A 56,294-nucleotide genomic window follows, 5' to 3' on the forward strand; every position below is an offset into this window, starting at 1 on the left:
CACAGCAAATGAGACAGAGGGTAGAGTCACAATTTTTGTCTGTCCGTTAGTCCCAGTCCAGACGAATCTGCCGGAGCCTAGGTAGCGATGGAAGGAGATTCCCTGGTTCCAGAAGTACCCAGCGAAGAAGCCGCCGTCAGTTATAGCATAGACTATCAGGGAGGTGTTGGCGCATTTCCAGCTGAAGTCTACGTAGAGACCCCTTGCTAAGGTCGGCGTTGAGATATAGTAGACGCGCCAGTCGCCAGACTCGTATCTCCAACGCCAGTCATTTGCGCCTCTGACCTCGCTGGCGTTATACCAACTGTCCGACCTCCCAGCAGTGAGGGTATAGACCTCATTTATGCGTACGCTTGTTCTAACTATGTAGCTCAGCGGCACCACATAGCTAGTCCCATTTATGTTAAACACGATCAGTCTCTCGTATGCTGTGGGGGCCGCAGTTGCTGGCGCCACCACGCGTACTGTAAACATATAGCTCTGGCGCGGTCTCAGTGTGATAGTTGCCGGCGTTATCTGTACATCGGTTGCCGGCGTCCTCTTGTAGACTATAACCTCTACTGTGACAGGGACGGATGGTGGATATGGCGTTCTGACGGGCCTAATATCAATCCTTATGACAAGCCTCTGGTTTGGCGCAAGTCTAACGCCGGGTTTTGTAACTGACACCTCCACGGCTGTGCCACGTTGATATCCGTAGTTGAGCCAAGTCAGCTCGTTTATGGAAATAGCGCCGTTGTTATCTAAGTCTGTCCAGCCAAATGCCCAGAGGACAGGTCTTACATTTTCGGCGTAGTTAAACTCTGGGTCAAAAACTGAGAAGCTGTAGGAGAGTCTAAACACAACTAGGTCTGCCTGTCTAATTATATTTTCATCAAAGCCCAGTTGTTGCATTGTAAAGTAATCACCCACAGTTCTTACAGGAATAGTCAAGGTAACCAACTTCTTATAAATTGGGGTAAGTGTTGCCGCATATGTAGATACAGTGACTGTGGAGTTGAGCGATGTGACATAGACAAAGCCCACGGCTTGTCCACCGGGGATAGTTGCTAGATACAAACTCGTCATGCCGATAGTTGGTTGCGTAACTCTGGTCTGTAGGTAAGTGGCCCATTGTGTGGGTAATAGATTGTTCATTAGATAACCGAAATAAAGCGGTATGTTGACTCTCCATTGGAAATCCCACGAGGTGCCGAGATTTACGGACGAGTCCGTCCTGAACAGAGCTACAGGCGCCTTGGGGACCGGCAGTCCGTAGTAGCTTCTAGCGGCAATCACTGCGGCTGTAGCATTTACAAATCCATGACCTGCGGTAAACGGTGTGTACCCAATATCAATTGCCGTACTTGTGATAAATTGTCTAACTAAATACGGATCCACCACAGCCGGATCGGTTTTGTCCATAACCGAACTCAACACTAGAGCAACAACGCCAGCTGTAAGCGGCGTCGCTTGGGAAGTCCCGCCAAAGATATCCCAATCTTCCGCGATGCCATAGTAATATTTGCCCCAGCCGACGGGATACGCCGCTATTCCGAAAGCTCCAATGTTTACAACATCGGGCTTCACATAGCCGGCAGGCGTAGGCCCTCTAAGAGACCAACTGATGATATCGCCCCATCTAAAGCCATAAAACGGTGTGCCTAAGGCGAGCCAGAAGTGTCCGCTGGTCGTCGCTCCCACGGTTATTGCGCCAACGGCGGCGCCTGGGCTAGTTATCGTGCCAAAGCCGTAACCTCCGTTGCCGCCTGCCTGGATAATCACTATACCTGGGTAGTTCCGGTCTAAAAACCTCGGAGCCGCTAGCCCGTTAATTACTGCCGACTCGAAGTCGTAGCCAAATGCGGCGTAATCATAGATAAAGGTAGAGATCCCCCAGCTGTTGCTAATTACGTGCGCCCTCTTTTGGCCCGTCCAGTACCACTGTCCCGCCTGGTTTACGTCAAAGCCGGCTGCCCACATCATGCCTGCCTCCACCATGCCCCACCACAGGCCTTTCACCCCTAGCACCTTGGCGCCCGGTGCTATGCCAATCAGTCTCTGTGGGCCTAGGTAGCCGAGGTTATACACCGCCTTCCCCCTGCCGGCGGCTACAGAGCTACAGGCCGTGCCGTGGCTGTGGAAATCGTAGAATATGCTGAGGTAATTACCAGCTAAATCCCAGCCTGGGTAGAACTTTGCGTAGGAGTCGAACCACCGGCCCCAGTCGTAGAAGTAGCCTCCTGCAACGCCCAAGCTAACCGTCGGCGCCGTCGGGTTGTCCACGATGAGCCTATTTCCGAAGTACCTAAGCTCTGGATCATCTGCAAAGTTGCAATTGCCGTTTATATCAACACGTGCGGCTGTGTATACGCCCGGCTGGTCTGGGTCGTACATAACAATGCCTGCTTTTACATATCCGCCATACCATGGGATGTAGAGATTGGTCATGCCGAATTTAAAGACGCCGCTACGGCTGACCAGCCCCGCCACCGCGTAGTTGCACCTCGCTGTTACGTTGTGGACAAACACGCCGTCGATTACGTAGAAGGTCTTGCCGCCCACGGGGAGATACCCCCCAGAGGCCGCCACAGGAATGAGCAACACGACTTGGGACTCGTCTGCGTCTAAGACGAGAGGCTCAAGCGACTGGACTTGGCTAAGTAGAAGCGCCGCCGTCTGGCCTCTCAACGTCTTGTACTGAAGCGTAGTTCCGACCAGCGCTATGGTAGACGCAATTATCTCTCTACCGTCGGTAGTTTTTATAAGCCAAGCGAGGGCGTCTTGTAGATCTGGATGTCCGTAGTCAACGCCGGTGTCTACAACAGCAATTACGACGCCTGTCCCATTGACGCCAAATAATTGCTCCACCTTTGTAGCCCCTATGATCTCTCTCATGACTGGGAGGTTAGGCTGTGGCATACCCATGTCGGTTTCAGCCAGCGAGCGAATTTCTGCAAAGAACTCACGTGGAGGAACTTCGGGGAGGGCTTTTATATAGACAAACTTGACGTATGGAGATTCAATTACAGCCTTAAGAGATCTGGCAGGGCCTTTATAGTATAGTTCTGTAGCCGTATTGCCAAATCTGCCTTGTAGAGAAACCCCGTTGACCGCCATTGTGACTATCTTAGTCTCTTTTCCAACTACTTTTAATTGTTGAAATTCCGGCTTTACACCCCACTGAGACGCAAACGAGTATAAGTCTGAAACCACGACCTTTGCTAACACCGGCGTATCTGTGTCAAGCACCGTCGGATTTACGCCAGAGACAACTTGTGCATATACAACTATTGTAAGTATGGGTATTACAGCTAGGAGAGATTTTATACCCATATAGAGAAATTAAATTGGTTTTTTAAGTATTACATTAGTTTTAGTTTTTTATCTTAGTTTTATACGCCGCTTATGAAGATGTCTATTGTTATAAGGAGAGATCTCAAGATCTCGTGTGGAAAAGCGGCGGCTCAGGCGGGACATGCGGCTGTTGAGTGTGTAATGAAGGCGCTTGAAAACGCCAGGTGGCGTAAATGGCTTGAGCAGTGGATAGACGAGGGCCAGAAGAAAATTGTCTTAGCCGCAGAGAATTTGGAACATTTATATGAGCTTTATAGAAAGGCCGGGTCTTTAGATTTACCGACAGCAGTTGTTGTAGACGCTGGACTGACGGAGGTGCCGCCGGGAACTCCCACGGCCATTTGCGTAGGGCCGGCTCCTGATGAGTTAGTAGACGCAGTGACTGGGTCTCTAAAGCTATATAAATAGGTACAGTATTTCGAGCCATGAAACTGATATATGCATATGCCGGCTTTTCACTAGGTGTGGCAGTATATCTATTTTACTTAGTTACAAGAGGGTTAAGAACGCCCGAGATACCGATAGGCGCTGTGTACATAAATCTATTTGACTTTGTGGTTGTGGCGTTTATAATCTTCACTTTCTACGTCATCTATAGACTTACAGAGAGACGTAGTTAAGAAACTCGCCTTCTCCCACAGCGGCTTTGACTTCTTCGAGAGATTTAAATGGTCGTTTCTTAAGTACTATATCTAGTTTTTCTCTGCTGAGTCCTGGCAAATGTTTAAGTACTCGTTTCTCGGCTGTGTTTATACTGACGGGGTATGGTAGAGCGAGGACGCTCCTAGACCCGTGGTCTATTACAACTACGTTGATAAATCTGCCTAGCTGTAGCCGCGTCGGTATATAGACAAGTAATGGATATGAGCCGATTTGTCTAGCGTATGTGCCCCCATGGTAATGAACCTCAGTATATACCTCCCTCAGTATAGTCCCTCTTGGTACTATACGTCTCAACATCTCGCGGTCAAAAACCTCTCTAGTCCACTTCTTAAACTGGAGGAAATATTTCCTATGTTGTCTAAGTTTATACATAACTTTTCTCGCCATTGGCCATAGCCGTGACGTTGGAAACACCAACACTTGTCTGATGTTAACCCTTCTTACTAACAGCCCCCTTTCAAGAATCTGTTTTAAAAATTCGATATTTAGGCGGTAGGTCTCCGCCGTCTCTCCAGGGAGGCCGGCGACAAAGTTTACGCCAGCTAAAAGATAGGGCATGCCATTATAGCCTCTCTCTGAGCCATATTTTGTAAATATTTCTATGGCGTCTAATGCCTCTTCTGGATATACCTTGAGGTTGTTTATCTTGACGACTCTCGGGTCAGCTGTTTCAATGCCCATAGCAGCGACATTGCCAGGTGTGCCGTATTTAACTAATAGCTTTGTAATTTCTATGGATTCAGCTTTCCACCGTGCCACTGTGCCGGGGTTTACGTTGTCTATATGAAGCGTCTTTAAGTCCGGCGCTGCGTTTCTAATACCAACTAGGAGCTTCTCAATTGCAGAGGGGTTCGGGCGTGGAAATTCCTCGCGTCCTGTATCTCGCGCCATATATGTATAGAAGTCGGCTTGTCTACCAAGTCTAAAATGTACAACGCCGGCTTTATATAGAGCCTCAACTTCTCTTACTATACCTTCTATACTCCTCGTAACAACAGGCCCATATGCTACTGTTGTACAAAATGAACAGCCGCCAGATAGATACCTAGGACAAGAGCGGTATGTTTCAAGTTCCACTATTAAGTTACGGCCATAGTTGGGGTGTTGAATAACTATCTTCGCCCCCCGCCATGCGAATTCGTCTACAAGTTTGAAGTCTCTATGTGTTTCAGAAGGCGAGACTTTACCTAGGCCCTCCTTCAGAAGTCTATATATAACTAAGTCGACGTCGCCACTTACTACAATGTCGTAATACTTGCGGAATTTAGAGGGGGGCACTGCTATAGAGCCGCCAACTATACCATAGCCAAATTTAGCCACAGGGCCGCCTAACACCTTTATAGGCCCCTCGATACGACCTAAGTCTAGAATCTCATCCAGCTCTACAGGGGCTCCGCCGAGGTATTTACCTGGTGTAGTTACGCCGGCGATTACGACCAATATGTTATAGCTTGATAGTCTCTTAAGCGAGTTTATCCAATCGGCTCTCAGCTGGTCTATTGTAAAATAGTGTATTTCGTCTGCGCCGCCGAGTTCAGCCGCGCCTGCTACATATCTGGCATATATATCTAGATACGGCGGCACTCCAAGACCTGCTGGCTCGTCTGTATAGCCGTCTATGATAGCTATACGCACATAGAGCTTTAAGGAGGTTAAAAATAATTTTTAAAGGTGGTTTTTATATTTGGCGATGGTTAAAATTCCGTTCTGTGAATTTTGTGTCAAGACGCGTGTGCTATGTCAGAAGTGTCAATCGCTTATAGACAGTGGGAGGTACCAATGGCTTGATGTGGAAGTGTCTGACGCCTTATTGAAGGTTGAGAAGAAGATAAATCTCACAGATGTAGAATATGTAAAATCCTATGAGGTAGACGACATGGTTATTATACTTATGAGGAATACCAAAAGGATACCTCGTAGCGCGTTTATACAGTTGGAAAAAGAGCTCACGTCATTGTTGAGGAGGAGTGTAAAAGTAGTGGAGTACGGCGGCATTAACGAGGTGATTGCACAACTTGTCTCGCCGGCTAAGCTCTTGACTATATCTACGTCTTGGCTTCCCGACGGAACTACAGAGACTGTGGTTAAAATTCCGTCTAGAGAGGTGAGGAGGTTGCCGATTAAGCCAGAGAGACTACAGGCTATAATTAGCCGGATATCTGGAACTAATGTGAAAGTGGAATTAGTGAGAGAGAGAGGGAGCTAAGGGCGTAATTTTTTTACTAGATCTTTCTCCTACTGTGTGTATCCTAAGAAGACCCACTGGACTAGCGATATTACGACAGATCTCCACGGTAGAGAGGTGACGCTTGCCGGTTGGGTGTGGGAGTTGAGAGATCTTGGGAAGGTGAAGTTTATAGTGCTTAGAGATAGAGAGGGGTTTGTACAACTGACGCTTAAAGTTGGAAAAACACCAGAGCACGTGTTTAGAGTCTTTTCAGAACTCAATAGAGAAGACGTTATAGTTGTGAAAGGTGTTGTAGAGACGAGCAAGATAGCTAAGAGAGGTGTAGAGGTGTTTCCGACTGACATAACTATCTTAAATAAAGCGAAGCCTCTCCCGCTAGATATTTGGTCTGAGACCCCAGATTTGGCGACTAGATTAAAATGGCGTTCTATAGATCTAAAGAGACCCCGCAATTTGGCTGTATTTTCTTTAGCTTCTAAAATCTTGCGTGAAATTCGTGAGACTCTCTATGGGGAGAGATTTGTGGAGGTTTTTACGCCTAAAATCATCGTCACAAGTACAGAGGGAGGCGCCGAGCTCTTCCCAGTGTTGTATTTCGAAAGAGTCGCATATCTCTCACAAAGTCCGCAGCTATATAAGGAACAGCTGACTGCATCGTTAGAGAGAGTGTTTGAAATAGGCCCTGCGTTCAGAGCTGAGAAGCATAATACAGACTACCACTTAAACGAGTTTATTTCTGTAGACGCCGAAGCCGCTTTTATGAATTACCATGATGTGATGGATATCTTAGAGAAAATTATGAAACGCGTGGTCTTAGTGCTTTCAGAGAATGTTGCGAGACTCAGAGAGGTCGGCCTTATGCCTGTAGTAACAGAGCTTGATAAAATACCTAGGGTGGAGTATGACGAAGCAATTGAAAAACTGGGCCAGCTTGGCTACTCTGTCAAATGGGGAGACGACTTTACAGTGGAAATGCAAAAGGCATTGATGAGATTTTACGGTTCTGTCTACTTTATAATAGATTTTCCAGCTTCGCTTAGACCATTTTATACCAAGCGGAAGGAGAATGATAGAAGCGAGTCTTATGACTTAATAATCAATGGGATTGAAGTGGCTTCGGGCGCCACGAGGATACACAAGAGAGACGAGCTAGAGGAGGAGATGAGAAAGAGGGGTTTAGATCCCAAGCTTTTCGAGAGTCATTTAGCGGTGTTTGACTACGGCATGCCGCCACATGCAGGATTTGGTCTAGGCTTTAATAGGTTATTGACAGCTCTACTAGGTCTAGATAATGTGAGACATGCGACTCTATATCCACGCGATCGCTATAGAGTAGAGCCCTAGCTGTCACGTAATGGGACAAATAAGACGTATGTAATTGCGCGTTTCTCGATTTTCTCTCCCCTCTTAGTTATTTTATACAGAACTTGGCCAACCCCTTCCTCAATAGGGATTACCAAGACCCCTCCATCTTTAAGCTGTTTTATTAATTCACTAGGAATGGTTCTAGCTGCTGCAGTTACTATAATGGCGTCGAAAGGCGCATGACGCTCAAGGCCTTTTTTCCCATCGCCGTGATATACTTCGACAATGCCCCAATAGCCTAGCCGCTCTATATTTTGGGCTGCATATATTGCGAGCTCTTTTACAATTTCTATAGTATAGACTTTTCCCTTCCGTTCTATAGCTTCTGCACATACTGCCGCTTGATATCCAGAGCCTGTGCCGACTTCTAAAATCTTCATGCCTGGCCTTGGCTCAACTAATTCACACATCATGGCGACCATGTGCGGCGCTGATATCGTTGCATCAAAAAACAGGGGGAGAGGCCTATCTTCGTAGGCCATCATTCTATACTCAGGCATTACAAACTCTTCGCGTGGTACAGCTAACATAGCCTTTTTTACACGTTCGGTCTTTATAATGCCCTCGTTCGTCAACTCCTCTACCAGCCTTAATGCCATGTTAGAAAAAGCTATCTAACGACGATATTTTATACTTTGTTTGCGCCCTCTTTAATCTCTCAACGGCCTTCAAGACTCTATCTTCGCTAAAGTCGTGCTCTCTTACCAAGAAGTCAATAAGCTTTTGCTCGTCTGGCTTTTTAATATCGGTTGAATATTCGTCGGTTACTGGCGGGTTGAGAAAGAATTTCTTTATCTCTAGAGGATCTACGGGGAAATAAACGCCCCTAAGGACCGTCTCTAGCATTTTTTCCAACCCCCCAAATTCCCACACTAATTTAAGCGCCTTTTGCGGCCCCACTCCTGGCACGCCATCTGGGTTATAATCTGTGCCAAGGAGTATTGCCAAGTCAATAAGTTGTTCTCTATTTTTTAATCTCAGAGATTTTAACACTGCATCGAGCTCTATAATCTCTGGTGACAGTTCTATCACCTCTTCTCCAATTTTCCTCCTGGGCGATACAGCTAGGTTACGTACTAGCCTAGGCGAGCCGAATAGTAGAGAGTCGTAATCCTGGCTCCCGACTGCCCAACAATGACCTCTCTTGGCCATATGTGCGGCTTGTGCCTCTCCCTCGCTGGGCGCTTGAACCCACGGCACACCCATATATGTAAGTAGTTTTTTCGCGTCTTCAACCATATCGCTTGTGAGAAAAACGGCTCTTTTCATATATTTAGCTACATCCTCTTTTCTTCCCTCTTTTATCGCTTTCAAAACCTCTTCCATTGCCTTTTCTTTGACTTTCCTTCTCTCCTCTATCTCAGCAAGTTTAAATTCCGGGGGTTTCCCATCGAATACATAAACGGGCTTTATTCCAGCTTCCATTAAATTAATAGTGCGATAGAAGAGACCTGATAGATGGCTTGTAATTCTGCCTACGCGATCCATAAGGGGGGTGCCGTCTGGTTGCCTAATTGACGCTAAAAACTGATATAATGAATTATACGCGTCCAGGGCTATACATTTACCTGCTAAGTTTTCTAGCTTTACCTCACGCCGTATATCTTTGCCTATAAGTTTCCCCAATTCTGTAACACCCACATTTAATGTGGAAACTGTCTATATATTATTTACGCCTTGAAATTTGAAAGATTTCTCTACCTTCTTTCTTGATTTTTTTCACATAGATCTTCTTATGTATTTCAAGCGTCATAAGTACTTTAACGAGTTCAGAGTCCGATATTTGGATATTTGCACGTCTTAACAACGCTTTTATATCTTCGCTTGTTGTAGTCTCCTGTCTTTTCAATAACATGTCAATAATATTACCTATAACAGTTAGTATCATAGATATAGTGGAGGCGTCGCTTTAGTCTTAACGGCTACCGTCAACTGTCTCGCTTTTTCTAACCAACTTTCGTAGAATTTTAACATCTCTGGAGTAATCGAGGGTCTGACCTTTTTAAGTGCCTCTTCAAAGTGTCTCATTGAAACCTCTCTGACGTTTATATCCTCGCGTAATGCCAAGAACGTTGCCTCTCTTACCAATAGCTCTAAGTCTGCGCCAGAGTAGCCCTCGGTTCTACGTGCTAACTCTTCGAGGTCGACGTCTTTAGCTAGAGGAGTTGCCTTGGTGTGAATTAGCAATATTTCAAGCCTGGCTTTAAAATCAGGCGGTGGGACGTAGATTATTCTATCGAAACGGCCTGGTCTTAACAACGCCGGATCTATAAGGTCCGGCCTATTGGTAGCTGCTATAACTACTACATTTTCAAGCGCTTTTATACCATCCATTTCAGCTAGTAGTTGCGCAACAACGCGTTCGCTAACTAAGGAATCTCCGCCTAGACCTCTTGCTGTTGCAAGTGCATCTACCTCATCTATAAAGATGACCGCTGGTGCAGCCATGCGGGCTTTTCTAAAAATCTCTCTAACCATCTTCTCCGACTCGCCAACCCACTTGGAAAATATCTCTGGACCTCTGACGGCGATGAAGTTCGCCCCCGACTCTGTGGCCACCGCCTTTGCCAGTAGTGTCTTTCCTGTGCCAGGTGGTCCAAATAGGAGAATGCCCTTAGGAGCACGGAGACCGAATTTCTTAAACTTATCAGGGTATTTGAGAGGCCACTCCACGGCCTCTCTGAGTTCCTGTTTAACGTTTTCTAAGCCGCCTATGTCCTCCCAACGGACACGGGGAACTTCTATGTGTATCTCTCTTAGAGCAGATGGTATTATCTCTTTCATGGCGTTTATGAAGTCTGACATAGTAACTTTGATTTTTTCAAGAGCCTCAGGCGGGATAGAGGGTTGGTTAAGGTCGATAAGACCGCTTTGAATAGCTCTTCTTAGAGCAGACATAGCAGCCTCTCTAGCAAGTGCGGCGAGATCGGCCCCAGAAAAACCGTGTGTCATCTCGGCTAGCTTTCTCAGATCTACGTCAGGTGCAAGAGGCATATTCCTAGTATGTATGAGAAGGATTTCATACCTACCTTTAAAGTCCGGCGGGTTTATCCAAATCTCTCTGTCGAATCTTCCTGGTCTTCTTAGTGCTGGGTCTATTGCGTCTGGGCGGTTGGTTGCTCCTATTACTATTACTTGTCCTCTCTCTTGTAGTCCGTCCATTAGGGTTAGTAGTTGTGCCACCACTCGCTTTTCTACCTCTCCCGTGACTTCCTCGCGTTTGGGGGCTATGGCGTCTATCTCGTCTATGAAGATTATGGCGGGGGCGTTTTTCTTCGCCTCTTCGAAAATCTCCCTAAGCCGCGCCTCAGACTCGCCGTAGTACTTCGACATGATCTCGGGGCCGTTTATAGCGACGAAGTAGGCGTTGGCCTCGTTAGCCACAGCCTTGGCGAGGAGAGTCTTGCCCGTGCCAGGGGGGCCAATCAAGAGGATACCCTTCGGAGGCTCAATACCCAAATGTTTAAACAACTCAGGATGCCTAAGAGGAAGCTCCACAAGCTCACGAATCTTCTGTTTAGCATCCTCCAAATCACCAATATCCTCCCAAGTAACGTGGGGTATCCTAACGCCCGAAACCGGCTTTTCAAAAATCTGGATCTGGGTGTCCTCCGTGATGACTAACACGGCGTTTGCCGGCTTTGTCTGAACCACTTGAAACGTAAGCGGCTGGCTCAGCACATATATCTGTAGCATATCGCCCTCTACTACGATGTATTCTCTAAGTCTCTGTTTGATGTATTGGAGGAAGTTGGTATCTACTGCAATAGTCATAGACACAGGGGCGAGCTTTACAAAGGCGGCAGGCTTAGGCTCTATCTTCCTCACTCTCACTGTTTCGTTTAGGGTTACATCAGCGTTCTTTCTTAAAATGCTGTTCATTCTGATTACGCCTTTGCCGCGGTCTTCTGGGAGACCGTTCCAAACCTTTGCCGCTGTCCTCCTCCGTCCAACGATCTCTACAACATCGCCGACAATAATGCCGGCTCTTTCCATAACTTCAGGATCTATTCTAACGATGGGACGGTTAGCATCGCGAGCTTTACTCTCAAGTACCCTAAGTTCAATCCATTCAGACACGATTAAAAACAATAATCTAGAGTATAAAAACCTTGACTAAAAACTAAGTCTTGAGAAATATTCAAGTTCGTAACTTCCTACGCCTTCTACGGATCGTAGAAGCTCTTCTACTTCGTCGGAGCTATATTCGTCAGACTCAGGCATTCTAATGAAAAATCTAAGAGCTTTTATACCAAATCCCACATCTTCTACCTCTACTTTATCAACTTTATATTTAGGCGCCAATTTGTTTACAACAGCGTTTTTCAACTTCTCTATATCTACTTCAACGCTTTCTGGGAGTACTCTATATACTAACGCCACTTCTGCAGACATGACATCGAGTCTGTGACCTCTATTTAAAACTTAATGTGCTAGGGGCCTACAAATCCGCACTCCGGACAGCGGTATGGCACGCCCAACTTACGCGACCTTGCGCTACGTATTATGGTTGTTTTTCCACAGTTAGGACATGCAAAAATAACTCCTCTCTCTAACGGCGCAAGTACCCAATTTGTTACTGTATCAGAAGGCGGCGAGGGTCCGTGAAACTTTGCGCCTCTAATTGACATAAGCGCTAGAAACGGCCTAGATATATAAAGTTTGTCTCCTTATGTGTTTTATCATAAAAACTTTTAAACTAAGGCGTTGATACTACAGGCCGGGGTGGCCGAGCGGCCTAAGGCGCGGGACTCGAGAGTAGAAATCCGGGCCATCCCGTCCCCGTCTAGGGGGCGTGGGTTCAAATCCCACCCCCGGCGCCATTGCCTTTTTATCCTAAGTACATTCTTCGGAGCTAACAGGTGCCTCACCCCACTGATCAAAGACATGCGGCTTCTTCTGTTTTAACTTTTGCGACATGTTATGGGCCAATCTAAGAGGATATACATCTTTGTTTATACACAACTTTTCTACAAGTTTTACCGCATCCTCAAGCGTAATATAGGAGCCTACCGAGACGTATTTCTTACCCCCGCATCGAACGACCTTTGCGATAACTTCGCCTGTTAATGGATCCGTCACAACATCTCTCTGCTCCTCTCCGTAGAGCCTAGATTTTGCGACTCCGACAGTTGGCTTTTTCAATACTACTCCTATATGTGACGCAATGCCAAATTTTCTTGGATGAGCTATGCCGTGTCCGTCTACGAGTATTACATCCGGCTTTACTCTGAGCTTGATATAAGCTCTTAACATGGGCGTGAGCTCTCTAAATGCGAGAAACGTTGGGATATATGGGACTACGCTTTTTACTATTGCGCATGCAATGTCTATAACTTGAAGAGTTGAAAGTTGGACCACTACTGCAACTCCATATGCAAGATCTCCACTGTAGGCCACATCTAGTCCAGCGACGGTCTCTGGCGGTGGAAGTGGAGAAAACACTATATTATTAGCCAAAACCTCCTGTATTCTCTTGGCGGCCTCTGTATTTAACGGCATTGAGAAAACGAGGCTATTATCTTCTCGATAATTTTTGTTGTACTACATAATTCGCACTTATACAACTCTGGCAGACGAATAATCTCCACGTCTACGCCTCTCTTTTTCGCCTCTTGCTTAACAACATCTTCAGATATGTTCTGGTTAGGCCCTAGGAGAACTATGTCTGGCTTTACTTCATAAAAAATGTCAAAGATGTTACCAGGTTTACCCTCAACTGTCTTATGGACGTAGTATATCGATGAGAGAATCTCCGCCCTTTGCTGCTGTGGAATTATAATCTTACGTTTCTTTGTCCTTTCTGCGTTTTCATCTGAAGATACAACTGCGGTGACGTAGCCTAATTTCCAAGCCTCTCTTAAATACAGAAGATGTCCAGGATGTAAGATCTCAAATGTACCTGCAACCATTACAACTTTATTGTTCTTAATCTCGCTGGGCTTTTTCCATACAAAGTCAGCAATTCCAATTAGTTTTAACGCGTCTAGGAGCCCCTCTGCATAAGATACAGTTGCCAGGGCAGTTTCTCTATCGCCTATAGAGTAGTAATATTTTGAGTCTTTGAGATAAGCCTGTGCTAAATCCACAATATACTTATACGCTTGGTCTCTTAATATGAGACTGTTTAGTGCCTCTTCGAGATTTCTAATATATATAGCAACTCTATCCACAGGACGGTGGTGTTATTAGCTTAAAACATTTAAAGAAAGGATTTTAGCAGGGCTATGGCGGAGGAGCTACAAGCGATAGCTGCAAGACTCATAACACGTCTAAGAGAGGCGGAAAAGCTAGCGTCTGAAGGCAAAATCTCAGAGGCAAAGGTTATTTTAAAGGACGTCGTAAAAGAGGCGCGCGAGAATGGTCTTGATAAGTCCCTACGGCACCTAATTCTGAGGGTAAAGGCGCTTCTAAGATATAAAACTCAACAGTAGCGAAATCTCTATCTTTACATCTCGTCCTTCCTAACACTCTAATTATCTTTATCTTTTCGCCAGGTTTAACTATGTTATCTGGACAATCCTTACACCCTTTACATTCTCCTTCAAAAGTCACTATGGCTCCCTCCAGTGCTTTGTTAAGGGGTACCAACCCAACGATAGGCAACTCCGCGGCGACAACTGGTACGACCTCCTCGCCAGTGATTTTACACCTTTGTCCAAGAGAGGGTCTTATTTCGATAACTTCGTAACTCCTACCTGGCGTTAATTTTCCTAGACACACAGCATATAGTTTACACGACTTGCACTCGTCGGGAATACTTACTACGCGAAATCTGTGGCCTATTACAGCTTGTTCTCTTGAAACTAAGGTAATAATTTTCCTCACATTTTTAACCCACGGTATATCTTTTTAAATTGTGCTTAAAAGCTTGGTCGAGATTTACGATAAATTATCAAAAAGAGAGCTAAGGGTACTTAGGATCATAGAGGCTGGACATAAGAAGTATGAATTTGTCCCACAAGAGTTGATAGAAAGATGGTCTAGGCTTAGAAAAGAGCAAGTTTCTGAAATTATACGTCGTCTTCACTATTTTGGATTATTGCGGCGAAACCTCTCGCCATATTTAGGGTGGAAAATTACAGTGGCAGGCTATGATATACTCGCTATACATACACTAAGAGTTAAACGAAAACTTGTAAAGATATCTCCTACGCCTATAGGAGTAGGCAAAGAATCTGTGGTATATGTAGGCGAAACTCCCTCTGGATTTAAAGTAGCGATTAAATTCCACCGTGGTGGAGTATCTGTGTTTAGATACGAAGAGGCTTTTATATCGCGGTTGCGTAAATATAAACACCTTCGACAGATATATGAGACTAGGCTTTCGGCATTTGCCGAATTTTTTGCCCTAGATAAAATCTTTGGAGTGGGTGGATTAGTACCGGAGCCTATTGCATATAATAGACATGTAGTAGTTATGGCATATATAGATGGCATTGAGCTTTACCGACTTACATATTACGACTTTAAAAAAGTCGCAGACGATATAGTTGAAACACTTCGTAAGGCCTTGGGCTTGGGTATTATCCACGGCGACCTCTCGCCATATAACATACTTGTAGGCAAAAGGAGTTATATAATCGATTGGCCACAATGGATTCCTGCAAGTTATCCCAACTCTAGCACATATCTCAAGCGCGATCTCGAGAATATTTCGTCGTTTTTCAAGAAAAACGGCGTTGAAATACCCGTTGATGAGCTATTTAAAATAGCTGAAGAAGGCAGAGAGAGAAGTAAAAACTTCATGATAGAGATTAATAAGTATGTCTTCTCATAGCTTGTGGCTATACTTGGCATTGATATAACGCCTGACGGAAACTTTGCATACATAGTTGTAGAGGGTAAAACTACTTTAGAAAAGGGTATTGTAAATCCACGTAATTTGCCATCCTTATTTAAAAAGTATGCCATAAGAACCTTGGCTGTAGACAACGTGAGTGAATTATTTCAATATGGTAGAGCTCTCATAAAGTTATTAAGCAAGCTACCCTACACCGTTGAGGTAATTGAAGTTACCAGAGACAAACTGGGCTTCAAAAAAATGGAGGAGTTGGTGCAGGAATATTTCGGAGTTGCCAAGAGCCACTTGACACCTCTAGAAACTGCGGAATATTTGGCTCTGCTAGCAAGTCTAGGCATTGGCACTCCGGTAAAGCTTTTTGAAGAAGAGACCATCATATTGATATATAGGAAAATATCCACGACGCCGGGCGGCATGAGCAGAAATCGTTTTATGAGAAATATCACCCATAGAATAAAGTCTATTGCGTCTAAGATAGAGTTAAAATTGAAAGAAGCTAAATTAGATTACGACTTATTTATAAAGGAGGAGTCCGGCGAGGTGACATCTGCAAAGTTTGTAGTCTATGCTAACAAAGAGGTAGTAAGGAGATATATAAAACCAATGCGCAGCATAGATGTCGCAGTTACTATTTACTCAGCTCCTGCAAAAAGAGGAGGAACTCCCTCACATGAGCGTTATTTAATACTTGGCGTAGATCCAGGTGTCGTCACAGGTCTTGCAATACTTACCTTAGATGGAGAAGTTTTAGATACAGCGGCACGGAGGGGGCTTTCCAGAGGTGATATATTAAGGTATGTACGCCAATGGGGTATACCGGTGCTTATTGCCACAGATGTAGCAGAAGCGCCAGAGTTTGTAAAGCGTCTTGCCGCCATGAGCGGGGCAGTTCTCTATACGCCAGGTAAAGACTTGTCTTCTGAGGAGAAGACAGAGATACTTGACAAAATAAATTGGCGTGTAAAATCTAGCCATGAGCGCGATGCTTTGGTAGCAGCCTACAGAGCCTACCAAGAGTATAAGCTTAAATTTGACAAAATAGAAAAAGAATTTGGAAAAATTTTGAACCTAGAACAGTTGGAATACGCAAAAGCTCTCGTAGTACGTGGATACTCCATAGCTCAAGCTGTATCTGAGGCATTAAAGAAACGCGAAGAGAAAGAGGTACGTGTAGTATACATTACGGCAGAGAAACCATGTGGAAGAAGGGAGAGCGCATTAGAAACACAGATAAGGGCTCTTGAATACGAGAACCAACAGTTACGTAAAGAGTTGGAAACCCTGAGACAAGAATATACACAATTACGTAAACGACTTGAAGACGAAAAATGGCGCGATTTAAGATATAGAGAGTTGCAAACAAGAGTAGAGACGTTAACAAGCGAGTTAATAAAAAAGGAAGCAGAATTGGAGCAGCTTAAGAAAGTGTTTATAGAAATCCTATCTAACTACGGTTCGAAGTACAAACTAATACACACATCCGAAACTGTAGAGTGCAAAGGAGACGAACCTGTGGGCACAATCTGTAGAAATATCGAGTCAGTAGAAGAGGCTGTGGCGCGGAAAACTCTTGGGGTGCCTTTAAAACAAGTGGCTAAGCTACAGTTAGGCGAGTTCTACGTGATTGACCAAGATCTTGTAAAGAAACTAGTCGAAGACATAAGACGTAAGATAGAGGAGAGGAAAGAAATCGACCTTAGAAAGATTGTAGAACAATACAGACGAGGTTTAATACAGAGACACTTCCCCTCTTAGGATATAGTCGGTAATCTGTGTAATCTTTTCAATTTCCTCTCTAGCAATGGCTTCTACCTCGTTTCTAACCTCGCCTGTGAGCTCACCGCTTTTTATAATTTCAACATTTAGAATTTTAGGCTCGTTTATGGGCTTTCCTATTTGTGAAACAATTTCCACATATACCTCGATAATATCTTTGACCTGATTATACACCTTATCTGCGATTCTCTGTGCGACAACATTGTAAATTTTTCCGACATGACTCACAGGGTTTTTACCGGCTGCCGCTTCCAGTGACATAGATCTCATGGGAGTTATAAGGCCATTTGCCCTATTGCCTCTGCCTGTCATACCATCGTCGCCATGCTCTGCAGAAGTCCCCGTCACGGTTAGATAGAAAATGCCGTGTTCGGGCTTGTCTGCGGCATTGACTACAACTTCTATGTTATACTCAGGGGCTACTTTGGAGGCGAGATCTTCGACAGCTTTTTTTACATCCTCTTTTACAGATAAGTAGTGGCTCTTGTCTTTCACTAATTTACTAATCATAGCGGCGGCCACCGTTAGTTTAACCTCTTTCCCAACTCTAACGCCCATGACTTTAACATCTTCTCCGACTTCTGGATATTTCGCCTTAAAGTCTCTGGAGTTCAAGAGTCTTTCAGTCTTATATACAAGCTGTTCTAGAGGCGTAAGTGGTGCATACCCAACGCCCACAGAGGTGTCGTTAGCTAAAGGCACGCTCTTTACGCCCAAGTCATATATTCCTACCAGGTCTGCAGAACCTTGGCCTATCTTATAGTCAATTACTACGTGTGTATCGGGGTCAAGGAAACGGAAATGTTGTTTTATCCAATCTCTCGCTGCTTGCATAACCAATGTGCCTAACGGCACCTTTATCACGCCATCCTTAGTTCTTACCTCATATGTTGCTCTGCCGGAGACTAGTATGTATATTGGTTGTAAGACCTCGCCGCCGCCAAAACGCGGTGCCGCCTGACCGCCAACTACAAGAGTTTTATCGACATTGTGATGGAGAATTATACCAAAATGTTCTAGGTAATATCTTGATAAGTATCTACTTACCCACTCAGAAATACCGTCTGCAATATAATCGGGATGTCCTTGGCCTTTTCTCTCTACAATTTCTACAAGTCGCTTTACTACAGGCGTTTTGTCTACCTTCTCTATGACTATCATGGTGTTACCTCTAATGCCGAGACATAAATTACTTGGGACCCTCTAACCACAATTCTACCATATCGTGTGACAGGCTCGCCAGAGTTATTTAACTCTGCAGCATTGTCAAGAACCAGATTCATACAGCCATCATAAGCTGTCAAAGTACCTTTTACTGCAACTCCCCCCTTTAGTCGGGCAACAATCTCTTTGTTTAGCATTTTTGTCAATACCTTAATTGGAGAAGGTAATTTTAATTGCTGTGGCGCCTTAGACATAAAAAGGCCATATTTCCGCAGTATATAAAATTATTCTCCGAATTTCATCAGCTACGTTTTTCGTAAACTAATAAGTCATCTATCCATTCTACATGTGCTATGAGAGTTCTTCTGCAACAATACCTATGAACCCCTAACTCGTCTAACACACGTCCAGGGTGCTCTCCAGCGAGGACTCTGTGCTTGAAAGTTATATAAAGGTGTCCAAGCGGTTTACCACATGTAAAACATCTGATTGGTACGATCATCGATAAGCCTTCTGCCTCTTGCTTCTGGCGTGTTTAATGCCAGGTTTCTTGGGCTCTGTCCTCCTAGGATCGCCCTTGAGCATATACGGATCGTATTTTTCATAAAGCTCTTTTAGTTCTTGGCTTTGGAAATATGCAACAAGTCCTCTCGCAATGGCTATTCTCACTGCTGTTGCTTGTCCCATGAAGCCCCCACCAGATACATTTACCTCTATGTCAACTTTTTTTGCTAATTCGCCGGCAAGAATCAAAGGTTCACTCATTTTTAACCTGGCCATCTCAATAGGCCATAGTTCCAGCGGATATCCGTTGATTCTAACACGGCCTATTCCCGGCTTTATAATTGCTCTGGCTACAGCTGTTTTCTTTTTTCCAACGGATATTACGACCCTAGGCGTCTCTTGTAGAACTTCGGCTCCCTGGATTTTAACTTCCATAGCTACCCGCCAGTGACTTGTTTAATTCTTTTCTGCCATATCTCTTGCGCGCGTTTCCATTGTTCCCAAGCGGCAAAGTCTATATTACGCCAAACCTCTTCAAGAGTTACAAATTTTGCTAACGGCTTCACCTTGAGCTTTGCCAAAGGTACCTCATATAAAACTAGTTTTTTCCTGTTTAACATCTCCAGTGGTATAGACATATAGACCCTTAGGCGTTTTAATGCAGAACGTCCACGCATATTCTTCTTGGGTAACATTCCTCTTACAATTCTCTTGAAAACTCTATCCGGCCTTCTCGGTATCTTAGGCCCAGCCTTCTCTGGGTTGTAATGAGTACGCCACTCGCTTATCTTTCTCTTAAACCACTCAATTACCATTTTACGATCTCCCGTGATTACTAATTTTTCGGCGTTTACAACAACAATCCTAAGACTAGGTCTTTCTAACAACGCTTTAGCAACATATGTCGCTAACCTGCCAGCTATATGGCCATCTGCGTCGATGATTATCTCGCCTCTCTCTGGCAATTGCTCAAGCTCTCTCTTTTCGATAATCATATCACTATCTTTACATTGCTTCCTTTTGGATTTCTTCTCACTAGTTCCGGGATTGTCAAAAGCTCTCCTCCCGCTTCAATTACCTTCTGCGCGGCCTTGCGCGATACGTTTACAGACGCAACTATTATCCTTTTCTTAAGCTCTCCTCCGCCTAGTAATTTCCCCGGTATTACTACTATATCTCCATCGTTAGCTACTCTATTTAACTTACCGACATTTACTACTACTCTCTGTCTCCTAGGTCGTTCTATGAACTCTGCTACTACCCTCCATATATTAGCAGAGTTAGCCATAGCCGCTTTTCTAAGAAATCTTGCCAACATCCTTAGCTGTCTATTTGTAGGTCCGGTCGGATTAGGAGGCATACCGCTTCTGCGAGAGTTTCTATATTTAAACTTTTGTCTCTACTAGACTACCGGCTTTCTGAGTTAAGGTAGTTATAAAGTCGGAAAACTTCTTCTTTAAGATTCTAAAGGCTTCCCTTAGTGCTGTCTCAACATCGTAATTACCAAATGATTCAACCCAGAAGACATATTTATACCTATCCCACTCAACTATTAGCCTATCGCCACAAATATCTCTACATGTCCAAGCTTTATTAAAAGTACATTCAAACGGATTTGTCAATTCTTTACAGATATCCTTACATTCTTCTTTGCATTTCTCATCTAGCACTTTAATTCTGGGATAGTAATAGTAGCTTGCAAGTGCGGCTTGCCATTTTGCATGTTCTTTTGCACGGCCAAGCTTAGCATAGGCCTCTAATATAATACTTTGGCCCTTTACAAGCTTAACAATTGGTATATCCTTATATACGGGCACCACATCTGGCCTTTCTGACACCAAGTCACCGGAGTAAACAATTTTATCACTTTCCGCGTTTATCTGGAGCATAAGCCTAACGGTACACTCCGATGGATCAACAAGTCCTGTTTCACAATCTTCTATCGGCGGAAGGGCTTGTAGCGGCGTTGTCAAGGGGACAAGCCCCAGTCTATGTGCTAACATTTCGTCATACATTACAGACGTATTGCTCACTATTACGACATAGTCTATTGCCATGACGGGGAGTTCGGATATTATTACTCTTCTAATAGAATTTACAAGAGAGGGATAGGCTCCCTCAATTACTGCCTTTAAAAACAGCGGTGTTTTCTCTACAATAGTTGCTTTTGGCATTACCTAGTTGGCTTCTGTTTCTTTCCGCGCCAAATAGCCCAGAGCGAAACTCCGTTTACCTTAATAACCTTGAATCTAACGCCTGGGATGTCGCCGAGAGATCTGCCCTCTGGGCCGCCGATGCGCTCAATAATGACTTCGTCGTGTTCATTTATGTAGTTTAAACTGCCGTCTAATGGAACAAATGCAGTGACTACTTTGCCATTTTTTACAAGTTGAACTCTTACACATTTTCGTACTGCTGCGTTTGGTTTTCTAGCCTCTACGCCGACCTTCTCAAGCACTATACCGCGTGCCATAGGCGCACCTTCCAAGGGGTCGTATTTCTCAACAAGCCCTAACATCTTACGCTTATATGTTATGTCATTCCATTTGAATCTCTTCCTTTTTCTCTTTAATTTACCCCCCGCAAATAGTCCGTAAGGCGATTTCTTACCAGGCACACCTCTCCTATGTTGACTATTAATAAATTTTTGCCTTTAAGCCAAGATGATTTTATCAATGTCGTAATACCTCTTAGCTAGAATCCTAGCGCGTGCTATGTTACGGCCGTTTTTTCCTATAGCTATACCTTTATCCTCGGGAGCTACAGTAGTTATTGCCACTTTTGACCCCGAGGGAGATTTTGTAACTTTTACCATAATAACCTTGGCGGGATATAAGCTATTTTTTATTAATTCCTCCGGCGTATCTCCGCCTTCTACTATTTCTACATCTTTGCCCAAGATTTGTTTTAGCATTTTGACATTAGAGCCGCCTCTCCCCACAGCTAAGGCCGCTTGATTTTTCTGAACTACAAAAATGATTCTGGAATATTCATTATCGAGAACTACATCTATTGGTGTTATACCTGTAATACTTTCGAAAAGCGTAGCGTATCGGATCTCCTCTTCAGTCAATCTTATCTCAGGCATGTTCAACCAACTTTAATATTTCGCTCTGGCCGGGATCTATCACGGCTAGCGCCATGATTTTATGAGGTCTTTTAGCCGCTGCGCCTAGTTCTATACTTGAGCCTGGGAATATAAATACAGGTACTCCTGCTAATTTGGCATAATATTCAACGTCTTCCTTTGCCCATTTGGGAGCATTTGCAGCCAATATCACCAATTTTGGAGTACTTGTAAGTATTGTTTTCTTAACCTCTTTGAAACCCATTACAACCTTACCTGTGCTTATGGCTACTTGCAATTCTCTACTGATATCTACCACGTCGCGTAGCTGAAAAAACTATTTATAAAGTTATCGCTGTTAAAACTGCATTAAGAGACGTACTATTCCTGTCCCAACAGGGATATATTTACCAGCTATAATGCTTTCTACAACACCCTTAAACTTCTCCTCCTCCCCTCTTACTGCGGCTTCTATCAAGGTTTTTACTGTTACTTCAAATGCTGCACGAGCAAGCGGAGACTCCTTCGTGCCTACGACGCCATGACGCCCAATGGGCCTTAACTTGCCTGACCACGTCATAGCGTCCGCCACTAGGTACATATGTCTAATATCGACGTCAAGTCCTTGTTCGTCTAACACACGCTTTATCTCCTGTGCAACCAAAGTTCTTGTCGCTTCTATTCCTAAAACCTCCTCTACCTCATGTAAGTCGTTGCTGTAAGTTCTTGTAGCGTCTACCTCCTCTAGCTGGAGCACAGCCTCTAAATTCGTCCCTTCTGTAATTATGTACCACTCACCGTTTTTTGTATCGTATTGGAGCACCACTTTTCTCACTCCCTTTATGCCGGCAATTTTTATCTGGAGGATTTTATCACGTATTTTCCTAATTCTAAGCACGTCTGGCGTTGCTAAAGATACTGTAATTGTATGTCCACGCATAGACACTGTAAAGTCCTTTCCCTTGGTCTTTGTCACCACTCTCTCTACATCTTTCAGACTTAAGCCGCGGTACTTTAATTGTTCTTGGTCTAGTGTTATTGTTATAGTCCCAGCTATATAGTCTACGTCTATCTCTTTAGCTAACATCTCAAGAGTTACTTGTTGAATCTTTTTAGCGACAGTCTCTGCCTTCTCTCTATCCCGGTTATAAGGCGGCTTTAGATAAATAAACATAAGCGGCGTAGAGGGGTTTCTTCTGGCATCTACAATTTCTATGAGCCTGGGCAGACCTCTTGCCATTGAGAATTCTCTCAGCCCTGCATAGTGGAAGGAACGTAATATCATTTGTGTACTAGGCTCCCCTATAGATTGAGCTGTTATAATACCTATGGCCTCTCCTGGGTCTATTAACGACGTAATGTAGAGCTTTAGTACGCGATATATTATTCGAAGCGCTTTTTCTTCGTCTAGGTCTTTTACTACATTTTCTAGTTCTTTGTAAATAGGTTGTGGCAAGATTTTGGCAACTCTTTCTAGGACTTCTTGTTTTGAAATCATTTTATCCAAAGTTTAAGCGATTTGATATCTACGATTTTTCCATGATCAGAACGACTTACATCTACGCCATCTTCGCCGTATAGCGGTTGTAATAATATAGCTCCGCCGAATCTAACGGTGCCATCATACGCGGTGTATACATCCTGTAGTGCGTTAATGAGCCGTCTCTGCATATAGCCTGACTGCGCCGTTCTCACAGCTGTATCTATTAAGCCGTCTCTACCTGCAGCTGCGTGGAAAAAGTACTCTACTGGAGTTAAGCCGCATCTAAAACACCGTTTTACAAAGCCGCCTACGAAGGGGCCTATATCACCCGCCGGAAAGTGAGGTAGTACCCTAGTCCTATATCCGCGCCTTATGCGTTCTCCTCTTATCGTCTGTTGGCCTAGCGTTGCAACCATCTGTACAATATTTACAATGCTACCTCTTGCGCCTGTTTTAGCCATTAGATATCCTTCGGCGTCTCTTTTAACGTACTTCTCTACGACTGTCGTGGCATCTTCGCGCACTTTTGACAAGATCTCTGTAATCTTGTTCTCAAAGGTCTCCTCCACTGTGAAGCCAGGCATAGCCTCTAAACGTCCACTTCTGAATTCTTCTACTAATGTATATGCCTTTTTTAGACTCTCTTCTATTATCATATTTAATTCTTTATATGCCTCGTCTGGGAGATATACTGAGTCCATTCCAAACGTAAATCCACGTAGATCTAAAAATCTGAGAAATACTCTCAGCGAAGAATCTAACCACTGTCTTGCTATCTCTGGTGGATAATCGCGGGCAATTCTGTGCCATAGGGAATCCACTTGTTCTGCGCCTATAGATTTCTTGTCTAAGACACCCTTGACTAAATTGCCATTTATGACAATAATCCATTCATCGCCATTACATTTATATGCGTCTTGACATTTACTCTTAAACGCCGTTGGTTGAACCCAGTTTAAATCTTTAGGCAGGAAGTGCGAAATTATCTGTTTACCTGTCCAAAGCTCCACCGGATGTAATATCGCCGGCTCGGGGGGGTCCTCTACAGATTTGCCAGCCCCAAGTAGGTATGCAACTTCTTTCTTTGTGAGAAATGTAGACTTATGCGAAAGGATATATGCGCCAATTATATAATCTTGTCTAGCGCCAATAATAGCGCCGCCATATCGCGGAGTAATAATGTGTTTTTCTACAAGCATTAAAGTTCTCGCCTCAGCTCTAGCTTCTTCAGTCTGGGGCACATGCAAATTCATTTCATCTCCGTCAAAATCGGCGTTATATGGCGGACAAACAGCTAGGTGCAGTCTAAAGGTTCTGCCCGGCAATACTTTTACTAAATGTCCCATCATGGACACTCTGTGGAGACTCGGCTGTCTATTAAAGAGAACAATGTCGCCATCTCTCAAGTGTCTTTCAACGATCCAACCTGGCGCTAGTCTTTCTGCGAGAGCTCTTCTATCTTTTACATAACGTAAGTCTATTCTTCTCCCTTCTGGAGTAACTACATAATTTGCACCTGGCCAAGTCTCAGGTCCTCTTATGACGTACTCTCGCAGTATGTCAACATTCCACGGCGTAACTCTCTCGGGTACAGTCAATATTTTAGCCACATCATATGGTACACCCACCTCGTTTATACTTATATGAGGGTCTGGGCTTATGACTGTACGTGCCGAGAAATTTACACGTTTTCCAGAGAGAGACCCTCTAAATCTACCCTCTTTGCCTTTTAGACGTTGGGCAATGCCTTTAAGCGGCCTACCTCCTCTATGTTTTGCCACAGGTATTCCTGGCAATTCATTATCAAAGTACGTGGCTATATGGTACTGTAGGAGGTCCCATAAGTTATCTACCACATTAGTCGGCGCGCCGGTTTCAATAGCTATCTTTAACTTTTCGTTCATACGGATGATATCGACAAGTTTATGTGTTAAGTCGTCTTCAGATCTAACACCACTTTCAAGCTGTATAGAAGGTCTTACATGTGGCGGCGGGACCGGTAGAACTTTTAAAATAGCCCACTCCGGCCGAGCGACAGAGGGGTTTATCCCGAGAAGTTCCAAATCCTCATTTGGAATTTTAGCTAGTCTATCCCTTAGAGTCTCTGGATCTAGTCTTACCAAAGCCCCCTCCTCTGTTTCCTCATAGAAGTAGTAGGGCCGTTCAAACCTAATTTTATTCCTCTTGTAGCCACAATGTGGACAAGTCATTCTCTCTGAAGCCTTCTTACGAATCTTCTCATGTAAATTCAACGCCAATAGTCTCCATTTGCCTTTTAATTTTGTCAATCTCTCTCTATAACGCTGTATTTCTTCGTCTTTTAACATAATACGGCCACAATTGGGACACGTCGTTCTTAAAATATCGTAGATAATTCGCGCAAATCCGACGTGTATAACAGGTTTTACTAACTCTATGTGACCAAAATGCCCAGGACATACGTCATGTGTTTGACCACAGGTTTCACATCGTGCCCCAGGCTCGGCAACGCCAAGTCTACGATCGGCAACCCCCCCTCTTACGGGCAATCCGCCTTCGTCATAAACTTCGGAGGTTGTAACCTCCATTACCGAGTACTTTCTTATCATCTCTGGGCTGAGAATCCCAAACTTGATAGACTTTATTACCTTCCGGGGGATTGTGTCAAGTTCCTCCCTTAACGACACGGCGTTAGATACAAGTTAATATATAAAGATTATAAGCCAGCTATTCTAAAATTTCAGAAAGCTCGAGCTTTGGATATATGCCAAGGGCTATCAGCTCTTGCAGAAGTAGTTTAAATGCATACGGCACTATTACTTTAGCGAACTGCCCAGTGTCGCCGTGTATCGGACATCTCGGCTTGTTTGTTCTGGCATCTAAATAAGCCGGGAGCCCGCACAGCTCACATACATACATCGTATATTTGTCACTAGATTCGACAAGTCTTTCATATAGCAACGCCGAGGCGCCGTGTGCGATCAAGACGTCTCTTTCCATTTCGCCTAACCTAAGGCCGCCCTCGCGCGAACGCCCCTCAGTTGGTTGTCTAGTTAAGATCTGGACAGGCCCTCTTGCTCTTGCGTGGATCTTATCGGCAACCATGTGATGCAGTTTCTGGTAGTAGACTACGCCTATGAAGATATCTGCCACAAGCTTTTCGCCTGTTATTCCACTGTACATAACCTCTTTGCCATCCCACTTATAGCCTAGCTTCATTAGTAGTTTTCTTAGTTCTTCTTCTTTCACACCTTCGAACGGCGTTGCATCTACTAATGCGCCAAGAGACGCCCCTATTTTCCCTGCTATACTTTCTAAAAGCTGTCCTACAGTCATACGCGATGGCAACGCATGTGGATTAACGATTATATCTGGGACTATGCCCTCCTCCGTAAACGGCATATCCTCGTGTCTCAATATCATGCCAACGACGCCCTTTTGGCCATGGCGAGAGGCAAACTTATCGCCTAGTTCTGGAATCCTAAGTTCTCTCAGTCTCACTTTTACTAACCTATTGCCTTCTGGAGACTCCGTAATAATTACCCTATCTACAATGCCCTTCTCGCCGCGTCTTACAGCAACAGAGGAATCTCTTCTCTCTTTTAAAATACGTTCTGTCTCTAGCGTCGTGTAAAATCTAGGCGGCGACGTTTTGCCTATAATAACCTCATTGCTACTAACATAGACCTCTGGTGGAGCTATGCCGTCTTCGTCTAGGTGGCTGTATGCTTCAGGTCCTCTATAACCTTTAACTGAACTATCTGGTACTTCTATTTTATCCTCCTCTCCGCCAGGATATTTCTGTTCCTCTGTTTCATAAGTGCGGTAGAAGACCGAACGGAACATGCCACGCTCTACTGCGGCTTTGTTTAAAATAATGGCGTCTTCCATATTGTAGCCCGTGTATGTGAGAAGTGCAACAACGGCGTTTTGTCCAGCCGGCTTTTTTGAATAGCCTATAAGCTCTAAGCCTCTTGTTGTGACAATAGGTCTTTCGGGGTAATATAACATGTGGCCTCGTGAATCAAGTTTATAGAGGAAGTTAGACTGCGGTAGTCCGAGAGATTGTTTAGCCATCGCAGCTTCATACTGATTACGCGGCGATTGGTTATGCTCAAGATAGGGTATTATAGACGCCACGGCGCCAAGTATAGCAGATGGTATAATCTCGACATGTGTGTATTTGCTTAAGTCATCGTGAGGATCTGTGGCGATATAGGCATTCTCCTCTTCGTCAGCATCTAGGTACTCTATAACTCCCATTTTTACTAAGTCGTCCCACGTCAATTCGCCACGTCTAACTTTTTCAACAATTTCTTTTGTTAATTTGAGTTTTCCATTTTCTACGACTAAGAGAGGCCTTCTAATGCGGCCTCCGTCGCAGTTGACATATACAGCATTGTTTAAGACAGCTATGTTTATTTCATCACTTATTTTCCCCTGTCTTCTTAGGCTTCTTACTGTCCTGGCTAATTCGTCTGGGTTAGGATGTATACCTATTAATCTCCCATTGATGTAGACCTCCGCACCACGGATGCCCTCGTCTCTGGCCTTTAAAATAGGCACAACGCCTAGGTTATATAACAACTGCTCTACCTCCCCCTCGTCAACACCTGTAGTTATCTCTGCGAGAAGCGCCAAGTTTTTAACAAGACCGACGTTTTGTCCCTCTGGCGTTTCCACGGCACAAAGTCTACCCCATTGAGTTGGATGAAGATCACGCGCCTCAAAGTGAGGTTGTGTCCTAGAAAGCGATGATACAACACGTCTTAAGTAGCTTAAAGTTGACATATAATTAGTGCGATCTAATATCTGGGATACGCCTGTTTTACCACCAACCCAATTCCCTGTAGCGAGCGCTTGTCTCACACGTTCTGTGATTATGTCTGGTCTCACTATAGTCTGAATATGCGGAATTCTACCCCGCGCATAATACTTCTCTAACTGGCTTTTTAACTCTTGCAAAAACTGCTTAAAGACTGTCCTGAAGAGTTGAGTCATCAAATCGCCCACTAGTCTAACTCTTTTGTTAGCGACATGGTCTTTATCGTCGGGCTTTCTTCTGCCGAGGTCTAACTCTATAAGGCCCTTGACAATTTGGCCCAGCATGAGGGCCTTCTTCAGTCTAATTTCCTGTTGTTTTTTCTCATCAGGTACAGTAGTGCCTAAATGAGGGAGAAAATAACGGTCAAGTAGTTGAAGCGCTTTTTCAACTCTAATAGGTTTAGGTTGGCCCACGGCAACTTTACCGCCTATGAAATCTAACGCATCCTCCTTTGTTATGGCAATTTGGTTAGCCGCTATAAGAGAGGGCAGTAGCTCTTTTTGTATTTCTGGGTCGTCAGAAACCGCCTTGACAACGTCTTCGTCAGTCTCAAGACCAAGAGCTTTCATATATACTGGAAACGGTATTTTTACAGGCATGGCAGAAAGGGTGACATATATAATGCCGTCTTTGTTAAGTTCTACAACAAGCGTACTTCTATAGCCTATGCCGGTTGAGATGGTTTTTGCAATATATTTTACCGATGGCTTATCTCCCTTATCATAAATAGGCCTATCGGTTACTAAATCCTCTTGAGAGATAATAACGCGTTCACTCCCATTTATTATGAAATAGCCGCCGAAGTCTTGCGGATCTTCAAATTTCTTTACATACTCACTAGGCTTAAGTCTAGTTAGATTACACCTCTTGGATTTAACCATTATGGGCAATTCGCCTATGTAAAAAGTCTCTGTGACATATGGCTCATCGTCTACATAAAGAGTGGCGGTTAAATATAGTGGAGCGGAATATGTCGCATTACGTAGCCGGGCCTCCATGGGATAGATTAACGATTCAGAGCCGTCGCTTTCTTTAATCCTAGGCCAGCCAACTTCAATACGCTCTAAAACTAGCTTAAGGCCCTTAATTTCCGTCTCAATAACTTTAAAGTCTTCTACAATCTTAGGGAGTTTCTTATCTAAAAAGTCGTTAAAAGACTTTATCTGATGGTTAGCAAGTCCTTTATCTCTAATAAATCTCTCTACTAAAGTCCATCTGTCATCTTTTGTGGGGAATGAATCATCCTGCTGGCTTGTGACGACGGGGAGTGGAAGAAGATCTACCATCGCTCCACCAGAGGTGGTGGTATATAAAAAATTAACAACTGTGTAACAATTACCCAGGTACGACCAATCGATATACCACAAATTCGCCCGCTGTGGGGGATTCTCTTACTATTTTTAACACGTCGCCTGGCTTAGCTCCTATTGACTGTGCCAATGGATCACTTGATCTTATCCAGGGTAATTGCCAGGGCTTAAGCCTAAGTTGTTTAAGTAATTCTTTAGCCTCTTCTTTGGGGATTTTCACAACTTCTTTTACCCCTAAGGAGGCCTTTGACACATCGACAAATATTCGATACTTTTAAAAGAGTTACTGTCTCTTACTGATTGTTGTTCTAATTTCAGAAATTAACATCTCTATAAACTTCGTCAATTCCTCTTTAGCTACATCGTTTGTAATCTCCATTCTTAGTCTTGGTAGGCGCTTAACAGTTTCTAGTTCTCTTAATACCGAGGCGGGAATTCCTGCCTCTATAGCCTTTAACCCCTCCTCGTAATAGGCATATATAGCTTTCATAAGTAGATACTGTTTAATTGGTGACGAAGGCGTGTCCACAGGGTTGTAAGCATCTTGCTTTAGAAAGCCCTCTCTAATCATGTATGCAACATTTAGAATGTGTTTTTCATATTCGCTTAAAGCCTCTGTCCCTAGGATTCTCACTATCTCCTGTAGTTCAGCCTCTTTAACTAATATAGACTGTAGAGTATCTCTAATTTTCCTCCAATCAGGAGATATATTTTTTGACCACCACACTTCTACGGTATCTACATAACGTGAAAATGCCAAAAGCCAGTCAATAGCTGGATAATGTCTTGAATACGCTAACCTCGGCGATAGGGGCCAAAACGCGCCGATAAAACGTAGAGTATTAGATGTGACGGGTTCCGTAAAGTCGCCACCTGGCGGACTTACTGAGGCCGCAATAGTAAGCGAGCCTATACGCTCTTTGCTTCCCATGAGCACTACGCGGCCTGCGCGTTCGTAAAATTCTGCGAGTCTTGTCGGCAAATACGCTGGGTATCCCTCTTCTGATGGCATCTCGCCGATACGTAAGGCTACTTCGCGCATAGCCTCTGCCCAACGTGATGTAGAATCTGCAAGTACTAATACGTCATAGCCTTGATCGCGGAAATACTCGCCAATAGTTGTACCCATATACACTGAGGCTTCTCTAGCAGCTACAGGCATGTTTGATGTGTTGACGATAATTGTAGTTCTCTCAAGTAGTGGTCTTCCTGTGTTCGGGTCTTTTAACTTAAGCAGTCCCTGTAAGGCATCAGCTGCCTCATTACCGCGTTCGCCGCATAAGACCGGTATTATAATTCTACTCTGTGCATACATAGACAATGTGCGTATGGCAACGGTTTTGCCGGACCCAAAGGGACCGGGGATAGCGGCTGTGCCCCCTTTAGCTATGGGAAACATAGTATCTATTGTGCGAACTCCTGTTATTAACGGCTCTACAGGCGGCAACTTCTCTCTAAATGGCCGCGGTCTACGTACTGGCCATTTGTGCCACATTTTGACTTCAATTACGCCGCGTTTAGTCTTAATCCTGGCAATTACATCATCAACCTTATATTTTCCATCTGCTATCCATTCAACAGTGCCTGGGACATATTCCGGTAAAGGTGGGTATAAAATGTAATGGGTTATAAGTTCTGTCTCTTTTACAGAACCAAGTACATCGCCTGGATAAACCTCCTCTCCTGGTTTGACGTTTGGCTTAAAGTCAAATTCAGCTTTTAAATCCAGTGGTGGCGCTTGGTCGTAACCTACGCCGCGGGCAATAAATGGACTTTTAGAAATCTCCTCTATGTTTTTCAAAGGTCTTTGCACTCCATCATATATCTTGCCCATTATTGTAGGGCCTAGCCATGCGCTAAGAGGTTCGCCTGTTCTTACAACGGGCTCTCCAGGTTTTAAACCAGTGGTATCCTCATATACTTGAATAAAGGCTTTATCTCCCTGTACTCTAACTACTTCTCCAAACAGCTTGATTTCGCCAACAAATACAAGTTCGTATAGTCTCGCACCTGGAAGGTCGGCTTTAACAACGGGTCCTGAAATATATTCTATTTTACCGCTCATGTGTTTCTAAATATATGAGGTGTTTTAATTCTTCAAGTTTGTTAGAGAGTAGAGTCTCTAGAGAGTAGTCTACTGTAATTGAGCCGTCCCTTGTCATTACTATCACGCCGCCTTTTATGTCTTTTTCTATCACAAAGCCTGTAATTCCGAGATTTTTCGCAAGTGTTTCAACTACTCCTCTGTCCTTGGGCGATGCATAAATTATGACGTCTTTAGTTTGAGTGTAATTTATAGCGCTTTCTATAAGAAAGCGCAGGAATTTTACATATCTCTCGCTACCTCTTAACTTATCTACTTCGTTATATATTGTCTCTATAAAATCATTTAATATCTGTTCATAGGTTTCTACTATTTTTCTTCTTGCCTCTATAATCGCGCTGTAAAGAATACGTTCACGCTCTAGGGCTACTTCACTCTCTATGTTTGTTATCTGCGTAGAGTATTTGTTTAAGACCGCAGTAGCTTCTTTTCTAATTCTAGTCTCTATATCTATAAGAAGATTTGACTTAAGTTCTTCAAGTTCACGAATTTTTGAATTGATTAGGTCTTCAAATAATGACATGAAAATTCTTTTCAGAACGTTTTATAAATTATCCGCCGAGTACTTGCCTTACTATTTGCAAATAGTTAACCTCGCGCTCCATTCCCTCTTCCACGCTGGGAACCTCTACTAGAAGCTTACGTGGGTTTCTCATTCTAATTTCGTCAAGCTCCTTCCGTATAGCTTTCGCTATTTTCGAAGTTATAAAAATTACATCGTATGTATCCAAGCGTTCTTTTATAAACTTTAATGCCTCCTCTGGACTTTCAATAGTTTTGCCCTCAAACCCCATGAGCTTAAAGAGAGCTACTGTAGTCCTATCGCCTATTACTATATGCATAAAAGAGACATTTCCCCGATTTATAACAATATCACATCACCAAGGTTCCTTTTTTAAACGGAGGTAATACGCAATGTAGTTTGTAATCCTATGTATAAGAGGCGTTATGATAACTGCAGCGATTATATACTCTACAGATATGTCTTTATAAAGGGTGTATACGGCTAGCGAAGTTAGAAGAAAATCAAGCTGATCTAACGGAAAGGCGGGGTAGCCTCTTGGCATACAAAGACGTCGTTTTATAAACGCGCCAAATAAATCGCCAAGAAGAGCTGCAATTGACAGAACAAAGGCGTCCAGAAGAGAGAGGTGTTTGTACAAGAGGTTTGGCGCATATCCTATAAACGTACCTGTGGAAAGACCTATCAGAAACCCCTCGTAAGTCTTCCCATCGCCAAAGATACGTCTACCATCTACAAAAGTTTTGCCAAAATCTATGGGATGTCTTATTTTGAACTTATTTGCTAAAACTGCTGAGCCGTTTGCAACATAAGGTGGCCATATTAAGAGAAAAAAATATAGTAAGTCCATTATTCGTGTGTTTTCATTATATGTATTAGCAGGGACTTCAGAGAAACAAAGCTTTTTCCACAGACACCACAGATATAAAAGGCCTCCCTCTTTACCGCAAAATGTTTCCTAACGTGTTCTCTATATTCCTGGCTTTTAACTTTGGAATTACAAATGGGACACGCCATATCACTGCCGCTCTTCTTTCCATGCCCCATGTAGTGAGATACAACCGCTCTCCAACTTACCTCTTTTCCACATATACTGCACTTTACTGTAGTTACAGGTTTCGCATATCCCTGTCCAACATAAGCGAAACATAACTCGGATTCCATAGTTTCGAGAGAAGAAACCGTTTTATAAAAACTCAAACTTAGCAATGTGTACAGGGGCGTGGCGCTTGTGGACTGGAAGACAGGGTTACTAGCCTATGTCGAGGCAGATGGCAAAGCGGTTGAAGAATTTAGAAAAATCCTAGATTTATGTGGCGGGAGAGTAGAGCCAAGGACTTTGCCATGTCTATCATCGCTAGCATCGAGACTAGGGGTAAAGTCGGTGCTCTACATAACAGATATCTACGGAATCGCTAATTTACTTGCGTTTGAGAGACAGGCCCCACGAGCCGGGATTTTAAAAAAGGCGTGGGCGTATCTAGATCGCCTGATTTGTCAAAATGGTGAGGTGGAGTGCGGTGAAGAAGTCGAGCTTTCTTGTTGTAAACCTTGCGGCTTTGTATGTCTACTAGCTGAGGTACTTGGCGTTGCGCGTGTGGGAATTAAAGCGGACATAAGAAGAGAGCTTCGTGACAAACTTTAGGTATATGTTAGCACTTCCTTCCTCGACTTAGCTCTTGTTTGTCTAAGAATTTCTTTGTATTGTTCAATATCTTCTTCGATCTTATCTATCCTTTTTTCAACATAACTTATGAAGTAGTTTATTAGGAATTTCACTAGGGCGTACTGCGGTCCCTTTAGATAGAATTTGTTTACAATGTCTTTAGCCCAGAAGATAGAATGCCTAGCGACTACCTTTAGCAAGTCAATGTGTTCGGGGTATAGATTAACCTTGTCTAACCAACCCGTCTTTTCGCTTTTCACATGGCTCATTGGGACGTAAAATAATGACACAATAAGGCTTCTGTAGGGCTTGAGCTTTTCGACAAGCTCTATAGTTTCTATAACATCGTCTGGTTGTTCGTCGGGAAGTCCTACAATGAGCGTTATAGCGGGTATAAGTCTAATTTCGTGCATTATAGCCGCAGCCTCTGTCACAATTTCATGCCACTGGCTGATTTTATAAGGCGCTGCTTTACCTGGCATTATCTTTTGTGCTAGACGGACAGAGCCTGTTTCAAGACCTATCTGCGCCCCCCACCAGTCTTGATGTTCATCTATTATTATCTCTGAGAGTTTTGTAAAGAGTCTTCCCATTTTTTTCTCGCCATGGTACACTGCTACAAATGTAGAATGGCTCCATCCCACCTTCCGGTAGTACCGTTTTGCAAGCTTATGTAACGCAATCAACCTTTCTGGATTTGGCTCAACTCCGGCAGAGCCATAAAGCGGCACTTCGTCTGCATGTAATATACCATCTACTACACCGGCTTTAGCATTTACCTTTAGCTCCTCCTCTATTTTATCCAGGGGGTACCATCTCAACGCTCTTAGTGTCACTGGACAAAAGGCACAGCCTCTTGGACAGCCGCGGCCTATTTCAACAAGCCCATTTATACTTGGGTACTTTATCGTAGATATTTCTGATAGGTCGGGAGCTTCATGCACACCCACATAGATATACTTTGGCAGTGGCCTATCTTCCAACGCGTTTTTCACAAGGTCCACTATCAGCTTTTCTCCCTCCCCATCAAATATTGTATCTATCCCCCATCTCTCAACTAGCTCCGGAAAGTAAAGCCATTGCCACGCGGCGGGGCCTCCGGCGATTACTTTTAACTTATTTTTCGTCTTCGCTTCTCTTACAAGTGGAGATATCTTCTCCATAAATCTTTTGAAAAACATGGCGTTCATGGGCTCTTTCCCTACTATTACACTCCAGGTACTACTAGGCGGATTTAATCCAAAGTAGTCATGGTGGCTTAACATCAAAACCTTGGCATATGGGATGTATCTATGTACATAATCTGGATCTATTACAGCGGCGTTTATACCCTCGTCTAACAACTTTGCCTCTATCTTTCTCATGCCGTAAGGCGCCTCTAGCGGTCTACCCCACCTATCTACTTTTACCTTAGGCGCAAAGAGAAACGCGTGAAATCTTTCAGATAGGCCAAAGGGGAGTTCTACAAAAACAGGCCCCGTGGTGCCAAAGCCGAGGAACTCCTTTCTGTGGTAGTTTGACATCATCGAACGATCTGTGGTCAAGATCACGTCAAATTTGAGAGATGGCATACAATTACCTCGGCTTTCTATTTATAAGCATTATAGAAGCATGTAGTAGTGGAGTTCATAACTCTCACCGATGTAGATAAGAATACAATTGAGATGATAAAGGGCGCTATAGAGTCGCTCGGACATACGCCTATCGATATTGTAATTGTAGGCGCAGAAGAGACAAGGCTAGAGGTTAATGACATGTATATACTTAAAGTTTCACTGCCGGTGGACATATACAAAGTTATGCGAGAGACCGCACTTGCACAAATCTTCAGCGACCCCTCGTTAGCCGAGGTGTGGTCTGTGCCTCCCGACGTTAAGCCAGATGGCCTTGCTTACGAGCTCTCTCTAGCTCTTTTGAGACGGCTTGTAGATGTTTTTGTGGCTAAAGTACGCCCAGATTTAGTGCTAGAAAGAACTAACGTCGAAGTTGTCGAAGGCGAAACCCTAGTTTCTACGCTTGTAAGAACTCTGGCCGTGGACTCTTCTGTCAGTCTTGCAGTAGCTGGACATATGTCAGATGCGCTACGTCTTCTGAAGAAATTATCACAACATCCAATATACAAAATTTACAGGCAGTTTTGGGATTTCGCGACGGCGAATTTTAAGTACTTGCCTATATACAACTGGCTCCTCCTTATGTACGGTTAGTCGACAAGACCCTCCTCTGTAATTCTAAATGAGACCTCGCCCTCTGGGTGATATGGGCTGTCAAAGATCTTTGCAATTCTGATGTTCTCCTTAGACTTTCTAAGCCATAGACGATAAGTGGCGCCGTGTGCTAAAATATTGCCTCCAGCCGGCCTCAGCGGATTTCCAAAGAAGACGTCCGGCTGAGCCATCACCTGGTTCGTAATCACCACGGCCACGTCGTAGGCGTCCGCCAGACGCAGGAGGTCAGCCACGTGTTTGTTTAGCTTCTGTTGTCTCTCGGCTAAGTTCTCCCTCCCCGGGAACTCGGATCTGAAATGGGCGATGACGGAGTCTACGATGAGAAGCGCCACGTTGTGTTGTCTAATTATAGACTTGGCTTGATCCACTAGAATCATCTGGTGGTCTGAGCTGTAGGCTCTGGCGTAGAAGATGTTGTTGAGGGCTTGGTCGGGGTCTAGCCCCCTGGCCTTCGCTATTTGCATTATACGCTCGGGACGGAAGGTGTTCTCGGTGTCGATGTATATGGCCTTTGCGCCGAGGCCGCCCCTCTCCTCGGGCAACTGCACCATGACGGCGAGCTGGTGGCAGAGTTGTGTCTTCCCAGAGCCGAACTCCCCAGCCACCTCGGTCACAGCACGCGTCTCAATGCCTCCGCCTAGTAATTCGTCAAGAGCTCTAACGCCGGTGGATATACGCCTAATCTTTTTTCTTCTCTCATAAACCTCAAGAGCCGAGACAAATGAGTGAAGACCAAGCATCTTTCTAGCCGCCTCCACGATCTGTTGTGCCCTCTCCTCATTGCCTACAATCTCTGCCAGCTCTTTAACAGAGGCAAAAGCCACATCTCTAACGGTGAAGAACCCCCTCTCCTTCAGCTTAGCGCCAGTCACCCTCCCTACGCCCTCAAGTTCCTCTACGTCGAGGTCGGGGGTTATCTCCACTCTGGCTTGAGCAACCTCGGCATCTTTTCTCTTCTTAGAAGACACGTATAGATTTTGGGCTTGGGGTATATATTCTTAACGAGTTTAAAGTGATATACTTTTAGGATTTATATAAGGCAGATGACGAAAACTTACCACTCAGAAAAGTGATGAGGGGGTCAGGGACGGATATATTTTAAGACACTTGCCGTAACCCTACAGTGTCTCTTAAACGTAGACTTCAAAACGTGATACCTCCAGAGCTATTAGATAAAACTCCAACTTCATTTGAGATTATTGGCTCTAGAGGCGGCGCCGTGGCTATCGTAGAAATACCGCCGGAGCTAGAGGTATATAAATATCAGATAGCTAAAGCAATTACAGAGACTAATAAACATGTTAAGGCTGTCCTGAGAAAAATAGGAAGCCGCACAGGCGAATATAGGCTTTATAACTTCGAAGTTCTAATAGAGGGACCCACTGAGGTTATTCATAAAGAGCATGGATATTATATCAAGGTAGATCCCACAAAAGTTTTCTTTTCTTCTAGAGATCAAACAGACAGGTTAGATATAGCCAGCAGAGTTGGAAATGGAGAAAGAGTTCTATACCTCTTTGCCGGAGTCGCCCCATATGCTGTGGCAATAGCGAAATTTGCAAAACCGAAGATCATAGTCGCCGTAGAGCTAAATCCTTGGGGTTTTAAATACATGCTAGAAAACTTTCGCATAAACAAGATAAAAAACGCAGTGGCAATACATGGAGATGTGGCAACAGTTGCGCCTTTATTTAGGAAGAAGTTTGACAGGGTTATTATGACTCTCCCTTTAGGCGCCTATAAGTACCTTCCTCTGGCGCTTGACTGTATAGACAGAGGAGGCGTTGTACACTTCTATCACACAGGTAGAGAGGAAGAGCCATTTAGAGAAGCCGAGGAGATTGTAAAAAACATATGCCCGACGTGTCAGATAGTTGGAAGAAGAGTTGTTAGAGACTACGCACCGGGGGTATACAAGGTTAGAGTTGATATCTATAAGCCCTAGAAGAACCTTGGGGTTTCTCCTTCTTCACTTCTTCTTCTTTGAGGAATCTGCGGCTTTTGCTGAATATAGAGTAGCAAGACGCTAGGCACTTTACCCTCTTTTGCAAACTTAGAGAGAAGCTCCTTATACTCGGAAGTGTGTGCTATATCTACTTGGACAAACCTTATAGCGACTTCTCTTAACATGTTTTCTAGTCTTCTTAACATGTCTTCAGGCATTACAGACGTTACGACAGGATTGCTTAACCAAGATTCAAAATCTTTTAACACTCTGGCTATATATCCTAACATTGCTTGGGCAGAATAGAGTAGCTCGAGTCTGTCGGCTGTTTTCATAGCTTCTCCATGACTTTCAAGCTCTTTTACCTGTCTCTCCTGCTCTCTTATCCACTGCTCTAACCGCTCCATCATGGATTCCAGATATTCAAGAACCGCCTCCGAAGTTGGAGATTTATGAGACATAAGTCATAATCCGGTAGCAGTATATAAACCTTATGTAAAAAGCACAACTAACGCCACAGGCACTAGAAAGATGGCACTCAGTATCAAGCCGCCTACCCTCTTGTAGATCCTTACGGCAGATTGAATTTTCCTAAACCCTTCCTCGCCCAATACTTCTGCTTCAACTTCTACTCTCCTATACGACACGGAGTGCGCGGCAAGAAAGCGCTCTGCCTCTGCAACAGCCACATCCACAGTCTCTATTATGCTACGGTGGTTAACATACTCGCCAACAATTCTGTACCCACGTCCAAGCCCCACGCCAGTGGCTCTATGAGTGTCTGTTGTAACAACCTCTACCACTCTATACCCACGTTTCCTATATGTATTTACTATCTCTGTATAGAGGTCGCTATTTAAGTTGTTGCCGTCAAAAACTACTAACAACGCTTTTTCTCCATCACACTCATTTACTATCGCCGTAATGCCGCCAGGCCCTATCTCATAGCCAAATGGATCTAGGTGTTTTGCGCTTGTCTTGCCTATGCCGATAGAAAATGAGTTACACAGCGGTGACTCTTGTATCTTTCTAAGTCCATCAGAAAGAGCTTTTACATCTTCGTTTCGCCATTGTACAACGCCGTCAAATTTATTCTGTGCGTCAACTAATATGAAATGGCCGGTGTCTACTTGTCTAGCAACCCACAACGGTATGTCGTCAGATGCCGACTTTAGCCGGCCCACTATAGCAAGAAAAGGCATAGCACCTAGACTAAACGCCGCCAGTTTCACATCTCCTAAGGCAATTTCCATGGGACGAATGCCGATAGGATTACTGCCGTCTTTCATGCTCTCCAATGCCGCTTTTATAGCAACGACAATCTTTTTCACAGATTCCTTAGTCACAGGGTCTCGCTCGTGACTACCAACGCCGTGGAGAAATGTGAATTTATAGCCGGCTTTTTCCACTTCTTGGGTTAACACATCTACCAACGCCCCGCCGCCTATGTGTCTAAAGGGGCCTGGGTGGAAATCTGAAACTACAACAACGTGGCGTCTCCCCACTAGATACACATGTACAGGGACTCTCTCTATGCGACCTAATTCTCTAAAAGCGTCTTCAATGATATCGTCTTCTGCAAATACAGCGTATATAAAACTGGAGAACATACATACGGCATCTATCCCGCCGGTCATCTTATTAACCACAGGCTTTAGGCTATACATAACAACCGCATAAGAAAGAGAGAGAAGAGCTAAGTCAATTTGTTTCATCATGTAATAAATTGCAGCAGTTAACACTATCGGCAGTACGAATACTATAGATTTACATCTAAGAGATTGGATAACCAAGGCGCTTACCAAAGCGCCAATTAAAGCAAATGTGAGCGGCGGCTTTTGTAAAACTAAGTCAAAAAAAGCAACTACAAGTGTGGAGATTACAGAGACGTAGTATGACCTACGCGAATTTATAACTTCACTATCTATGGCCGATAGAAGGAGAAAAATAGCGCCGCCGAATAATATATACAAGAATGGCGCCGTAGGATAGGCAAGCGTTTTATATATAATAAACACTGAGAGTAGCAACGTTGCGTATAACGCTAGCTTCTTTGCCGATCTACCAAAGAGAAGAGAATACCCCTTTTCAAACGCCCTCATAACGTCTCCATATAGCTACGGATTATACTTGAATATCTCTGTGCTGACACGCTCATTTGGAGATATCTGTTGACCTTGGGTAGTTTATAAAAGTACAACTCCTCTTCCATGGCGTTCAACACAGCGTATCCCACCTCAGAAATATCCCACCTATTCTTAACCCTATTTGCAACTTCTCTATGAAAGGCTTGGTCCACATATGGATGTAGTATAATTACATAGTCAAGTCCATATAGGAGGAAGTTTTTAGCCTTTGAAAAGCCCAGATGGTGAGTTTTTGTAACGTCTACATAGCCGAGGCCTATTAACGAGCCGTCTACAGACTTAATGAGGAGATCTATTTTTTCGGTATATTTATTAGCTAGCTGAGGTATATACGGCACGTTTTTTACCAACTTAGCAATCCTCCTCCCTAGGAACACAGGCGTAGCTTCTAAAAACTTAGCAAAAGCATCAATGTCATTCTCCTCTCTTGCAAATCCCTTTAAACTGACTATATAGAATTTCTTTATCTCATATTCCTCCTCGGAGACTTCTGGTAAAGGCAGATTTTCAAGTATCTCGTCTGATAAAAGCGTGTGGGGCACGTAATAGGTACTACCCATTTTTTCAGCAATGCCTAAAGCTCTTATAGTCTCTAAGTGTTTGCACAACGTCTCATCCCATATACAGTCTACTACAATACTCCCTGATAGAAACATAAAGACCGGGTTTTTTGTATTAATCCAGTTTAGTCTTATCTTCTGCAATATTGCCATATGTTCAGCAGATAGATCTACTAGAGCTTTTCTGATTTTCTCAATGTTAAAACGAGAAGTACAGTACTCATACTCTCTCAAATGGTCAAATGCCGTGCATCCACGCCTAAAGCAGAAGAAATCCACAAACAAAACCCTCTATATAAATTTAGAAATAGCGTTCTAGCCCCTTTGTGTCACCGGTTCTCCTCGGGAGGACGGGGCTCGTCTGCAGAGACGCTGCGGGGGTGGGCAAGAGGGATCGGCCGGGCCGGTGTAACAGGTTGGTTACAGGGAGTATACGAGAGCGAACCGAAAGTTTAAGCCGCAAAGATGGAAAGGATTAGCGCTGTTAAGTCTGCTGACCGCGCATGCAACACCGACACAGTCCACATGACAAAACAACAACCCTTTCATACCCTTCCGTTTTCCAATATAAAACCACTATATTTTGTGACTTAACATTGAGAACCCCTTAAACGTCAGATAAATGTTTTCATAACAATGGATCAATCCCTACGAACTTCAGACTTTTCAACCTCTAGAGCGGCGTGGACGGAAAGATGTTATTTGTTTAAAGGCGGCAAACCGCCGCCAAAAAACGTCGCTAAGTCGTTTTCAAAAACTTCCCTAAGATGGGGGTTTCTCAACACAGCTGCTGGATGATATGTTAAACATATCTCTAGATTTACTCCAGCCACTTGTCCCCGGAAGCATTTCCCTCTTACATTGCCAATTTTGTCTACCTCTCTCCCTACAAGCTTTAGGAGTGTCTTCCCGCTGATTAAACCTAGCGCAACAATTCTCTTTGGTTTCAAAATCACTATCTGTTGTAGAAGGTAGGGAAGACAAGCTTCTATCTCCTCTCTTGTAGGAGTTCTATTGCCGGGGGGCCTACATTTTACGACATTTGTTATATACACATCGTCTCTTGAGATGCCAAGTTTGGCAAGTGTTTTTGTAAGTAGCTGTCCAGCTACTCCTACAAACGGCCTCCCCTCCTCATCTTCAGAAGCCCCAGGGGCCTCTCCCACGATCATTATACCAAGTTTTAGAGACCCCTCGCCAGGTACGGCATTTTTCCTGTATAGATGTAGTGGACATCTTGTGCACCTCTTAATTTTCTCGTTTAGATCCTCCAAGTCCACAAGAGAAATATGTCTCTATCTTAAGTCTTGGAGTTTTAATACGACGTTAGGAAGATACGTGATATGGAAGTTTTTCTCTGCAGTAGCACGCCAAGAGAAGAGGGAGGTTAAGTTGCCAACAGTAAGGGGGAAGCCGGTGTATATAGGCGGCGTATTATTAGTTGGCATAGCCGAGAAGGGCGAGTTCGACTTAAAAAGGAAGAAGTTACTCTCAATAGAGATAAGAGATGCAAGCGGATCAAGTTACTACTTAGATACATCAAATATAAGGGTTAGAATCACCAAAGAGTATGTAGATTTAGACGTAGCGGCACTTCCCAAGTTTTTTGAAATCAAGATGAGAGAGGTAAATAGAATGATCGACGAGCTAAAGAGGTCTAGGGCCGAGCTAGATAAATCCTATCACAAGCTTGAGGAAGCGCTTCTAAAGGGCGTAATCGGGATGGATGTATATAACGAACAGATTAAACGTTTACAAGAGAGAGAGAAGAGGATGAGAAGCGCTTGTATAGATATGGAGAAGAGTATCGCCTCTGTAGGTCAATCCCTGGCGCAGTTAAGGATGGAATTAGAGAAGAAGAGAGAGCGACTGGAAGCTAAGCGGCTACTTGACAAACTCGACGAGACTGAAGCCGAGGAATTAGGCAAAATTCTCAATACGCTCGGTAGTATAAACGCCTTGAGTCACCTAATCACAAGCAGCATAATCCAGCTACGCCTCATTTGCTAAACGGCACTACGGAGGATTTTTTAAACTGGATGTACAAATGCGCATGGCAACAGTCCACACAATGTTGGGGCCTCATGCATATATACTCCAGAGATATGGCATATCCCCACATGACGACATCACAACAGCTGTTGAGAAGTTAAAACATACAATGCCCCATTTAGCACGACTCCTTAAAGAAATAGCCATTATACGAGAGACTTAATCTGCGACATCTAGGGAGATCTCTGCAGTGGGGCACAACTCATCCTGTTCTATACAACCGAGTACTAGATGTTCTCTATTTGCCTTACACCTCCGGCAGTATAGATATAACTTCCCGCCGAAAACCGCAAGGTTGAAACCGGCTTCAAATATCCTCTCTTCTCCACACACACTACATTTAAGAACCCACTTAGTCACACAAGAGAGAAACATCCTATTTATTTCTTTAATATGCGCTGTATGTAATCAACAAGATGTACTGCTGGATTTACCCCAGTTGCTTGCTTAAAGCCTCTCCAGTCCGGACTTGCGTTAACTTCAAATACCACATACCCTTCTCTCCCCTCTCCTATGTCTACGCCAGAGTATATAAGCCCGATTGCGTTAGTCGCTTTTACAGCTATCTCCTCTAGCTCAGGCGTGATTTTACACGGCACGCCTACAGCTCCCTGTGCTATATTTGTCTTCCAAGTCGTAGACACTCTATACATACAGCCTATGGGTCTCCCATCTACGACTATAATTCTGATATCTCTATTAGGCTTTTCGACATACTTCTGGATGTAGAGGGGGTTCCGCGTAATTAATAGAGTTCTCATTACCTGAAAAGCTTGCTCTGGATCTTCAAACATCATGGCGCCAAACCCCCTACTGCCTTGAATAGGCTTCAAAACCACCTTTCCCATATCTTTGGCTGTGATATACCCATAATAGAGATCTTCGGTGACAGCAGTAGGCGGCACCGGCACGCCGGCTTTACTTAAGAGATATATTGTCTCTAGCTTATTTCTACAGCTTAGTAATGCATCTACAGGATTTATAGTTACGGTACCTTCTCTTTCTAAAATCTTCAGTATAGATACCCTCCTCATAAATGTGCTTGAATCTATTACATAGCCGATACCCCTTATTACAACTACAGATGCATCGACACGTCCTCCTCGAGTTTCAACAACGGCGTTGCCATCGGCTATTCTTACAGAGAGTCTTTGTATAGGTATGTAGCGTACAGAAAGCCCCCGTCTCTTCGTCTCAAAATATATGTCTCTAGTAGGTTCGTCAGGCGTCTGAGATTCGGCGACTATAGCTACGTCCATAATAGTTTTAGCTACATACAGGTTATTTATACTAATGGCGAATCTCTACGCTGCGAAAGGGGTAGCTATATGCAAGTCTTGTGGATTTGCGGCCCCTGGATTAGACATGTGTAAAGTTACTGAGACGTGTGTAATATGTGCGCGCAATGTATTGGGGGGGCGTTGTGACATGTGTCCAGACAAGCCCAGGTGTGATGTTGCCGTAGAAGGGCTGAGATTTCTAAAGGCGCTGGAGCAAAAACTTGACGTATATATAGATCTTGGAAAACAAATTACAAAGGAGTTAGAACGTTATGATAGAGTAGAGCTCGGCGTGGTCTTTTTAAAAAATCTCATGGGACTTATCAATATCCTCAGAAAAGAGAGAAAGGAGAGGGCTTTTCCTCTCTGGGTTGCCGCCGTGCTTAGAGAAGACGTTTTGCCTAAGCTTGTAAGAGTTCCTTACATTGTAAAAATTGACTCATATCGCGCATTTGCTGAGTTTTGTCTTGTATTTAATTGCGTAGGGCTGGAAGTACCTTTGAACAATCTTCTGAATGCTCTTGTAAGCCTGTCGCTTATTGAAAAGATAAATGACCCCAGGCGTTATTTCCGTCTTGGCGCGTAATAGTTCACAACACCCTTTAGCAACGTTATGGCGTAAAATAAAAGCGCTATACAAATTATAATCATAGCAATGTAGACATAATACATGCCGTTTATAATTTCGGAAGCTGGTGGGAGTAGGGAGGTAACTGCGAAAATCAGCGCTACGCCCGTGGTTACGGTAGAAGAAAAGAGGAGTTTTGAAGAAGATGAAAATTCCCCCCTGACGGTGGTGGCTCTAGATAGGAACACTAATAATGCAGATACGGCGAGCATTATGAAAGAGAGTAACGTCAACATACTTTGGAAAAATATTGAAATACCGTAGCGACTTGTCGTTGCAGCAGTTGTACTAAGATACACCGGCAGGTTACTAGATGCGTACACAACAGCACCTACTAATAGAGTCACTAGGTGGAATAAAGCTGTTAACATGCCATATAGAGAGAAGCGACGTTTTAACTCCTCAGAGCGCTTATATAAAACTGCCCTACTCATGTGAGTTGGACATATTGACGGATTTTTATATTACATGTCTTACAAACCATAGCACGTTCTAGAACTCTCCTTCCACTCAATTGATCTATTCTAAGAAACTGGTTTACAACCTCCATGTCTCGCCAACAAGAGGGACATTTAGTTAAATATGTAAGATATTCGCTGTCCATAGCCTATACAATTTATTTATTTAAGATAATTTGCTTACCTGTGGAGAGAGTATCTCTCCAAGAGGTTATATCGCGTATTAAAAATGGAGAAAATCTCGAAGTTTTGGGATACGAGGGAGATGTGGTACTTATCGACAAAGTTAAAGGGATTGTAAAAGGGGAGTTTTCCCAAGAAGAGCTAAGCGAGTTAAAGAAAAGAAAACCCCGCGGCAAACCCACAAAAGAGCAACTGGAGTTAGCGGCGGAGGTGGCTAAGTTACTTGGAGAAGCTAAAAAGGTGTTTAAAATCGTGTGCGGGCCTAGGGAGGTCACTATTAGAGTTGGGACGGGGTTTATAAGGGTGGTAGATGATGGAGTTAAGTTGGCAGGCTACAGAAGCCTAGAAGACGACCCTCTTCCATTAATAATAAACACGCTAAGAAAGTATGGAAATGTTAAACTACTGAGACCTCTGAAGTAACCCTTTTTAAAACGACGAGGTTAAAACGGCCCCTCCTTTGTATCTCTACATATCCAGCCTCGCTGAGCCTACGTAGAGCCTTATGTACAGTGCTTTTGGGAAGCCCAAGTTCTCTCGCTATCTCGCTCTGATATACCGCGCCTTGTCGCTCTACTAACAGTCTTAAGATTGCCTTATCGATATCTGATAACTCACTAGTCGTAGGGTCTACGTTGGTCGAAATATCATTTTGTCTGTTCTCAACCAATTTCTTAAGCTTAGCTCTACCGGTATATACGGCAAAGAGAACCGTAAAAACTTGAAGTATAAGTAATACGAGTATTAGCATATCGTCTGAGATAAGCTTTCTCCAAGTTCTATAGCCTCTGCGACTGTTGAGACATATCTCACGGCTTCGACAAGATATTTTGCGGTCGAAACTTTAAAGCCGAGTTGGCGTAGTGTCTCTGCTAGGCATATTTGCGTTGTTACAATAGTTAAAGCTCTGGCGGCTTTATCATATTCGACTACTAGAAATCCGGAGACCCCCGCACGCCAACTCCTCCTTATTTTAACAACATCTCTGCCGCCCTCTACAAGCCACCCCAGATGTAACAATGACTCTTTTAGATCTAGCAGTACTGTACTAGTCTCTGTAGTGCATAACGACTTTAGAGAAGTCTCTATCTCAGGCAAGGCGGGTGATATACGAAGTGTGCCGTTTACAAACTCTATGTGTTCTGCAAGCGTTCTCACGGTGAGATACGCCATTGTGAGCTCAGTCTCTGGAGCAGAAAAGACTATAACGTCGCCTTCTGTAACAACTTCACACACACGACATCTGTAATGTAAAAATTTAAAGGTTTGTATCAAGACGTGAAGAGAGAAGTTAATCTAGGGCCTTACTTACGCTTTAAACAGAAGTATTTAGACGACGTGCTTTCAGGCAGAAAACGCGTAACAGTTAGATACGGAGTAGTAAAACCCCGCTTTAACCTTGTGTATATTGTATGTTGTAATGAGATATACGCTGAAGCATTTATAACTAAAGTCTACTACACTAAACTAGGGAAATTGGGCGAGGATGTAGTAGTAGCAGAGGGTTTTAAATCAAAAGAAGAGCTCTTCACAGAGCTGAAGGAGATATATGGAGAAGTTAACGAAAACGAACTAGTTTCTGTTATTTATTTCACAGTTGTCAGACGATACAACGCCCCTGTTCCTCTTTCACATCTACAGAAAAGGTGACTTTTAATAACCGTATGTGCTAGGCTGTAGTGAATAATCTGAAAAAGCTAGTAAAGGCTTTTGCAGACAATTACGACTACCTTGTTTTAACAAAAAGCCCCAATCTTGCATACGCCGTTGGCATGCCAGATGCCGTAGGCCTACTTCTAGAGTTAAACACCGGGTTTTCTACACTCTATGTATCGCGGCTAGACTATACACGGGCTAAAGCCATAGCACAGGTAGACAAGGTGGTAGCTATATCATCTACAGAGATGCCTCCTAGGAGGCCAGGAGAGGAGTTAGTTATTGTCAAAAACTTTGCCGAATTTATAAAAGAGATCTCAAAGGGGAAGAGAGTGGCGTCTGATAACAAAGAGTTAGGCGTAGACGTCTCTGAAAGTATTGCAGAATTAAGAGCAATTAAGGAGAATTGGGAGGTAGAGCTCATAAAAGAGGCCTTGAGAATCACTGAGGGTGTCTATAGGAAGTTGTCTGAAAAGGAATTAATCGGCATGAGAGAACGCGATGTAGCTGCCTTGATATATAAGTGGTTTGTGGAAGACGGTGCAGACGGCGTCGCCTTCGATCCAATCGTAGCATCGGGGCCTAACGGCGCATATCCGCACTATAGGTTTGGCGATAGGAAGATATCATACGGCGATTATATAGTTATCGACATTGGCGCGAAGAGGGGAGTCTATTGCTCAGATATGACTCGGACATTTACAACAGGACACACAGGGGTGTTAAAAGACGCCATATATGCTGTATATGAAGCTATTAAAGCAGCTGAGAAAACAGCTAGAGAGGGCGTTTCAGCTGCCGATGTAGATAAAGCAGCACGGGATGTAATCGCCGAGTATGGATTTTCTCAATATTTCATTCACTCGACAGGACATGGCGTTGGCGTGGAGGTACATGAGAGGCCTAGACTTTATGCCGCTTCTAAAGACGTTTTAAAAAGAGGCAACATAATCACCATAGAGCCTGGAGTTTACATAGAGGGCGTCGGCGGAGTGAGGATAGAGGATATGGTATATATCGACAGTAGCGCCATAGTCCTCAATAAACTTCCCCACATCCTCTAGCGTTTTCTTGCATATATACCATAGCCCTCCTTTACTTTCTCTATGACAAAGCCTGTGCGTTTCAACCTTTCAACGACTCCTCTGTACGGGTTTAACCCCCTATATTTCATACCGCTCTGACTCACATAATGAAAGAGCCCTCCGCCTCTTCTTAACAGCCTATAAAAATCTCTATATAGAGATTCTGAATAGAGCCGTTGTGTTGCATAACTAAGCCGCGGCGGGTCGTGTATTATATAGTCAAATGCACCATCTCTAAGTGTTTCAGCAAAAGAGATACAATCGCCCACGGCTATATCGACTTGCGGAGACCATAGTTCTCTGCTATATGGGTTAAACATTGCAAGAGTCAGTACGTTTGTGTCTAGCTCTACAGTAATTATGTGTCTCGCGCCTTTTTTCAAGGCCTCTATCGTCGTATAGCCCAGCCCTGTGCAACATTCAAAAACGCGCCCCCGCGCCTTTTCGATTTTATACGCCGTAATTGTCAGTGGGTTTTCCAACACGCTGTGCATAGTTATTCCATCTATCATCAACGTAGGGGCCCACCCTCTGTTAAACACACACAGTTTATAAAAACGCGCCCCCGCTATAGATAATTCACGCCATTTGTCTTCTATCAAAGCATAGACCTCACAACTTTCTTCATCTACGTCAGGCAGTTCGTCAAGAGAAATCTCATATTCAATCCCGTTGTAAGAGAAACGGGCGGCGTTGCCAACATATCTCACTGGGCTTTTTGACCTCTCTAGGTCAAACGACACGACATCACGTTTATTGTACAAATCCTCTATTTGCCACCTAGATATGACAGGCACTATTACAGGACCCACAGAACTATGATGAAGTTAATATTTTCAACCTACTCTCCCACCTACACTCTTTGTAACTCCTGGAAATATATTTGGACACTATTACTTCTCGTATGTATGTTCAATACATCCGCTTCTCTCCAATCGGCGAGTACCTAAGACTTGTAATTCTCAGGAGACTCTCAAGAGGACCCGCCAAGATAGAGGAAATAAACGAATTGGCTAAGAGGGTTGTTCAGAATGTTGGTATAAAATACGACTGGCGAATCTGGCCGGAGCTCCTTAAGAAAGAAGTTATTATTAAAGACGGCGTAGTTGAAATAACGCACTTCGGTAGATGGATTTTCGAACAGACAAGCGAGGAGGTGGCAGAGTACATAAAGAGGACTCTTGGGATAGATCTAGGCTAAGATCCTCCTTACTGTAAGATCCATTAAAGGTTCTAACACAGACTTTAGGCTTTCGACAGCGTAGTTTCCACACTTTTTGAATACGTCTTTTTTAACATAGAGAAAAATATGCGGCGCCCTTTTCCACGCCTCATTAATAGCTTCTACAAGTGGCGAGATTTTTGAAATAGCTATGGGACCCATGGCTGTTGTTATATACAGATCCTCGGCATATGGGTCAAAGCTTACGTATGAAATTAAAACATCGTCATAAGAGAGTCTGCACTTTTCAAATTCCCCGAGTTCTACATTTAGCCTTTCTACAAGCTTCTTCTTCAGCCTATCTACTAAAGCCCAATGCAACGGCCCTAGCTTGTCAATCGTCTCGTTGAGTCTGCCGGGGTCTTTAAAAATCTCTATAAAGTCCTTTTCTCTTTTCCACAAGGGAATATATTGGAGCGGCTTTCTAGAGAGAAGATCTCTAAATCTCGTATCGCGAGTGAATACAGATATGAAGTAATCGTCTGTAGCTTTCCATAGCTCCTCTTCGTTAAGCTGGCCCGCGATAAAACGTGCGAGATCGCAGAGATATTGGCATATGATTTCGTCGCCTATACCCTCTGTACATCTTGCAATATTGTCCGCCACTATGTTACGTGCAACCTCTGTAAATAAGACAGTTTTGTGATGAAGATACACATGCCTATAAAGGTTATACCTAGTTATGAGATAGCCCTCTAGATTTACTCTGGCTTTCTCGTTAAATTGAAATCTACCATCGACGACCTCTAGGTTTTCAATAATTCTCTCGAGGTCTATATGTGTAAAACTTGTGCCCACGGCAGCGCCTGTAAAGTACATATCGCGCATTATATAGTCTAATCTATCGGCATCTAACACTCCAGATAATATATAACTCAACAATGAGTATCTCCTATCTTCTTTGAAGAGTAGACTCTCTATGAGTTTGGGATCATAGCCCAATTCAGAAAGCTTAGGTGCTATCTTTTCTATAAGAAGTTTAGTAGTCACCTCATGTGGTTTACTTACGTCAAACTGTGCTATATCTATATCAATACAACCTCTCTTAGACGCCATATGTAATAACTCTCTTGTTAACACCTCAAAGGAGTGAGAAAAGGGGAGATGGCCTATGTCGTGTAATAACGCTGCGACACGGAGATGTCTAAGTGCATCCTCATCAAAATCGCCGGTTATATTAAGGACTCTCTCGCCTATCAAAGTCGCTATATGCATAACCCCCAGGCTGTGGTCAAACCTAGTATGTGTAGCAGTAGGATAGACCAAATAGACAAAGCCAAGCTGTTTTACATATCTCAGCCTTTGTATAAACGGTTCGCCGTCTATCAGTTTCACCTCCTCTTCTGTAAGTTTTATAAATCCATGTATAGGGTCTCTAATCGCTTTTTTATACTGCATAATCGAAATGGTTTGTGTATAAAAATACAAAAAACTTAGCTATCTTCCTATGTGAATATAGCAGTGATAGGCGCAGGTCCGGCCGGCCTTTCTTTTGCATCTAAATACGGCGATGCCGATGTATTTGAGGAACATAAAGAAGTAGGCCTTCCACGTCATTGTACAGGTCTTGTAAGTGGTTCTGCCGCTAGAAGGGTTGGCATACCCAACAGTCTCATTCTAAACCAATATAGAGAATTAACAGTCACAGATTTGGAAGGTCGGCGTATCTATTTCAAAATGAGAGATTCGGTACTTCTAGTCGACAGACCTGGATTAGAACAGTGGCTTGCAGAAGGAGTACGCAAATTATATTTAGGTAAAAGAGTCGTTAACATAAGCAAAAATTACATATACACATCCGACGGATCTAAACACGGCCCTTACGACTACATCGTGTTGGCTGAAGGCTCTGCTAGAAGGTTTGCACGTGCATACGGCCATGTCGTAAGATTACCCGGCCTCCAGGTCGACGTCAAAAGCAGTATTGACATACACGGCATTATTGTTGTGTATAATCAGAAACTATCTAAGGCTTACTTCTCTTGGATAGTTGAACTAGACAAGGGCGTCTTCAGGGTGGGACTTGCCGACGTCTGTTGCACAGTTGAGAAATTAAACAAGCTGGTTAAACTTATCAACGGACAACCCATCGACAAACCATTTGGCGGAGGGGTTCTAGCAGGCCCCCCATTGAAACGTTTAATAACTGGCCGTGTGACATTGGTAGGAGACGCCGCAGGTTTTGTCAAACCACTTAGCGGCGGCGGTATTACACTCGCCATTTATAGTAGCCAAATGGCAGCTAAAGCTATAGCAAGAGGAACTCCTACGTTATATGAAGACGACACTTTATTGCTTAGATTAAGGCTTAGAACTGCCTTCCTTGCGTTTAGAATCCTCTATGGGTGGAGATTTGTAGAACGTGCTATACATCTCCTAAATGGTGGTGAGTATGTGGCAGTGGACTATGACGACCACATAAAGACTCTCTTAGCCGCGGCTTTGACAGACCCCCGATCTATACGTGTTGTAAAAGAACTGTTGAGATACCTAGCGAGTAATCGTAATATTTTTCATCTCTTCTAGTAACTTAGCGCCAGGCCCTTGGAAGTATCTATAGACAGGCTCAAGAAGAGTAATAAGCGCCTCGCTTGTCGCAGTCTTTAAATCAGCGGGGTGTACTCTGCCATCACGGTATAACGCCTCTAACTCTTCGTAACTCCATACTTCTAAATCGCCACCATATTGCGCGGGGCGTTTTATAACAAGCGGCGTCTTCCTTTTTTCGCGAAATGCAGATATACGAAGGAGTTCTAGTACAGGATTGTATTCGGTATCGCGCGGCGGGCAATAAGCCTTAGCTATCTTCTGCCGTATTTCATCTGGACTATCGTGAACAAAAATCGCGCTCTGTGGAATACTCTTGGACATCTTCATCTCACTAAGCTCCTCTCTGCTACTAGGTTTTGATGTAATATTAAGCGCAGGCAGTAACTTATGGTGTAGCGCCACAGGCTTAATTCTCTTCCCATCTACCTTCAGGGGGTAGAACCTTATTTTGTCTGCTACCTGTCGCGCGAGTATATGCGCTCTCCGTTGGTCAATACCGCCATGTGGTATATGCGCCTCTAGTGCAAAAACGTCGGCTACTTGGAGGGGCGGATACACTAGATAAGCAAGCGGTATGGACTCCCCCATTTTTCTCCCCAAGATTGTTAAACTGTGTCTTACTTGCGACAGCGTCAAATGTCGCGTTATATCCATCAGCAAAAGCCAATATTCGTCATTATGATGGTACAATTCTGATCCAAGTATAAACCTGGTGGCGTCGGGATCGCCGCCTAACACCTCAATAATCTTCTTAAATGTCTCAACATAGTATGTAACTGCGACTTTTCTTATGATGTCTAAATCGCCGCCTAGCTTATTATTAAGCCAAGAATGTATATCAGCTAGGAAAACCTGCGTTTTCACACCCGCCTTCTGTAAGTCTACTACTTTTGACATACTGACAACTCCAGTCCCTATGTGGATAAACCCGCTTATTTCAAATCCAATATAATGGTTTAATTTGTAGCCACTTTGAAACAGCTCTCTGAGCTCTTCAACTGTAATAACCTCTTCAGTGGGATATTTTAAGACTAGGGATATTCTCTCTTCAATATCCATGGAGTGTAAGAACAACCTCTTTTAAGATTTTGTCTACAAGAGTGCCATGGGATAGTTCCAATCTATATAGAGTGTATTGAAAAAATTCGGAGAGGAGAGGCTTTTCAAGACTCCTTTATAGCCAGAGGACACGAGAACATAACTGCCAGAAATAGGAGGACGCTGGAGTTTACAAAAGACCCCTATGTTACAAAACGCGGCGATTGTATCGTAGCTTGTTGCGCCGAGAAAGCCGCAGGAGAGCTAAAGCCGGAGGTTCTTAATGCCTTAGCTTTAGACGGCGTAGTTGTAATCATGATAGAAATTGGAAACACACTAGATATAGTCGTAGGCGAAACCCCTCGTGCGATTCCCACATCTCTATGGCGCATAGTGGTGAGAAAAAGCAGATATGTAGACGAGGCCACAGTTGCTATCGCAGTAAATAAGGCGGCGGCCGACTTGAACAAGACGTTGGTGGCTATGTTAAAGAGGGGTGTCCCTGTTAAAATCACAGTTGGCGTTTGTTTACAGCGAGATTTTTAAATAGCACCGTTAGCTAGCTCTATGTCGAAGTTTTCAGAGCTACGCGCTCTTCTCGCCAGGAAGATTTTTCACGTTATTTTTGTATTACTTTTGGCGGTGCCGGTATTTGCCCAAATCCCCGCAGAGCCCTATATTGCATTTCTCGCTTTTGTAAGTGGGATAGTGTATTCAATACAAGTAAAAAAACCGTATATGTGGGAGGAGTTTCGACAAAACTTCTTCAGGACTATAGAAGAGATTTTCGACAGACTAGAGATATTACTACCGCTAGACAAGCCGGAGCTTAAGACACAGTATCAAAACGCTGTGAGACAGCTAGAACAACTTATAGTAACGGCGGAACGCGACTACGAAAAGAGACATGGGTATCTGGGCATACTCATGGGCGCTGTCGGATTCTTAATCACTCTAACAATATTTGGAAGTTCTCACATTACCGTCTCGCTTGTGAGCATGGCTGTTTATGACGCCATTAGCGCCATAGCGGGAACTGTGTTTGGTGGAAAAAGAGCACTTGGCAAATTAACTATATGGGGGACCTTTTCTGGCGCTATCTGCAACATCTTGGCTCTTACCGCTGTTGGAGTACCTCCGCTCAAAGCTACTGTAATCACAATATTTGTAGTAATTGCCGATGCACTTAGTTATGAAGATAATTTGACAATACCTATCGCCGCTGCCGCCGGCTCCTATCTCTGCGACCTCCTGTAGAAGACACCCTCCACTTTTATACCTAATTTTTTAGCAACGGTAGCTAATCCGCTGTCGTCAGTGACAAGAACACATCCCTTCTCTAAGGCCAGGACAATTAACGAAGCGTCTGCACGAGAGAGGTGGCTAAATTTTTTTACGATATCTCTTATTCTCTTCTCATCTACTTCTACGACTTCTATATGCAAGATGTCTAGAACAGCTTGGGCTCTGGGGTCTTTCAACTCCTCCGCCACCTCTCTAGTTGTATACAATATGCCAGAAAATATTCTCAAGTCTCTGCCATGTATAAACGCTGAAGCGTCTAGTACAAAACAATTCATAGACTTTTTAACCTCTCCACAACTCTATTAAGAAACCGAAACTCTCCAAAGACAGCGAGTTTGAGTTTCTTCTTTCCCCTCCTAATTTCAAAACTCTTCCCACGTCGTCTTTCCCTACCGTCACACACAAGCACAGCCTCTTCTGCAGTCTCTATAGTGAGACTGTCAGCAGATACTACAAGAGGTCGAAGATATAGCGTAAATGGGGCTATAAATGATATCACCATGACGTTGGCACGATAATCAACAACTGGGCCAAAAGTAGAAACAACATAGCCAGAGGCGCCATGGGGGGTAGACACAATTATTCCATCGGCTCTTCCCATTACTTCCCCGCCATCGCTCTGCAACTTAAAACTGAGGAGTCTCCCAAGTTCCCTCCTATAAACTAAAAACTCATTAAGTACTACGCAATCCTCAGACTCAAGAGTTGAAAACTCTAGAATTCTGTAATTTCCCATCTCCACCCTCCTTATGGCTTCATCAGGAGAAATTGTATAATCAGAGCTCCTATAGAAGTTAACCCTCCCCATGCCTAAGTGTATAACTACTGAGTCTAAGATACAAGAACGTGTACGCAACGCCTCAAGTAGTGTACCATCTCCGCCGAAGATGAACACATGGCTATAATCACCATCGCATGTCAACTCCACAGCGCCGTATTTCCTCTTAAACTCCTCGGCCAAAGGCCTTAAATCAGGTCTGTAAAATACTGCATACACTCCCCCTAGGTAATCTAGGTTAATATATGTTGAAACTAGGTTAATATATGTTGAAAAAAGATATTTTACAAAAGGTACTGAAACTCCTCTAGACCAAGTCTCTTCAAAGTTTCATAAGTCGGCTTCCCATCGACCCAGCCCCTTATTGCGTAATATTCCTTTATCCCCTCTTCAAATGTCTTTAATGCGCCGTGGCCCTTAGCCGGGCCCGTGGGAAGCTCTTTCCTCAACCTAGGTGGCAGTTCGTCTCTTACCCACCTCCCCTCTTTTACATGAAACAGCCTCTCTATGTTAAATATACGCTCGCCTATCATAAGCATCTCCTCAGGCGTTACATCCCATCCAAACGCCAGATTAAATAAATGTGCAAGGTCTTTTTCAAACAACCCCTCTTTATCTAATGTGGCAAATTTGCAAAATGTTACAGAGTCTGCAAGCGCCATTAAGTGTTGGGCATATACAACAAGCTCCACTTTCTTCTTTATACACTCTGACGTTTCACAAAGCGGATCGACCTTCTCCGGCACGCCGAGGACCTCCCAAGTGGGTCCGTAGGCCTCGAGATGGTCGCCGCCGCGGTTTGCAGTAACATACGCAATTGCAAAGCTCTTAAGTGCTCTTGGATCGTAGGCTGGGAAGCCCTGTCCTCTAGATCCGACAAAGGCCTCTGGCTCACCATATTTCATAGCAAGTCTATAATCGCCTTCTGCCAACTCGTCGCCTATGCCGTCTCTATACGCCATCTTGTAGACTAAGTCAATAAGCGGAGTTGGGTCGCCCCACTCCAGCGGTATGTTTAACTTGCCCTTCTTGGCGAGTTCTATTGCAACAGCTAGGGTGTTGCCAAGAGAAATTGTGTCAAACCCCAATTCGTTTGCTAACTTCTGTAGTTTTAAATCAGCCTCTGGATTTCCAACTCCGAGATTTGCGCCGAGAGCCCATGTATTTTCATACTCATACTTAGCCTTGCCGATGAACTTGTACGGGCCGGACTTCACCTCTACCATCTGTGTACATGCAATGGGACATTGGGCACAGCCGTGTACTTCAACAACATAGTTCTGTTTGATATACTCACCAGATATCTTCTCTGCTTCTTCAAAATACCCAGTTTCAAAATTCCGCGTAGGAAGTCCCCCCACTGAATTTATGATATTCATAAGTATGTTAGTACCATAGGTATGTAACGTCTTAGCAGTAGGC

At 43.8% G+C, this 56,294-nt stretch carries 67 protein-coding genes and 1 tRNA gene (2 of these 68 cut by a window edge); 20 read left to right on the plus strand and 48 right to left on the minus strand.

The annotated features are described in order from the left end of the window. Positions 1-3,315 carry the 5' portion of a S8 family serine peptidase gene (locus PISL_RS03480; protein ID WP_011762428.1) on the minus strand. 456 nt of this gene lie to the left of the window's left edge, so the window shows 3,315 of its 3,771 coding nt (coding positions 1-3,315); the start codon lies at positions 3,313-3,315; the stop codon falls past the left edge of the window. 72 nt (positions 3,316-3,387) lie between these two features. Here PISL_RS03480 and pth2 point away from each other — a divergent pair, with 72 nt between their 5' ends. After that, on the plus strand, positions 3,388-3,744 hold the full coding sequence (pth2, locus tag PISL_RS03485; RefSeq protein ID WP_011762429.1) for a peptidyl-tRNA hydrolase Pth2: 357 nt from the start codon (positions 3,388-3,390) through the stop codon (positions 3,742-3,744). 17 nt (positions 3,745-3,761) lie between these two features. Next, the gene (locus tag PISL_RS03490; RefSeq protein WP_011762430.1) at positions 3,762-3,956 is read left to right on the plus strand and encodes a hypothetical protein; all 195 of its coding nucleotides are present in this window, start codon (positions 3,762-3,764) and stop codon (positions 3,954-3,956) included. On the opposite strand, the gene PISL_RS03495 is transcribed toward PISL_RS03490, so the two are convergent. After that, on the minus strand, positions 3,937-5,634 hold the full coding sequence (locus PISL_RS03495) for a radical SAM protein (protein WP_011762431.1): 1,698 nt from the start codon (positions 5,632-5,634) through the stop codon (positions 3,937-3,939). The genes PISL_RS03490 and PISL_RS03495 overlap by 20 nt on opposite strands. A 55-nt stretch (positions 5,635-5,689) precedes the next feature. Here PISL_RS03495 and PISL_RS03500 point away from each other — a divergent pair, with 55 nt between their 5' ends. Further along, positions 5,690-6,205 carry a transcription elongation factor NusA gene (locus PISL_RS03500; RefSeq protein WP_011762432.1) on the plus strand — a complete coding sequence of 172 codons (516 nt, stop codon included), beginning with the start codon at positions 5,690-5,692 and terminating at the stop codon, positions 6,203-6,205. Between the two features lie 36 nt (positions 6,206-6,241). Then, positions 6,242-7,531 carry an aspartate--tRNA(Asn) ligase gene (aspS, locus tag PISL_RS03505; RefSeq protein WP_011762433.1) on the plus strand — a complete coding sequence of 430 codons (1,290 nt, stop codon included), beginning with the start codon at positions 6,242-6,244 and terminating at the stop codon, positions 7,529-7,531. Here aspS and PISL_RS03510 read toward each other — a convergent pair. From PISL_RS03510 to PISL_RS03535, 6 genes are read right to left on the minus strand one after another with little or no spacing between them, the layout of a single operon-like run. Beyond that, positions 7,528-8,151 carry a protein-L-isoaspartate(D-aspartate) O-methyltransferase gene (locus tag PISL_RS03510; protein ID WP_011762434.1) on the minus strand — a complete coding sequence of 208 codons (624 nt, stop codon included), beginning with the start codon at positions 8,149-8,151 and terminating at the stop codon, positions 7,528-7,530. The two genes, aspS and PISL_RS03510, sit on opposite strands and share 4 nt — an antisense overlap. Before the next feature lies 1 nt (position 8,152). Further along, a complete protein-coding gene (gene fen / locus PISL_RS03515; RefSeq protein ID WP_011762435.1) occupies positions 8,153-9,193 on the minus strand; it encodes a flap endonuclease-1 in 1,041 nt (346 codons plus the stop codon). Positions 9,194-9,218: 25 nt separating this feature from the next. Next, positions 9,219-9,440, minus strand: coding sequence for a hypothetical protein (locus tag PISL_RS03520; protein WP_011762436.1), 222 nt, complete (start codon positions 9,438-9,440; stop codon positions 9,219-9,221). Further along, entirely contained in the window at positions 9,437-11,632 is a 2,196-nt protein-coding gene (locus tag PISL_RS03525) for a CDC48 family AAA ATPase (RefSeq protein WP_011762437.1), read from the minus strand. Before PISL_RS03525 ends, PISL_RS03520 begins: the two co-directional genes overlap by 4 nt. Positions 11,633-11,668: 36 nt before the next feature. Next, positions 11,669-11,947 carry an elongation factor 1-beta gene (locus PISL_RS03530; protein WP_011762438.1) on the minus strand — a complete coding sequence of 93 codons (279 nt, stop codon included), beginning with the start codon at positions 11,945-11,947 and terminating at the stop codon, positions 11,669-11,671. Between the two features lie 38 nt (positions 11,948-11,985). After that, positions 11,986-12,183: a zinc finger domain-containing protein gene (locus PISL_RS03535; RefSeq protein ID WP_011762439.1), complete on the minus strand. Its 198-nt coding sequence runs from the start codon at positions 12,181-12,183 to the stop codon at positions 11,986-11,988. 88 nt (positions 12,184-12,271) lie between these two features. Here PISL_RS03535 and PISL_RS03540 point away from each other — a divergent pair. After that, positions 12,272-12,375, plus strand: a tRNA-Ser gene (locus PISL_RS03540). A 13-nt stretch (positions 12,376-12,388) separates the two neighbouring features. Here PISL_RS03540 and PISL_RS03545 read toward each other — a convergent pair. The 3 genes from PISL_RS03545 to PISL_RS03555 all read right to left on the minus strand — a co-directional run bounded on the left by PISL_RS03545 (position 12,389) and on the right by PISL_RS03555 (position 14,380). Next, complete coding sequence (locus tag PISL_RS03545; protein WP_011762440.1) at positions 12,389-13,054, minus strand: endonuclease V; 666 nt, start codon at positions 13,052-13,054, stop codon at positions 12,389-12,391. Further along, a complete protein-coding gene (locus PISL_RS03550) occupies positions 13,045-13,725 on the minus strand; it encodes a DUF357 domain-containing protein (protein ID WP_011762441.1) in 681 nt (226 codons plus the stop codon). Before PISL_RS03550 ends, PISL_RS03545 begins: the two co-directional genes overlap by 10 nt. A gap of 151 nt (positions 13,726-13,876) precedes the next feature. Beyond that, entirely contained in the window at positions 13,877-14,380 is a 504-nt protein-coding gene (locus tag PISL_RS03555) for a UPF0179 family protein (RefSeq protein ID WP_011762442.1), read from the minus strand. 31 nt (positions 14,381-14,411) lie between these two features. Here PISL_RS03555 and PISL_RS03560 point away from each other — a divergent pair, with 31 nt between their 5' ends. Both PISL_RS03560 and PISL_RS03565 read left to right on the plus strand, forming a co-directional pair. Beyond that, complete coding sequence (locus PISL_RS03560; protein WP_011762443.1) at positions 14,412-15,332, plus strand: RIO1 family regulatory kinase/ATPase domain-containing protein; 921 nt, start codon at positions 14,412-14,414, stop codon at positions 15,330-15,332. A gap of 3 nt (positions 15,333-15,335) precedes the next feature. Continuing rightward, positions 15,336-17,111, plus strand: a complete 1,776-nt coding sequence (locus PISL_RS03565; RefSeq protein WP_011762444.1) for a DUF460 domain-containing protein — start codon at positions 15,336-15,338, stop codon at positions 17,109-17,111. Here PISL_RS03565 and PISL_RS03570 read toward each other — a convergent pair. From PISL_RS03570 to PISL_RS03655, 19 genes are read right to left on the minus strand one after another with little or no spacing between them, the layout of a single operon-like run. Next, positions 17,085-18,293 (minus strand): methionine adenosyltransferase, encoded by a 1,209-nt coding sequence (locus PISL_RS03570; RefSeq protein ID WP_011762445.1) that lies wholly within the window; start codon positions 18,291-18,293, stop codon positions 17,085-17,087. The genes PISL_RS03565 and PISL_RS03570 overlap by 27 nt on opposite strands. Continuing rightward, the gene (locus PISL_RS03575; protein ID WP_011762446.1) at positions 18,290-18,550 is read right to left on the minus strand and encodes a U6 snRNA-associated Sm-like protein LSm6; all 261 of its coding nucleotides are present in this window, start codon (positions 18,548-18,550) and stop codon (positions 18,290-18,292) included. Before PISL_RS03575 ends, PISL_RS03570 begins: the two co-directional genes overlap by 4 nt. Before the next feature lie 47 nt (positions 18,551-18,597). Continuing rightward, positions 18,598-18,798 carry a DNA-directed RNA polymerase subunit N gene (locus PISL_RS10635; protein ID WP_011762447.1) on the minus strand — a complete coding sequence of 67 codons (201 nt, stop codon included), beginning with the start codon at positions 18,796-18,798 and terminating at the stop codon, positions 18,598-18,600. Further along, complete coding sequence (locus tag PISL_RS03580; RefSeq protein ID WP_011762448.1) at positions 18,795-19,235, minus strand: 30S ribosomal protein S9; 441 nt, start codon at positions 19,233-19,235, stop codon at positions 18,795-18,797. Before PISL_RS03580 ends, PISL_RS10635 begins: the two co-directional genes overlap by 4 nt. A gap of 2 nt (positions 19,236-19,237) precedes the next feature. Further along, entirely contained in the window at positions 19,238-19,795 is a 558-nt protein-coding gene (locus PISL_RS03585) for a 50S ribosomal protein L13 (protein ID WP_011762449.1), read from the minus strand. Continuing rightward, the gene (locus PISL_RS03590) at positions 19,792-20,160 is read right to left on the minus strand and encodes a 50S ribosomal protein L18e (RefSeq protein ID WP_011762450.1); all 369 of its coding nucleotides are present in this window, start codon (positions 20,158-20,160) and stop codon (positions 19,792-19,794) included. Before PISL_RS03590 ends, PISL_RS03585 begins: the two co-directional genes overlap by 4 nt. A gap of 25 nt (positions 20,161-20,185) precedes the next feature. Continuing rightward, on the minus strand, positions 20,186-20,974 hold the full coding sequence (locus PISL_RS03595; protein WP_011762451.1) for a DNA-directed RNA polymerase subunit D: 789 nt from the start codon (positions 20,972-20,974) through the stop codon (positions 20,186-20,188). After that, positions 20,974-21,417 (minus strand): 30S ribosomal protein S12, encoded by a 444-nt coding sequence (locus tag PISL_RS03600; RefSeq protein WP_011762452.1) that lies wholly within the window; start codon positions 21,415-21,417, stop codon positions 20,974-20,976. Before PISL_RS03600 ends, PISL_RS03595 begins: the two co-directional genes overlap by 1 nt. Before the next feature lie 36 nt (positions 21,418-21,453). Next, on the minus strand, positions 21,454-21,888 hold the full coding sequence (locus PISL_RS03605) for a NusA-like transcription termination signal-binding factor (protein ID WP_011762453.1): 435 nt from the start codon (positions 21,886-21,888) through the stop codon (positions 21,454-21,456). Then, positions 21,881-22,186: a 50S ribosomal protein L30e gene (locus tag PISL_RS03610; protein ID WP_011762454.1), complete on the minus strand. Its 306-nt coding sequence runs from the start codon at positions 22,184-22,186 to the stop codon at positions 21,881-21,883. The genes PISL_RS03605 and PISL_RS03610 overlap by 8 nt, the downstream gene beginning before the upstream one ends. 39 nt (positions 22,187-22,225) lie before the next feature. After that, entirely contained in the window at positions 22,226-23,365 is a 1,140-nt protein-coding gene (gene rpoA2 / locus PISL_RS03615; RefSeq protein ID WP_011762455.1) for a DNA-directed RNA polymerase subunit A'', read from the minus strand. Beyond that, positions 23,362-26,016, minus strand: a complete 2,655-nt coding sequence (rpoA1, locus tag PISL_RS03620; protein ID WP_011762456.1) for a DNA-directed RNA polymerase subunit A' — start codon at positions 26,014-26,016, stop codon at positions 23,362-23,364. Before rpoA1 ends, rpoA2 begins: the two co-directional genes overlap by 4 nt. A 40-nt stretch (positions 26,017-26,056) precedes the next feature. Further along, positions 26,057-29,440, minus strand: coding sequence for a DNA-directed RNA polymerase subunit B (locus PISL_RS03625; RefSeq protein ID WP_011762457.1), 3,384 nt, complete (start codon positions 29,438-29,440; stop codon positions 26,057-26,059). 49 nt (positions 29,441-29,489) lie between these two features. After that, a complete protein-coding gene (locus PISL_RS03630; RefSeq protein ID WP_011762458.1) occupies positions 29,490-29,717 on the minus strand; it encodes a DNA-directed RNA polymerase subunit H in 228 nt (75 codons plus the stop codon). Positions 29,718-29,747: 30 nt separating this feature from the next. Continuing rightward, a complete protein-coding gene (locus PISL_RS03635; RefSeq protein ID WP_011762459.1) occupies positions 29,748-31,529 on the minus strand; it encodes a V-type ATP synthase subunit A in 1,782 nt (593 codons plus the stop codon). Beyond that, positions 31,519-32,091: a V-type ATP synthase subunit E gene (locus PISL_RS03640; protein ID WP_011762460.1), complete on the minus strand. Its 573-nt coding sequence runs from the start codon at positions 32,089-32,091 to the stop codon at positions 31,519-31,521. Before PISL_RS03640 ends, PISL_RS03635 begins: the two co-directional genes overlap by 11 nt. 28 nt (positions 32,092-32,119) lie before the next feature. Then, a complete protein-coding gene (locus PISL_RS03645) occupies positions 32,120-32,410 on the minus strand; it encodes a V-type ATP synthase subunit F (RefSeq protein WP_011762461.1) in 291 nt (96 codons plus the stop codon). Between the two features lie 36 nt (positions 32,411-32,446). After that, positions 32,447-32,941, minus strand: a complete 495-nt coding sequence (locus tag PISL_RS03650) for a CDP-2,3-bis-(O-geranylgeranyl)-sn-glycerol synthase (protein ID WP_011762462.1) — start codon at positions 32,939-32,941, stop codon at positions 32,447-32,449. Then, a complete protein-coding gene (locus tag PISL_RS03655; protein ID WP_011762463.1) occupies positions 32,941-33,255 on the minus strand; it encodes a C2H2-type zinc finger protein in 315 nt (104 codons plus the stop codon). The genes PISL_RS03650 and PISL_RS03655 overlap by 1 nt, the downstream gene beginning before the upstream one ends. A 46-nt stretch (positions 33,256-33,301) precedes the next feature. Here PISL_RS03655 and PISL_RS03660 point away from each other — a divergent pair, with 46 nt between their 5' ends. After that, complete coding sequence (locus PISL_RS03660) at positions 33,302-33,736, plus strand: hypothetical protein (RefSeq protein WP_011762464.1); 435 nt, start codon at positions 33,302-33,304, stop codon at positions 33,734-33,736. On the opposite strand, the gene PISL_RS03665 is transcribed toward PISL_RS03660, so the two are convergent. Next, the gene (locus tag PISL_RS03665; RefSeq protein WP_011762465.1) at positions 33,733-35,328 is read right to left on the minus strand and encodes a B12-binding domain-containing radical SAM protein; all 1,596 of its coding nucleotides are present in this window, start codon (positions 35,326-35,328) and stop codon (positions 33,733-33,735) included. The genes PISL_RS03660 and PISL_RS03665 overlap by 4 nt on opposite strands. 48 nt (positions 35,329-35,376) lie before the next feature. Here PISL_RS03665 and PISL_RS03670 point away from each other — a divergent pair, with 48 nt between their 5' ends. Then, complete coding sequence (locus tag PISL_RS03670; RefSeq protein WP_011762466.1) at positions 35,377-35,964, plus strand: hypothetical protein; 588 nt, start codon at positions 35,377-35,379, stop codon at positions 35,962-35,964. Here PISL_RS03670 and radA read toward each other — a convergent pair. Further along, positions 35,961-36,953, minus strand: a complete 993-nt coding sequence (radA, locus tag PISL_RS03675; RefSeq protein ID WP_011762467.1) for a DNA repair and recombination protein RadA — start codon at positions 36,951-36,953, stop codon at positions 35,961-35,963. The two genes, PISL_RS03670 and radA, sit on opposite strands and share 4 nt — an antisense overlap. Before the next feature lie 155 nt (positions 36,954-37,108). Between radA and PISL_RS03680 the strand changes: the two genes are divergently transcribed. Beyond that, positions 37,109-37,930, plus strand: a complete 822-nt coding sequence (locus PISL_RS03680) for a class I SAM-dependent methyltransferase (protein ID WP_011762468.1) — start codon at positions 37,109-37,111, stop codon at positions 37,928-37,930. Here the strand turns inward: PISL_RS03680 and PISL_RS03685 are convergent. From PISL_RS03685 to udg, 4 genes are all read right to left on the minus strand, one after another. Beyond that, positions 37,927-38,391 carry a DUF2153 family protein gene (locus tag PISL_RS03685; RefSeq protein ID WP_011762469.1) on the minus strand — a complete coding sequence of 155 codons (465 nt, stop codon included), beginning with the start codon at positions 38,389-38,391 and terminating at the stop codon, positions 37,927-37,929. The genes PISL_RS03680 and PISL_RS03685 overlap by 4 nt on opposite strands. Before the next feature lie 30 nt (positions 38,392-38,421). Beyond that, entirely contained in the window at positions 38,422-40,032 is a 1,611-nt protein-coding gene (locus PISL_RS03690) for a DUF2070 family protein (protein WP_011762470.1), read from the minus strand. Next, positions 40,029-40,916, minus strand: coding sequence for a hypothetical protein (locus tag PISL_RS03695; RefSeq protein ID WP_011762471.1), 888 nt, complete (start codon positions 40,914-40,916; stop codon positions 40,029-40,031). The genes PISL_RS03690 and PISL_RS03695 overlap by 4 nt, the downstream gene beginning before the upstream one ends. Positions 40,917-41,335: 419 nt before the next feature. Continuing rightward, positions 41,336-41,917 (minus strand): type-4 uracil-DNA glycosylase, encoded by a 582-nt coding sequence (gene udg / locus PISL_RS03700; protein WP_011762472.1) that lies wholly within the window; start codon positions 41,915-41,917, stop codon positions 41,336-41,338. 58 nt (positions 41,918-41,975) lie between these two features. Here udg and PISL_RS03705 point away from each other — a divergent pair, with 58 nt between their 5' ends. Beyond that, entirely contained in the window at positions 41,976-42,647 is a 672-nt protein-coding gene (locus PISL_RS03705) for an Atg14 domain-containing protein (RefSeq protein ID WP_011762473.1), read from the plus strand. Positions 42,648-42,690: 43 nt separating this feature from the next. Continuing rightward, on the plus strand, positions 42,691-42,852 hold the full coding sequence (locus PISL_RS10640) for a hypothetical protein (protein ID WP_167827612.1): 162 nt from the start codon (positions 42,691-42,693) through the stop codon (positions 42,850-42,852). Here the strand turns inward: PISL_RS10640 and PISL_RS03710 are convergent. Both PISL_RS03710 and PISL_RS03715 read right to left on the minus strand, forming a co-directional pair. Then, entirely contained in the window at positions 42,849-43,049 is a 201-nt protein-coding gene (locus tag PISL_RS03710; RefSeq protein WP_053240539.1) for a hypothetical protein, read from the minus strand. The genes PISL_RS10640 and PISL_RS03710 overlap by 4 nt on opposite strands. 20 nt (positions 43,050-43,069) lie before the next feature. Then, entirely contained in the window at positions 43,070-43,948 is an 879-nt protein-coding gene (locus tag PISL_RS03715; RefSeq protein ID WP_011762475.1) for an ATP-grasp domain-containing protein, read from the minus strand. Between the two features lie 34 nt (positions 43,949-43,982). On the opposite strand from PISL_RS03715, the gene PISL_RS03720 reads away from it, so the two are divergent. Further along, positions 43,983-44,555, plus strand: coding sequence for a hypothetical protein (locus PISL_RS03720; protein WP_011762476.1), 573 nt, complete (start codon positions 43,983-43,985; stop codon positions 44,553-44,555). On the opposite strand, the gene PISL_RS03725 is transcribed toward PISL_RS03720, so the two are convergent. Beyond that, the gene (locus PISL_RS03725; RefSeq protein ID WP_011762477.1) at positions 44,534-45,031 is read right to left on the minus strand and encodes a hypothetical protein; all 498 of its coding nucleotides are present in this window, start codon (positions 45,029-45,031) and stop codon (positions 44,534-44,536) included. The two genes, PISL_RS03720 and PISL_RS03725, sit on opposite strands and share 22 nt — an antisense overlap. Beyond that, positions 45,028-45,201, minus strand: a complete 174-nt coding sequence (locus PISL_RS10645) for a hypothetical protein (protein WP_167827613.1) — start codon at positions 45,199-45,201, stop codon at positions 45,028-45,030. Before PISL_RS10645 ends, PISL_RS03725 begins: the two co-directional genes overlap by 4 nt. A 40-nt stretch (positions 45,202-45,241) precedes the next feature. On the opposite strand from PISL_RS10645, the gene PISL_RS03730 reads away from it, so the two are divergent. Then, positions 45,242-45,661, plus strand: a complete 420-nt coding sequence (locus tag PISL_RS03730) for a hypothetical protein (RefSeq protein WP_011762478.1) — start codon at positions 45,242-45,244, stop codon at positions 45,659-45,661. Here the strand turns inward: PISL_RS03730 and PISL_RS03735 are convergent. Continuing rightward, positions 45,636-45,989: a helix-turn-helix transcriptional regulator gene (locus PISL_RS03735; RefSeq protein ID WP_011762479.1), complete on the minus strand. Its 354-nt coding sequence runs from the start codon at positions 45,987-45,989 to the stop codon at positions 45,636-45,638. The genes PISL_RS03730 and PISL_RS03735 overlap by 26 nt on opposite strands. After that, positions 45,983-46,474: a diguanylate cyclase regulator RdcB family protein gene (locus tag PISL_RS03740; RefSeq protein WP_011762480.1), complete on the minus strand. Its 492-nt coding sequence runs from the start codon at positions 46,472-46,474 to the stop codon at positions 45,983-45,985. Before PISL_RS03740 ends, PISL_RS03735 begins: the two co-directional genes overlap by 7 nt. A gap of 42 nt (positions 46,475-46,516) precedes the next feature. Between PISL_RS03740 and PISL_RS03745 the strand changes: the two genes are divergently transcribed. Both PISL_RS03745 and PISL_RS03750 read left to right on the plus strand, forming a co-directional pair. Continuing rightward, positions 46,517-46,888: an ASCH domain-containing protein gene (locus PISL_RS03745; protein ID WP_011762481.1), complete on the plus strand. Its 372-nt coding sequence runs from the start codon at positions 46,517-46,519 to the stop codon at positions 46,886-46,888. Between the two features lie 29 nt (positions 46,889-46,917). Then, the gene (locus PISL_RS03750; RefSeq protein WP_011762482.1) at positions 46,918-47,958 is read left to right on the plus strand and encodes an aminopeptidase P family protein; all 1,041 of its coding nucleotides are present in this window, start codon (positions 46,918-46,920) and stop codon (positions 47,956-47,958) included. On the opposite strand, the gene PISL_RS03755 is transcribed toward PISL_RS03750, so the two are convergent. Next, a complete protein-coding gene (locus PISL_RS03755) occupies positions 47,955-48,791 on the minus strand; it encodes a spermine/spermidine synthase domain-containing protein (RefSeq protein WP_011762483.1) in 837 nt (278 codons plus the stop codon). The genes PISL_RS03750 and PISL_RS03755 overlap by 4 nt on opposite strands. Positions 48,792-48,883: 92 nt before the next feature. Between PISL_RS03755 and PISL_RS03760 the strand changes: the two genes are divergently transcribed. After that, positions 48,884-49,180: a hypothetical protein gene (locus PISL_RS03760; protein WP_011762484.1), complete on the plus strand. Its 297-nt coding sequence runs from the start codon at positions 48,884-48,886 to the stop codon at positions 49,178-49,180. Here PISL_RS03760 and PISL_RS03765 read toward each other — a convergent pair. Beyond that, positions 49,172-50,599: an HD domain-containing protein gene (locus PISL_RS03765; protein WP_011762485.1), complete on the minus strand. Its 1,428-nt coding sequence runs from the start codon at positions 50,597-50,599 to the stop codon at positions 49,172-49,174. The genes PISL_RS03760 and PISL_RS03765 overlap by 9 nt on opposite strands. A 51-nt stretch (positions 50,600-50,650) precedes the next feature. Here PISL_RS03765 and PISL_RS03770 point away from each other — a divergent pair, with 51 nt between their 5' ends. Continuing rightward, positions 50,651-51,727: a geranylgeranyl reductase family protein gene (locus PISL_RS03770; protein WP_011762486.1), complete on the plus strand. Its 1,077-nt coding sequence runs from the start codon at positions 50,651-50,653 to the stop codon at positions 51,725-51,727. Here the strand turns inward: PISL_RS03770 and PISL_RS03775 are convergent. Next, positions 51,692-52,810: a tyrosine--tRNA ligase gene (locus PISL_RS03775; RefSeq protein ID WP_011762487.1), complete on the minus strand. Its 1,119-nt coding sequence runs from the start codon at positions 52,808-52,810 to the stop codon at positions 51,692-51,694. The genes PISL_RS03770 and PISL_RS03775 overlap by 36 nt on opposite strands. Before the next feature lie 162 nt (positions 52,811-52,972). On the opposite strand from PISL_RS03775, the gene PISL_RS03780 reads away from it, so the two are divergent. Together PISL_RS03780 and PISL_RS03785 are read left to right on the plus strand one after the other, a co-directional pair. Next, positions 52,973-53,335: a DUF371 domain-containing protein gene (locus PISL_RS03780; protein ID WP_342364425.1), complete on the plus strand. Its 363-nt coding sequence runs from the start codon at positions 52,973-52,975 to the stop codon at positions 53,333-53,335. Between the two features lie 21 nt (positions 53,336-53,356). Continuing rightward, complete coding sequence (locus PISL_RS03785) at positions 53,357-54,046, plus strand: diacylglycerol/polyprenol kinase family protein (protein ID WP_011762488.1); 690 nt, start codon at positions 53,357-53,359, stop codon at positions 54,044-54,046. On the opposite strand, the gene PISL_RS03790 is transcribed toward PISL_RS03785, so the two are convergent. The 3 genes from PISL_RS03790 to PISL_RS03800 all read right to left on the minus strand — a co-directional run. After that, a complete protein-coding gene (locus PISL_RS03790; protein ID WP_011762489.1) occupies positions 54,025-54,369 on the minus strand; it encodes a PIN domain-containing protein in 345 nt (114 codons plus the stop codon). The two genes, PISL_RS03785 and PISL_RS03790, sit on opposite strands and share 22 nt — an antisense overlap. Further along, complete coding sequence (locus tag PISL_RS03795; RefSeq protein WP_011762490.1) at positions 54,366-55,091, minus strand: NAD(+)/NADH kinase; 726 nt, start codon at positions 55,089-55,091, stop codon at positions 54,366-54,368. The genes PISL_RS03790 and PISL_RS03795 overlap by 4 nt, the downstream gene beginning before the upstream one ends. A gap of 65 nt (positions 55,092-55,156) precedes the next feature. Next, positions 55,157-56,294, minus strand: the 3' portion of a protein-coding gene (locus PISL_RS03800) for an aldehyde ferredoxin oxidoreductase family protein (protein WP_011762491.1). 707 nt of this gene lie beyond the right edge of the window; the window shows 1,138 of its 1,845 coding nt (coding positions 708-1,845); its start codon lies off the right edge, out of view — the gene reads right to left on this strand; the stop codon is at positions 55,157-55,159.

Origin of the sequence: Pyrobaculum islandicum DSM 4184 (genome assembly GCF_000015205.1) — an archaeon.
GTDB classification, from domain to species: Archaea; Thermoproteota; Thermoprotei; order Thermoproteales; family Thermoproteaceae; genus Pyrobaculum; species Pyrobaculum islandicum.

Coding starts and splice junctions, on each gene's coding strand:
- pth2 (WP_011762429.1), top strand. CDS start 3,388: ATGAAGATGTCTATTGTTATAAGGAGAGATCTCAAGATCTCGTGTGGA.
- PISL_RS03490 (WP_011762430.1), top strand. CDS start 3,762: ATGAAACTGATATATGCATATGCCGGCTTTTCACTAGGTGTGGCAGTA.
- PISL_RS03500 (WP_011762432.1), top strand. CDS start 5,690: ATGGTTAAAATTCCGTTCTGTGAATTTTGTGTCAAGACGCGTGTGCTA.
- PISL_RS03510 (WP_011762434.1), bottom strand. CDS start 8,151: ATGGCATTAAGGCTGGTAGAGGAGTTGACGAACGAGGGCATTATAAAG.
- PISL_RS03520 (WP_011762436.1), bottom strand. CDS start 9,440: ATGATACTAACTGTTATAGGTAATATTATTGACATGTTATTGAAAAGA.
- PISL_RS03530 (WP_011762438.1), bottom strand. CDS start 11,947: ATGTCTGCAGAAGTGGCGTTAGTATATAGAGTACTCCCAGAAAGCGTT.
- PISL_RS03535 (WP_011762439.1), bottom strand. CDS start 12,183: ATGTCAATTAGAGGCGCAAAGTTTCACGGACCCTCGCCGCCTTCTGAT.
- PISL_RS03545 (WP_011762440.1), bottom strand. CDS start 13,054: ATGCCGTTAAATACAGAGGCCGCCAAGAGAATACAGGAGGTTTTGGCT.
- PISL_RS03570 (WP_011762445.1), bottom strand. CDS start 18,293: ATGATAGTCATAGAGAAGGTAGACAAAACGCCTGTAGTAAAGCGACTT.
- PISL_RS03575 (WP_011762446.1), bottom strand. CDS start 18,550: ATGTCTAAGGCGCCACAGCAATTAAAATTACCTTCTCCAATTAAGGTA.
- PISL_RS10635 (WP_011762447.1), bottom strand. CDS start 18,798: ATGATCGTACCAATCAGATGTTTTACATGTGGTAAACCGCTTGGACAC.
- PISL_RS03580 (WP_011762448.1), bottom strand. CDS start 19,235: ATGGAAGTTAAAATCCAGGGAGCCGAAGTTCTACAAGAGACGCCTAGG.
- PISL_RS03585 (WP_011762449.1), bottom strand. CDS start 19,795: ATGATTATCGAAAAGAGAGAGCTTGAGCAATTGCCAGAGAGAGGCGAG.
- PISL_RS03590 (WP_011762450.1), bottom strand. CDS start 20,160: ATGCCTCCTAATCCGACCGGACCTACAAATAGACAGCTAAGGATGTTG.
- PISL_RS03595 (WP_011762451.1), bottom strand. CDS start 20,974: ATGCCAAAAGCAACTATTGTAGAGAAAACACCGCTGTTTTTAAAGGCA.
- PISL_RS03605 (WP_011762453.1), bottom strand. CDS start 21,888: ATGCCTGAGATAAGATTGACTGAAGAGGAGATCCGATACGCTACGCTT.
- rpoA2 (WP_011762455.1), bottom strand. CDS start 23,365: ATGATTTCAAAACAAGAAGTCCTAGAAAGAGTTGCCAAAATCTTGCCA.
- PISL_RS03625 (WP_011762457.1), bottom strand. CDS start 29,440: ATGGTAGATCTTCTTCCACTCCCCGTCGTCACAAGCCAGCAGGATGAT.
- PISL_RS03635 (WP_011762459.1), bottom strand. CDS start 31,529: ATGAGCGGTAAAATAGAATATATTTCAGGACCCGTTGTTAAAGCCGAC.
- PISL_RS03640 (WP_011762460.1), bottom strand. CDS start 32,091: ATGTCATTATTTGAAGACCTAATCAATTCAAAAATTCGTGAACTTGAA.
- PISL_RS03645 (WP_011762461.1), bottom strand. CDS start 32,410: ATGCATATAGTAATAGGCGATAGGACTACAGTAGCTCTCTTTAAGCTC.
- PISL_RS03650 (WP_011762462.1), bottom strand. CDS start 32,941: ATGGACTTACTATATTTTTTTCTCTTAATATGGCCACCTTATGTTGCA.
- PISL_RS03655 (WP_011762463.1), bottom strand. CDS start 33,255: ATGGAATCCGAGTTATGTTTCGCTTATGTTGGACAGGGATATGCGAAA.
- PISL_RS03665 (WP_011762465.1), bottom strand. CDS start 35,328: ATGCCATCTCTCAAATTTGACGTGATCTTGACCACAGATCGTTCGATG.
- PISL_RS03685 (WP_011762469.1), bottom strand. CDS start 38,391: ATGTCTCATAAATCTCCAACTTCGGAGGCGGTTCTTGAATATCTGGAA.
- PISL_RS03690 (WP_011762470.1), bottom strand. CDS start 40,032: ATGAGGGCGTTTGAAAAGGGGTATTCTCTTCTCTTTGGTAGATCGGCA.
- PISL_RS10640 (WP_167827612.1), top strand. CDS start 42,691: ATGGCAACAGTCCACACAATGTTGGGGCCTCATGCATATATACTCCAG.
- PISL_RS03715 (WP_011762475.1), bottom strand. CDS start 43,948: ATGGACGTAGCTATAGTCGCCGAATCTCAGACGCCTGACGAACCTACT.
- PISL_RS03720 (WP_011762476.1), top strand. CDS start 43,983: ATGGCGAATCTCTACGCTGCGAAAGGGGTAGCTATATGCAAGTCTTGT.
- PISL_RS03725 (WP_011762477.1), bottom strand. CDS start 45,031: ATGAGTAGGGCAGTTTTATATAAGCGCTCTGAGGAGTTAAAACGTCGC.
- PISL_RS10645 (WP_167827613.1), bottom strand. CDS start 45,201: ATGGACAGCGAATATCTTACATATTTAACTAAATGTCCCTCTTGTTGG.
- PISL_RS03735 (WP_011762479.1), bottom strand. CDS start 45,989: ATGCTAATACTCGTATTACTTATACTTCAAGTTTTTACGGTTCTCTTT.
- PISL_RS03760 (WP_011762484.1), top strand. CDS start 48,884: ATGTATGTTCAATACATCCGCTTCTCTCCAATCGGCGAGTACCTAAGA.
- PISL_RS03765 (WP_011762485.1), bottom strand. CDS start 50,599: ATGCAGTATAAAAAAGCGATTAGAGACCCTATACATGGATTTATAAAA.
- PISL_RS03775 (WP_011762487.1), bottom strand. CDS start 52,810: ATGGATATTGAAGAGAGAATATCCCTAGTCTTAAAATATCCCACTGAA.
- PISL_RS03785 (WP_011762488.1), top strand. CDS start 53,357: ATGTCGAAGTTTTCAGAGCTACGCGCTCTTCTCGCCAGGAAGATTTTT.
- PISL_RS03790 (WP_011762489.1), bottom strand. CDS start 54,369: ATGAATTGTTTTGTACTAGACGCTTCAGCGTTTATACATGGCAGAGAC.